This window comes from Polyangium fumosum (assembly GCF_005144585.1).
GTDB classification, from domain to species: Bacteria; Myxococcota_A; Polyangia; order Polyangiales; family Polyangiaceae; genus Polyangium; species Polyangium fumosum.
Map to the genome: position 1 here is coordinate 113,795 of NZ_SSMQ01000016.1, position 57,157 is coordinate 170,951.

At 69.1% G+C, this 57,157-nt stretch carries 50 protein-coding genes (2 of these 50 cut by a window edge); 24 read left to right on the forward strand and 26 right to left on the reverse strand.

Annotated features, from left to right (window positions below):
• The 4 genes in view from E8A74_RS17485 to E8A74_RS54815 are tightly spaced (at most 54 nt apart) and all read right to left on the reverse strand, a layout consistent with a single transcriptional unit that may run on beyond the window.
• A protein-coding gene (locus tag E8A74_RS17485; protein WP_232379612.1) for a hypothetical protein crosses the window boundary here: on the reverse strand, positions 1-457 show its 5' portion. It extends 290 nt beyond the left edge of the window; only the first 457 of its 747 coding nucleotides appear in the window; the start codon lies at positions 455-457; its stop codon lies off the left edge, out of view.
• A gap of 54 nt (positions 458-511) precedes the next feature.
• Positions 512-1,696 carry an iron-containing alcohol dehydrogenase gene (locus E8A74_RS17490; protein WP_136930153.1) on the reverse strand — a complete coding sequence of 395 codons (1,185 nt, stop codon included), beginning with the start codon at positions 1,694-1,696 and terminating at the stop codon, positions 512-514.
• Positions 1,697-1,714: 18 nt separating this feature from the next.
• Positions 1,715-2,017, reverse strand: coding sequence for an antibiotic biosynthesis monooxygenase (locus E8A74_RS54810; protein ID WP_232379613.1), 303 nt, complete (start codon positions 2,015-2,017; stop codon positions 1,715-1,717).
• A 13-nt stretch (positions 2,018-2,030) separates the two neighbouring features.
• Positions 2,031-2,537 carry a hypothetical protein gene (locus E8A74_RS54815; RefSeq protein WP_232379614.1) on the reverse strand — a complete coding sequence of 169 codons (507 nt, stop codon included), beginning with the start codon at positions 2,535-2,537 and terminating at the stop codon, positions 2,031-2,033.
• A 313-nt stretch (positions 2,538-2,850) separates the two neighbouring features.
• On the opposite strand from E8A74_RS54815, the gene E8A74_RS55525 reads away from it, so the two are divergent.
• The gene (locus tag E8A74_RS55525; RefSeq protein ID WP_269749876.1) at positions 2,851-4,263 is read left to right on the forward strand and encodes a serine/threonine-protein kinase; all 1,413 of its coding nucleotides are present in this window, start codon (positions 2,851-2,853) and stop codon (positions 4,261-4,263) included.
• Between the two features lie 318 nt (positions 4,264-4,581).
• On the opposite strand, the gene E8A74_RS17505 is transcribed toward E8A74_RS55525, so the two are convergent.
• The gene (locus tag E8A74_RS17505) at positions 4,582-5,271 is read right to left on the reverse strand and encodes a hypothetical protein (protein ID WP_136930155.1); all 690 of its coding nucleotides are present in this window, start codon (positions 5,269-5,271) and stop codon (positions 4,582-4,584) included.
• Between the two features lie 139 nt (positions 5,272-5,410).
• Between E8A74_RS17505 and E8A74_RS55530 the strand changes: the two genes are divergently transcribed.
• Complete coding sequence (locus tag E8A74_RS55530) at positions 5,411-6,421, forward strand: hypothetical protein (protein WP_136930156.1); 1,011 nt, start codon at positions 5,411-5,413, stop codon at positions 6,419-6,421.
• Positions 6,422-6,484: 63 nt separating this feature from the next.
• On the forward strand, positions 6,485-8,020 hold the full coding sequence (locus E8A74_RS52365; RefSeq protein WP_170229199.1) for a hypothetical protein: 1,536 nt from the start codon (positions 6,485-6,487) through the stop codon (positions 8,018-8,020).
• 42 nt (positions 8,021-8,062) lie between these two features.
• On the opposite strand, the gene E8A74_RS17520 is transcribed toward E8A74_RS52365, so the two are convergent.
• The 3 genes from E8A74_RS17520 to E8A74_RS17530 form a co-directional block, all read right to left on the reverse strand.
• A complete protein-coding gene (locus E8A74_RS17520) occupies positions 8,063-9,613 on the reverse strand; it encodes a hypothetical protein (RefSeq protein ID WP_136930157.1) in 1,551 nt (516 codons plus the stop codon).
• Between the two features lie 87 nt (positions 9,614-9,700).
• Positions 9,701-10,660, reverse strand: coding sequence for a PEGA domain-containing protein (locus tag E8A74_RS17525; protein ID WP_170229200.1), 960 nt, complete (start codon positions 10,658-10,660; stop codon positions 9,701-9,703).
• Between the two features lie 17 nt (positions 10,661-10,677).
• Positions 10,678-11,562, reverse strand: a complete 885-nt coding sequence (locus E8A74_RS17530; protein ID WP_136930159.1) for a hypothetical protein — start codon at positions 11,560-11,562, stop codon at positions 10,678-10,680.
• A 294-nt stretch (positions 11,563-11,856) separates the two neighbouring features.
• Between E8A74_RS17530 and E8A74_RS17535 the strand changes: the two genes are divergently transcribed.
• Positions 11,857-14,409 carry a DEAD/DEAH box helicase gene (locus E8A74_RS17535; RefSeq protein ID WP_136930160.1) on the forward strand — a complete coding sequence of 851 codons (2,553 nt, stop codon included), beginning with the start codon at positions 11,857-11,859 and terminating at the stop codon, positions 14,407-14,409.
• A gap of 1 nt (position 14,410) precedes the next feature.
• Positions 14,411-15,880 (forward strand): DUF6986 family protein, encoded by a 1,470-nt coding sequence (locus tag E8A74_RS17540; RefSeq protein ID WP_136930161.1) that lies wholly within the window; start codon positions 14,411-14,413, stop codon positions 15,878-15,880.
• Between the two features lie 55 nt (positions 15,881-15,935).
• Here the strand turns inward: E8A74_RS17540 and uraH are convergent, their stop codons facing one another.
• From uraH to E8A74_RS17575, 7 genes are read right to left on the reverse strand one after another with little or no spacing between them, the layout of a single operon-like run.
• Positions 15,936-16,286: a hydroxyisourate hydrolase gene (uraH, locus tag E8A74_RS17545; protein ID WP_136930162.1), complete on the reverse strand. Its 351-nt coding sequence runs from the start codon at positions 16,284-16,286 to the stop codon at positions 15,936-15,938.
• Positions 16,283-16,783, reverse strand: a complete 501-nt coding sequence (uraD, locus tag E8A74_RS17550) for a 2-oxo-4-hydroxy-4-carboxy-5-ureidoimidazoline decarboxylase (RefSeq protein WP_136930163.1) — start codon at positions 16,781-16,783, stop codon at positions 16,283-16,285. The genes uraH and uraD overlap by 4 nt, the downstream gene beginning before the upstream one ends.
• A gap of 10 nt (positions 16,784-16,793) precedes the next feature.
• Positions 16,794-17,789 (reverse strand): allantoicase, encoded by a 996-nt coding sequence (gene alc, locus E8A74_RS17555; RefSeq protein ID WP_136930164.1) that lies wholly within the window; start codon positions 17,787-17,789, stop codon positions 16,794-16,796.
• Between the two features lie 14 nt (positions 17,790-17,803).
• Entirely contained in the window at positions 17,804-19,168 is a 1,365-nt protein-coding gene (allB, locus tag E8A74_RS17560) for an allantoinase AllB (RefSeq protein ID WP_136930165.1), read from the reverse strand.
• Positions 19,168-19,716 carry a DUF1232 domain-containing protein gene (locus E8A74_RS17565; RefSeq protein ID WP_136930166.1) on the reverse strand — a complete coding sequence of 183 codons (549 nt, stop codon included), beginning with the start codon at positions 19,714-19,716 and terminating at the stop codon, positions 19,168-19,170. The genes allB and E8A74_RS17565 overlap by 1 nt, the downstream gene beginning before the upstream one ends.
• A gap of 23 nt (positions 19,717-19,739) precedes the next feature.
• Positions 19,740-20,822, reverse strand: coding sequence for a dipeptidase (locus E8A74_RS17570; RefSeq protein WP_232379615.1), 1,083 nt, complete (start codon positions 20,820-20,822; stop codon positions 19,740-19,742).
• Between the two features lies 1 nt (position 20,823).
• Entirely contained in the window at positions 20,824-22,131 is a 1,308-nt protein-coding gene (locus E8A74_RS17575; protein WP_136930167.1) for a serine/threonine-protein kinase, read from the reverse strand.
• A gap of 117 nt (positions 22,132-22,248) precedes the next feature.
• On the opposite strand from E8A74_RS17575, the gene E8A74_RS17580 reads away from it, so the two are divergent.
• A complete protein-coding gene (locus E8A74_RS17580) occupies positions 22,249-22,992 on the forward strand; it encodes a hypothetical protein (protein WP_136930168.1) in 744 nt (247 codons plus the stop codon).
• An 11-nt stretch (positions 22,993-23,003) separates the two neighbouring features.
• On the opposite strand, the gene E8A74_RS17585 is transcribed toward E8A74_RS17580, so the two are convergent.
• Positions 23,004-25,514 (reverse strand): transglycosylase SLT domain-containing protein, encoded by a 2,511-nt coding sequence (locus E8A74_RS17585; protein WP_232379616.1) that lies wholly within the window; start codon positions 25,512-25,514, stop codon positions 23,004-23,006.
• A gap of 117 nt (positions 25,515-25,631) precedes the next feature.
• On the opposite strand from E8A74_RS17585, the gene E8A74_RS17590 reads away from it, so the two are divergent.
• From E8A74_RS17590 to E8A74_RS17610, 5 genes are all read left to right on the forward strand, one after another.
• Positions 25,632-26,807 (forward strand): urate hydroxylase PuuD, encoded by a 1,176-nt coding sequence (locus tag E8A74_RS17590; protein ID WP_136930169.1) that lies wholly within the window; start codon positions 25,632-25,634, stop codon positions 26,805-26,807.
• 305 nt (positions 26,808-27,112) lie between these two features.
• A complete protein-coding gene (locus E8A74_RS17595) occupies positions 27,113-34,270 on the forward strand; it encodes an RHS repeat-associated core domain-containing protein (protein ID WP_170229201.1) in 7,158 nt (2,385 codons plus the stop codon).
• 777 nt (positions 34,271-35,047) lie between these two features.
• A complete protein-coding gene (locus E8A74_RS17600; RefSeq protein ID WP_136930171.1) occupies positions 35,048-36,217 on the forward strand; it encodes a radical SAM protein in 1,170 nt (389 codons plus the stop codon).
• Entirely contained in the window at positions 36,214-36,717 is a 504-nt protein-coding gene (locus E8A74_RS17605) for a hypothetical protein (protein ID WP_136930172.1), read from the forward strand. Before E8A74_RS17600 ends, E8A74_RS17605 begins: the two co-directional genes overlap by 4 nt.
• Positions 36,714-37,118, forward strand: coding sequence for a hypothetical protein (locus E8A74_RS17610; RefSeq protein WP_136930173.1), 405 nt, complete (start codon positions 36,714-36,716; stop codon positions 37,116-37,118). Before E8A74_RS17605 ends, E8A74_RS17610 begins: the two co-directional genes overlap by 4 nt.
• 6 nt (positions 37,119-37,124) lie before the next feature.
• Here the strand turns inward: E8A74_RS17610 and E8A74_RS17615 are convergent, their stop codons facing one another.
• Positions 37,125-37,556 carry a hypothetical protein gene (locus E8A74_RS17615; RefSeq protein ID WP_136930174.1) on the reverse strand — a complete coding sequence of 144 codons (432 nt, stop codon included), beginning with the start codon at positions 37,554-37,556 and terminating at the stop codon, positions 37,125-37,127.
• Positions 37,557-37,685: 129 nt separating this feature from the next.
• On the opposite strand from E8A74_RS17615, the gene E8A74_RS17620 reads away from it, so the two are divergent.
• Positions 37,686-38,036: a hypothetical protein gene (locus E8A74_RS17620; RefSeq protein WP_136930175.1), complete on the forward strand. Its 351-nt coding sequence runs from the start codon at positions 37,686-37,688 to the stop codon at positions 38,034-38,036.
• Position 38,037: 1 nt separating this feature from the next.
• On the opposite strand, the gene E8A74_RS17625 is transcribed toward E8A74_RS17620, so the two are convergent.
• Positions 38,038-39,351 (reverse strand): LysM peptidoglycan-binding domain-containing protein, encoded by a 1,314-nt coding sequence (locus tag E8A74_RS17625; protein ID WP_136930176.1) that lies wholly within the window; start codon positions 39,349-39,351, stop codon positions 38,038-38,040.
• Positions 39,348-39,827 (reverse strand): hypothetical protein, encoded by a 480-nt coding sequence (locus E8A74_RS17630; RefSeq protein ID WP_232379617.1) that lies wholly within the window; start codon positions 39,825-39,827, stop codon positions 39,348-39,350. The genes E8A74_RS17625 and E8A74_RS17630 overlap by 4 nt, the downstream gene beginning before the upstream one ends.
• Before the next feature lie 96 nt (positions 39,828-39,923).
• Here E8A74_RS17630 and E8A74_RS17635 point away from each other — a divergent pair, with 96 nt between their 5' ends.
• From E8A74_RS17635 to E8A74_RS17665, 7 genes are all read left to right on the forward strand, one after another.
• Positions 39,924-40,469: a hypothetical protein gene (locus E8A74_RS17635; protein WP_136930177.1), complete on the forward strand. Its 546-nt coding sequence runs from the start codon at positions 39,924-39,926 to the stop codon at positions 40,467-40,469.
• Positions 40,466-41,077 carry a Holliday junction branch migration protein RuvA gene (gene ruvA / locus E8A74_RS17640; protein ID WP_136930178.1) on the forward strand — a complete coding sequence of 204 codons (612 nt, stop codon included), beginning with the start codon at positions 40,466-40,468 and terminating at the stop codon, positions 41,075-41,077. Before E8A74_RS17635 ends, ruvA begins: the two co-directional genes overlap by 4 nt.
• Positions 41,078-41,221: 144 nt before the next feature.
• Positions 41,222-42,259 (forward strand): FHA domain-containing protein, encoded by a 1,038-nt coding sequence (locus E8A74_RS17645; RefSeq protein WP_136930179.1) that lies wholly within the window; start codon positions 41,222-41,224, stop codon positions 42,257-42,259.
• Between the two features lie 62 nt (positions 42,260-42,321).
• Positions 42,322-42,720, forward strand: coding sequence for a (deoxy)nucleoside triphosphate pyrophosphohydrolase (locus tag E8A74_RS17650; RefSeq protein WP_136930180.1), 399 nt, complete (start codon positions 42,322-42,324; stop codon positions 42,718-42,720).
• Positions 42,721-42,863: 143 nt separating this feature from the next.
• Positions 42,864-44,834, forward strand: a complete 1,971-nt coding sequence (locus E8A74_RS17655) for a cytochrome C peroxidase (protein ID WP_136930181.1) — start codon at positions 42,864-42,866, stop codon at positions 44,832-44,834.
• Entirely contained in the window at positions 44,834-45,733 is a 900-nt protein-coding gene (locus E8A74_RS17660) for a hypothetical protein (RefSeq protein WP_136930182.1), read from the forward strand. Before E8A74_RS17655 ends, E8A74_RS17660 begins: the two co-directional genes overlap by 1 nt.
• A gap of 66 nt (positions 45,734-45,799) precedes the next feature.
• The gene (locus E8A74_RS17665; RefSeq protein ID WP_136930183.1) at positions 45,800-46,477 is read left to right on the forward strand and encodes a glutathione S-transferase family protein; all 678 of its coding nucleotides are present in this window, start codon (positions 45,800-45,802) and stop codon (positions 46,475-46,477) included.
• Here E8A74_RS17665 and E8A74_RS17670 read toward each other — a convergent pair.
• From E8A74_RS17670 to E8A74_RS52370, 4 genes are read right to left on the reverse strand one after another with little or no spacing between them, the layout of a single operon-like run.
• Positions 46,474-47,457 carry a FecCD family ABC transporter permease gene (locus E8A74_RS17670; RefSeq protein ID WP_136930184.1) on the reverse strand — a complete coding sequence of 328 codons (984 nt, stop codon included), beginning with the start codon at positions 47,455-47,457 and terminating at the stop codon, positions 46,474-46,476. The genes E8A74_RS17665 and E8A74_RS17670 overlap by 4 nt on opposite strands.
• A complete protein-coding gene (locus E8A74_RS17675; protein ID WP_136930185.1) occupies positions 47,454-48,254 on the reverse strand; it encodes a type III pantothenate kinase in 801 nt (266 codons plus the stop codon). The genes E8A74_RS17670 and E8A74_RS17675 overlap by 4 nt, the downstream gene beginning before the upstream one ends.
• A 29-nt stretch (positions 48,255-48,283) precedes the next feature.
• The gene (locus tag E8A74_RS17680) at positions 48,284-48,925 is read right to left on the reverse strand and encodes an O-methyltransferase (RefSeq protein ID WP_136930186.1); all 642 of its coding nucleotides are present in this window, start codon (positions 48,923-48,925) and stop codon (positions 48,284-48,286) included.
• A gap of 46 nt (positions 48,926-48,971) precedes the next feature.
• Positions 48,972-49,433 (reverse strand): hypothetical protein, encoded by a 462-nt coding sequence (locus tag E8A74_RS52370; RefSeq protein WP_170229202.1) that lies wholly within the window; start codon positions 49,431-49,433, stop codon positions 48,972-48,974.
• A 19-nt stretch (positions 49,434-49,452) separates the two neighbouring features.
• Here E8A74_RS52370 and E8A74_RS52375 point away from each other — a divergent pair, with 19 nt between their 5' ends.
• Positions 49,453-49,677 carry a hypothetical protein gene (locus E8A74_RS52375; RefSeq protein ID WP_170229203.1) on the forward strand — a complete coding sequence of 75 codons (225 nt, stop codon included), beginning with the start codon at positions 49,453-49,455 and terminating at the stop codon, positions 49,675-49,677.
• Positions 49,678-49,696: 19 nt separating this feature from the next.
• Here the strand turns inward: E8A74_RS52375 and E8A74_RS17690 are convergent, their stop codons facing one another.
• The gene (locus E8A74_RS17690) at positions 49,697-50,344 is read right to left on the reverse strand and encodes a hypothetical protein (RefSeq protein WP_136930188.1); all 648 of its coding nucleotides are present in this window, start codon (positions 50,342-50,344) and stop codon (positions 49,697-49,699) included.
• Between the two features lie 257 nt (positions 50,345-50,601).
• Between E8A74_RS17690 and E8A74_RS17695 the strand changes: the two genes are divergently transcribed.
• Genes E8A74_RS17695 through E8A74_RS17710 form a run of 4 tightly spaced genes read left to right on the forward strand, consistent with a single transcriptional unit; the run spans position 50,602 to position 56,029 of the window.
• A complete protein-coding gene (locus E8A74_RS17695) occupies positions 50,602-51,264 on the forward strand; it encodes a hypothetical protein (RefSeq protein ID WP_136930189.1) in 663 nt (220 codons plus the stop codon).
• Between the two features lie 42 nt (positions 51,265-51,306).
• The gene (locus E8A74_RS17700) at positions 51,307-52,356 is read left to right on the forward strand and encodes an NAD-dependent epimerase/dehydratase family protein (RefSeq protein WP_136930190.1); all 1,050 of its coding nucleotides are present in this window, start codon (positions 51,307-51,309) and stop codon (positions 52,354-52,356) included.
• Positions 52,357-52,403: 47 nt separating this feature from the next.
• Positions 52,404-54,644, forward strand: coding sequence for a glycosyltransferase (locus E8A74_RS17705; RefSeq protein WP_136930191.1), 2,241 nt, complete (start codon positions 52,404-52,406; stop codon positions 54,642-54,644).
• On the forward strand, positions 54,641-56,029 hold the full coding sequence (locus E8A74_RS17710; RefSeq protein WP_136930192.1) for a DUF362 domain-containing protein: 1,389 nt from the start codon (positions 54,641-54,643) through the stop codon (positions 56,027-56,029). Before E8A74_RS17705 ends, E8A74_RS17710 begins: the two co-directional genes overlap by 4 nt.
• 1 nt (position 56,030) lies before the next feature.
• Here E8A74_RS17710 and E8A74_RS17715 read toward each other — a convergent pair whose 3' ends face one another.
• Positions 56,031-57,005, reverse strand: coding sequence for a lysylphosphatidylglycerol synthase domain-containing protein (locus tag E8A74_RS17715; protein ID WP_136930193.1), 975 nt, complete (start codon positions 57,003-57,005; stop codon positions 56,031-56,033).
• Between the two features lie 40 nt (positions 57,006-57,045).
• Positions 57,046-57,157, reverse strand: partial view of an ATP-binding protein gene (locus E8A74_RS17720; RefSeq protein WP_136930194.1) — the 3' portion only. It continues 1,862 nt past the right edge of the window; 112 of the gene's 1,974 nt are visible here — the last part of the coding sequence; the start codon falls outside the window, past its right edge — the gene reads right to left on this strand; the stop codon is at positions 57,046-57,048.

Sequence of the window (57,157 nt, forward strand, 5' to 3'; positions counted from 1 at the left end):
AGCGGAGCACGTCGACGCTGCCCGTCGCGCCGCTCACCTGCATGCCGCCCGTGTTCGCCTTCATCTGGCTGAGCACGAGCAGCTCCTCGTCGAGCGTGAGCTTCTCCTCGGCGCTCGGGCCGCCGAGCCCGTTGAACGGCGCGACCTCCTTCGCGGAGACATAGGCGCGGCGCCAGGGCGAGCCCTTCTGGAAGAGAAAGAGCGCGAGCTCCGGGTAGACGCCGTTGCAAAGGCGCTTGACGAAGCCCTTCGGCATGACACACGCGGCCTTGTCGTCGCCCACGCAGGCCTCGGGGATCCCCTTGGGCTCTTCCTCGGCCTTGGGCGCGTCGGCAGCTTCGGTCTTCGTGTCCGTGGCAGCTTCCGCCTGGGTCTCGGTCTTCGGCTCCTCGGCCGGAGGAGTGCTCGACCCACAACCGACGAGGACGAGCAGAATCAGGGCCATCGAATGTCGCATGGGCGAACCCTAGCAAAGACCCGGGGCCGCCGTGAAGCGGGATGAGCGAAGCGCTCAGGCCGCCGCCGGGCCGAGCGAGCGAGCGAGGATTTCTTCGAGCTCAGCGTCCGTGAGCTCGATCGGATTCGAACGCATGCTGCCCGCCCGCGAGCCCGCGAGGATGGAGGCGAGGTCGGCCTCGCCGACCCCATACGATCGGAGCGGCGGGACGCCGAGTTTGTCGCGTAAACCTTGAAACGCGTCGGCGGCGCGCTCGGGGCTGCGATCGGGCGCGTCCGGGGGCAAAAGGAGGTCGGCGACCTCGTGCGCGCGGGCGAGCGCCGGGTGCCCGGGCGCGCGGGCGCGCAAGGCCGCGACGTTCGTGGCGAAGGTGGCGGGCAAGAGGCAACCGCAGCCGGCGCCGTGCGGGACGCCGCAGAGGCCGCCGAGCGGCGCGACGAGGCCATGCACGGCGCCGAGGCCTGCATTGGCGAGCGCAATGCCGCCCCATAACGCTGCGAGCGCCATGGCCTCGTGCGACTCGTCCGTGGCGCGATCCTCGGCGAGCGCGACGAGCGCGCGGTAGGCGAGCGTGATGCCAGGGACGACGAGGACGTCGGTCATCGGCTGCGCGCCCCTCGAGAGATAGGCCTCGACGAGGTGCGTGAGCGCGTCGAGCCCGGAGGAGGCCGCGACGCTCTTCGGCGCGGTGGCGAGGAGGGAAGGGTCCACGAGGGCGACACGCGGGACCATGAGATCGCTGCGAATGCTGCGCTTGACGCGGAGGTCGGGGACGCGAAGGACGCTGTTTTTCGTGACCTCGGAGCCGCTGCCCGCCGTCGTGGGGACGGCGACGAGCGGCAATGGCGCCTTCTCGATCGTGCGGCCGGCGCCCACGGCCTCGACGTAATCGAGCGCCGAGCCCTCGTTCGTCGCGAGCGCCGCCGCCGCCTTCGCGGCGTCGATCACGCTTCCGCCGCCGATCGCGAGGACGACGTCGTGTCCCCCCTCGCGGGCGACGCGGGCGCCCTCGTCCGCGACCGCGAGGTCCGGCTCGCCGTCGACGCAAAACCGCGCCATCGCGACGCCCCGCGCGCGGAGCCCCTCCTCGATCGCCGCGAGCTTGCCGGAGCGTTCGAGCGAGTGTTTGCCGGAGACGAGGAGGCAACGCTTGCCGAGGCGGGCGACGGCCGCCGGCGCTTCGCCGAGGGTGCCCGCGCCGAAGTGGATTTCGGGCGCCGTGCGGAACGCGAACTTCACGGGATCACGCGGCGGGCGTCAGGCCCAGGGCTCGGGGAACAGGGACGCGTATTTCTCGCCGACGCGGGGGGCGGCCATCATCGGCGCGACGCGCTCTTTCCAGCGGAGGTAATGCGCCGTTTGCTGGTGCGCCTTGAAATCGGCCTCGGTCTGGTAGACCTCGTACAGGAAAAACCGCGTGGGATCGTCCGCGCCCCGGAGGACGTCGAAGCGGACGTTGCCAGGTTCGGCGCGCGTGCCACGGGCGTTGTCGAGCGTCGCCTCGGCGAAGGCGTCGACGTGATCGGCGAGCACGGAGACCTTGACGCAAACGACGTACACGGGCGTGCTCCCTTCAGCGTTGCGGCGCGACGAGCAGGGGCATGAGGCCGTCGAGCTCGGCGGGAGAGAGCAAGGGGCGGAGGGCCTTGATGAGCTTCTCGGCGACGACGGGCTCGTCCACGCTCGAAGAGTCGAAGCTGCGGAGGTTGACGCCGGTGACGAGGATGAGCCGCGAGATGAAGAACGAGCCGTGCTTCTGGTCGAGGAGCCGCACGGCCTGGTAGATGCCGCCCTTCGTGCGCCGGACGCCCGAGCTCGGTTGGCCCGACGCCGGGGTGCTCGAAGGCCCGCTGGTGGTGGGCATGGTGCCCGACGAAGGCGGGAGGCGGCTCGACGGGACGCTCGGCGGCGAGACCCTGTCCCCCCGCACCGAGATGGGCACCGCATCGAAGCCCCGCGCGATCACACCCGAGAACGACGTCGACGTAGGCGGCTGGCTGTCCGGGCCCGTGCGCGGATCATCGACGCCCGGATCGCTCCGGCGAGGGCCACGATCCGGGGGTCTTTGTGGATTGCTCACGGCTGCGATTTTCGGACAACACGGGAGCAAAGTCCATGAGGAAGCGAAGGGGCGTGTGTGTGAGGGGGGGCACGCAAGATGCATGGTGACGTCCAGGCCGCAGAGGGGAGGGTGGGGGGTCCGGGGACAAACCGGGCGGGACAAACAGTCTTTCGGGGCGGGTCCGGTCGGGCTGGAACGTCGCTCGGATGTCAACGGAAATGGCAATACGCGCGCGAACGAGCGTGGGGGAATCGAGCGTCGAAGGCGGAGCCTCGAATGGCGGCGCTGTCGTGTCTTGACTTGTCGCTCCGGTCGGTTGAGATGGCGCTCCATGAGCCAGATGCCCGTCAAGCCCGGCGATCTCCTGGCGCGGAAGTATCGCGTGGAGCGTGTGCTCGGCTCGGGCGCGATGGGCGTCGTCGTGGCCGCGCGGCACGTGGATCTCGGGCAGCTCGTCGCGGTGAAGTCGCTCCTCACGGGGCGCGTCGTGAGCCCGGAGCAACGCGAGCGCTTCCTCCGCGAGGCGCGCGCGGCCGTACTCCTGAAGAGCAACCACGTCGCGCGTGTGCTCGACGTCGGGGCCGACGACAACGACGCGCCGTACATCGTGATGGAGTACCTCGACGGGCAAGACCTCGCCGCGACGCTGAAGGCGCGCAGGCAACTGCCGTTCGAGGAGGCCGTCGAGTACGTCCTGCAAGCGTGCGAGGCCGTCGGCGAGGCGCACGCGGCGGGGATCGTGCACCGGGATCTCAAGCCGGCGAACCTGTTCCTGACGCAAGACGTGAGCGGCGCGCCGTGCGTGAAGGTGCTGGATTTCGGGATCTCGAAGCTCGCTTCGTCGGACGTGGCGCTGACGCACGAGTCGCAGATGCTCGGCTCGCCGCTCTACATGTCGCCGGAGCAGATGAACACGCCGAAGAGCGTGGACGCACGGAGCGACGTGTGGGCGCTCGGGATCATCCTGTACCAGCTCGTCTGCGGGAAGACGCCGTTCCATGCGGAGACGATCCAGGCCGTCTGCGGGCTCGTGCTGGCGGGGCAACCGACGCCGCTTGGGCAGTACAGGCCCGATGCGCCGCCGGGGTTCGAGGCGGTGATCCTGCGGTGTCTCGCGCGGAATCGGGAGGAGAGGTTTCGCGACGTGGCGGAGCTGGCAGCGGCGCTCGCGCCGTACGCGCCGGCGCATGCGCGGGTGTACGTGGAGCGGGTCGGGCGGGTGGTCGCTTCGCGGGGATCACGAGGGGGTTTGTCGGGGGAGATCCTGTTGCCCGCGGCGACGGCGGTGGCGGCTACGCCGCCACTGCCGAGGACGGCTGCGGCGGTGTCAGGGCCGGCGCCCGCGCGGCGCTCGGGGCCCGTGCCGGTTGTCGTGTTGATCGTGACGGGCGTGCTTGCCGCCGTGGTGGCGGGGCTGCTCATGGTCTTCGTGCTCATGAAGAGCTCCGCGAAACCGGAATCGGCGGCGGATGCGGGCGCGGAAGCGCGAGCGGCGACGGTCACGGAAGCGCGAGCGGCGACGGTCGCGGAAGCGCGAGCGGCGACGGTCGCGGAAGCGGTGGCCGTGGATGCGGGGGCGGATGCGGCAGCAGCCGCGGCAGCGGATGCGCCTCCTGTCGTGCCCACGGTGTTGCCCGTGGGGGGCGTGAGCCCGACGAAAGCCGTCCCGATCTCGAAGCCGCCCGCGCCGGCCAAGACGCCCCCGCGGCCCGCGAAGCGGAACGAGGATCTTTACGCCCCCTGAGCGCTCGTAGCGCCTTCTCCGCTGCCGCAATCGCTTGGAACGTCACCCGCGATGGCGCGGCGACGCCCGCAAGCGGCTTCTGCGCCCGGTGTGAGGGGTGCGGCAGCTTCGACGAGCGACGGGGACCTGTGTCGCGGCACCGCGGCGCGTGTCGCAAGCCGTTTGTGAGGCGTCCTGCGTTGGTGCGGAGACCGTCGCAAGCGCTCGCGACGCCTGCCGCGCCCTCGCGGAGACGTGGCTCAGCCGTTTGCGGACGCCTCCGCACCATCGCAGGTGCGTCTTCCGACGCTTGTGATGCCGCCTGCGCCGCCTCTGGGCTCAGGGCGTGGCTTCGGCCTCGGCCGGCTCCGTCGCGGCGCTCGTCTTGCGCGTCCTGCGCCAGGGCAGCGTGAAGAGGACCGTCTTTTCCTGGTCCTTGAGGAGGTTCTGGATCGCGCCGAGCTCGGCTTCGCGCGTCTCCGAGAGCTCGGACTTGTAGAGCGTCAGCGCCACCTTCCCGCTTTGGATCGCGAGGCGCGCCACGTCTTCCTTCTTGTCGGCGTCGTTGAACTCGGAGAGCTCCAGCTCGAGTTTCCCGAGGAACGCGAGGCGCAAGGGGTGCTCTTCGGGGAGCGCCTTCAGGTTCGAGAGGGCGGCGCCCGCCCGTTCGGCGAAGGTCGCGGCGGTGGCGCGGCGGAGGATGGAGGGCGCGTCGGGCAGGAGGGTGAGCACCTCCTTGGGATTCTTCACCGCCATGGTGCGTCGAAGTTCGGTATACACGTCGAGCACGTCGAGCTTCTCGGCGTCCTCGATGGCGCGCGCGCGAATCTGCTCGTCTTCGGTTTTTTGCAATTCGATTCGACGAGAATCGATCTGCGCGACGATGGCTTCTGCCTCCGCGCCAATGGCGGCGAGGCCCGGATACCGCTTGTCGAGCGCGCCGCAGATGGCGCCGCGGTGGATGAAGTCCGCGCGAAAGGCCTCGAGTTGCACCTCTTCGTTGTACGTCTGGTAGGTATGGTTCGCCATGATGGGGGGCGCCTTCGTTCGTGGGTGCGGTGAGCGGGGGCAGGGGAGGGTATTGCGGTGCGGGCTTGGCCGTCAAGCGGACGCGGCCGCGGAGGTGTTTGCTGACGAAGTGGGCGCGCCTTGGTAACGTGCGGCGGCGATGGGCTCGACGTTGCGATGGGTCGGGGTTGCGTTCGTTTCGGCGTTGTGCAGCGGGCGCGCGTACGCGGGGCCGGCGGCGGACCGGGCGGCGGCGGACGCGTTGTTCCAGGAGGCACGGGCGCTGGCGAAGGAGGGGCGGCTCGCGGAAGCGTGCCCGAAGTTCGCAGCGAGCCAGAAGCTGGATCCGCGGCCGGGGAGATTGCTGGCGCTGGGAGATTGTTACGAGAGGGCGGCGCAGACGGCGAGCGCATGGGCGACGTTCCGGGAGGCGGAGTCGGCGGCGCGGGTGGTGAACGACGAGGCGCGGAGGGAGGAAGCGTCCAGGCGGGCGGGGGAGCTTCAGCCGAGGTTGTCGAAGCTGGTGATTGAGGTGGAGGCGGGGGCGCGGGTGGCAGGGCTGGAGGTGCGGCGGAACGGGCAGGTGGTCGAGGAGGCCGTGTGGGGAGAGGCGGTGCCGGTGGATCCAGGGGAGCAGGTGATCGAGGCGGGCGCGCCGGGGAAGAAGGGGTGGGCGGGGAAGGTGGTGGCGGAAGGGGAGGGGGCGGTGGTGCGGGTGAAGGTGCCGGTGCTTCGGGAGGAGGGGAAGGAGGAGAAGGCGGGGGCGGCGAAGGAGGAGGGCGCGGGGAAGAACTGGGTGGCAGTCGGGGTGGGAGGGGGGCTTGCGGTGGTGGGGGTGGGGGTGGGGGTGGGGTTGTTCGTGGCGGCAAGTGGTGTGAAGTCGGATGTCCTCGCTGTGCGTGACGTCGTACCGGAGGCGGTCTGCAATCCTGTGCATCCGCAGCGCAACGACTATACGACCGAGTGTGCGCTCGTGATGGGCAAGCTTGAGCAAAGGGATACGTTCATGAACGTGGGGACGGGGTTGCTCGTCGCAGGCGGCGTGTTTGCTGTCGGTACGGTGGTGTACGCGCTTGTTCCGTCGAAGACGAAGCGCACCACGACGGGCTTCTCGGTGTTGCCGGCGGTGGCGCCCACGTTCGCGGGATTCGCGGCGACCGGTCAGTTCTGAGCGGGCGCTTCGGCGCATGTGCGGCGGACCGCCTGTCATGGCTTATCGGAACGGAGGAGACAGATGCGCACCATGCACAAATGGCTGGGGTCCCTTGGGTTTTGGACGATCTCGAGCTTGGGTCAGCTCGTGGGCTGCTCGGACAATGCCGCTGACTGCAAGCTCAACCTTACGTGCACTTCTGACGGCACGCCTTACCAAGGCGGTGGGCACACTCCGGAGGAGTGCAAGGCACCTCCAAGCAACGATTCGTCCGTCGTCAGTAATAAATGCGGAATCTTCGTGAGTTCGTCGGCCAGCGACGACGGCAACGGGAGCATGGCGAAGCCGTTCAAGAGCTTGCAAGCTGCTCTCGACAAGGCCAGGAGCACGATGCTCCGTGTCTACGCGTGTGCCGACGACGGCCTCTATGCAGAGCGCGTCGACGTGCCGGCCGGTGTGTCCGTGTTCGGGGGCTTTTCTTGCGCGAATGGCGAGTGGAAGTACGACGCGGCCAAGAAGGCGAGAATCAACCCGCCGGCGCCTGCGTCCCCGGATGAGGTGCAAGCATCGCTGAGGGTCGCCGGGAGCAAGGCCACCCAGCTCGAGGATCTTCGTATCGAGGCGGCGAATGCGACGTTGCCAGGGGGGTCGTCGATCGCCGTGATCGTCGACGGCGCGACCGTGAATTTCGTCCGGGCCGAGATCATCGCCGGGAACGGGGCAACGGGCGCGCAGGGGGCGACGCCGACGGACGATATCGGTCCCGCAGATTCCGATGATCCCGCTGTTCGTGGAAACGACGGGCAAATGGCTTGCATGGGTGGAGGCAACGGCAACCCGGGCGGAGTCGCCAAAGGGAACGAAGCGTGTGCTGCGTCCGTTGGGGGCGCTGGGGGGTTCGGGAAGGAGACGGGCGGGGACAACGGCGCCGAGGGGCTGCCCCAGGATCCATTCGGCAGTTTCGGCTTCGGAGGTGCTGGTGAGGGCGTGACATCCTGCAAATCGGGGCTCGACGGCGCGACGGGCGTGCCTGGGATGGCCAATATCGGCGCGCAAGACGACGGCATGCTGGACGCCATTCGAGGCCACGTGGGCGCCTCCGGGAAGAACGGCGGCAGAGGTACGGTCGGGCAGGGTGGAGGAGGGGGCGGCGGCGCGAAAGGCTCAGCGGTGTGCTGGGGCGCGAGCGGCGGCAGCGGTGGCGCCGGCGGCTGCGGTGGTTACGGAGGGCTCGGCGGCGCGTCTGGGGGTTCCAGCATCGGAATCGTGAGCATCGGCGCGACGATCGGGTTCGATGCGGTGACAATCACCAGCGGAAATGGTGGTACGGGTGGCGAAGGCGGTACCGGGCAGCTCGGCGCGGTTGGAGGGAATGGCGGGATAGGCGGTTTCGGCACAATGGCGATGCCATCCGCCTGTCATGGGGGGAATGGCGGGAAGGGGGGCGACGGGGGCAAAGGCGGCGGCGGCCGCGGTGGTCACTCGATCGGGATCGCGTACAGGGGCGGGAATGTCTCGGAGATGGGAGTCACGATTGCTCCTGGCATGCCTGGCGCGGGCGGCGCTGGAGGTGGGGCCATGGGTGGCGTCGGGGCCTCGACGTACGCGTTCCCCTGAATCAGGCCCGTAGGAGATGGGGGGACGATTCCGTTTGCCGGATCAGGGGAAGGCCTGCGTCATGGGGTTGAGGCCGGCCGCGGCGTTGCCGCCGCTGCCGCCCGCGCCGGGAGATCCGTTCATGATGGTGACGCCCATGTCCGAGACCATGCCGCCCTTGTGGGCGATGCCGATCGAGTGACCACCACGGCCGCCGCCGCCGCTCCCGCCATTCCCGCCATTGCCGCCCTTGCCGCCATTGCAGCCTGGGGGCGTCGGGGCGCCCGTCGGCGCGCCACCGCCGCCGTTGCCGCCGTTGCCGCCAACACCTCCGAGCTGGCCGAACCCGCCGTCCCCACCGCGGCCCCCGCTGCCCGTGGTGATATCGACGCTGTCGAAGGACAGTGTGGCTCCGATGCTCACGATGGCGATGCTCGAACCGCCCGCCATCCCTCCGAGCCCGCCATTTCCGCCGCAGCCACCAGCCCCACCGCCGCCGCCGCTCGCGCCAAAGCAGCCCGGTTTGCCCTTGGATCCGCCGCCTCCGCCGCCGCCCTGGCCGACCGTGCCCTTGTTGCCGGGTAGGCCACTCGCGCCGATGTATCCCTTGCTGGCATCGAGCGCTCCGTCCTCCATGGCTCCTGCGCCGTCGCTGCCGACCGTTCCATTGGCGCCGGGCTGACCGAGCTCGCAATCCCCCGCGCCGGTATCCCCGAGGCCGCCTGCGCCCTTGTTCGTTGGATTGGGGTTGGGAGCGGGAATGCCATCCCCTCCAGCATCCCCCACTGCCGTCCTCCCATTGCCTCCTTTGCCACCGCTGGATTCGCTACAGATGGAGTTGTCCTTGACGTCGCCCCCGGGATTTCCTTCGTCTCCGCCCATGCAAGCGACCTGCCCGTTGTTCCCGCGGATCAAATCGTTATCTGCATCGGCTGGGGTCGTGGGGCCAATGTGGACCGTCGGCGTCTCGCCCTGCGCGCCTGCGGCTCCGTTGCCCGCGATGAGGTCGGTCCGTATGAAGTCCACGGTCACCCCGTCCACGATCACGGCGATCGCCGAACCCCCTGGCAACGTCGCATTCGCCGCCTCGATACGAAGATCCTCGAGCTGGGTGGCTTTACTCCCGGCGACCCTCAGCGATGCTTGCACCTCCTCCGGGGTCGCAGGCGCTGGCGGGTTGATTCTCGCCTTCTTGCTCGCGTCGTATCTCCACTCGGCGTCCTGGCAATCGAACCCGCCGAAGATGGAGACGCCGGCCGGCACGTCGACGCGCTCGGCGTAATCACCGCACGCATAGACCCGAGCCTTGTTCTTCCTCGCCGCCTCGACCGCGACCGCGAGCGTCTTGAAAGGCGCAGCCTCCGTGCCAGCGCCCTTGTCGTCGCCCTTCGATCCACTCACGAAAAAGGCGCATTCGGTCTTGATGACATCCGGATTGCTGCTCGGCGAATCGGTGCACCCCGGAGGCGGCCCCACGACGAACGGGTTCCCCTCCTCCGAGCAGACGTTGATAACGCTACAGTCGTCTGCATCTGCCGAGCAACCCGCCATCTGCAAGAAGCCCGCTGCAATGACGATACCCAGGGAAGCGATGGTGGTGTGACGCGTGCGCATGGGCATGTCTCCCCTTTCCGTAAATATTGAAAGCAAGACGTAGAGGTAGAGGTGCGCGGCTGCTGATGAGCCATCCGCGAGCGTCGCTCAGAACTGGCCCGTCGCCGCGAAGCCCGCGAAGGTGGACGTCACCGAGGGCACCAGCGTAAAGCCCATCGTGGCTTGCTTCTTCGTGGGCAATAGCGCGTAGACCAGCGTGCCCACCGCGAGAACGCCTCCCGCAACGAGGGCGCCCGTGCCGACGTTCGTGAACGTGTCCTTGCGTTGCACGGTGCTGAGCAACGTCGCGCAGTTGGCCTTGTTCGCGGCGTGGTCCGGGTGCGCGGGGTCGCACGCCATGTCCGGCATCGCGTCGTCGAGCGCGTTTGCGTCGCTGTTCGCGCCACTCGCCGCCACCAAAAGCCCAATCCCGGCCCCAATCCCCACCAGCGCAAGCCCACCGCCCACACCAATCAGAACCTTGCTCTTCCCCCCCGGCGCCCCCCCAATCTTCGGCGCCAACACCAGGTTCACCTCCTGGCTCTGCGCCTTCTCCACATCGACCGTCCTCAGCACATCATCGTGCCCCGGCAACTTCGCCTCGATGACCCGCTTCCCCGGATCCACGAACACCGCCTTCGCCAGCGGCGCCTGCCCGACCAGCCGACCATCCACGAAAATCTTCGCACCGCCGATGTTCGTGCCGATCGTCACCGTGCCGACTTGCTTCTTCGCCTCGTCCAGTCGCTTCTGCAGCGCCGCGCGCACCTCGGGCTTCCCACCCGCCGGGAACTCCTCCAGCGCGTACGACAGATGCTCCGCCGCATCACGGAACTGGCCCAGCGTCATCTCCACGTCGCCCAGGTTTCCCGCGAGATCGAAGCTCTTTCGCAGATCCCACGCCGCCTGGTACGACGCCTCCGCCTCGGCCCACTTCTCCTCGTCGAAGAGCTTGTTGCCCGTCGCGAAGAGCTCCGCTGCCCGCGCCGCATCATCCGCGTACGCAGGCGCGGATCCCGCCAGCAGGAGCGCGAAGCTCACCGTCGAAAGCAGTGCCTTGGTTCGCATGCTCATCCCTCCCGAAGCTAGAAAAGTCGCCGCGGCGTCGTCGCCGTCGTGGTCGGTGCGGCCGTCGTCGTCGGCGCTGTCTTCGTCGTCGTCGTGGTCTTCCGGGGCACCGTCGTCACCGGCTTGACCCCGGTTGGCGCCGTCGTCGTGGGCGCCGCGTTCGGATCGATCGGATCGTCCGTGGGCGCAGGCTCCGCCGTCGCCGCGGGCTCGGCGGTTTCGGCGGGCGCCGTCTCGACAGGCGCCGCCGTCATCGGCGGCAGCGGGATCTGCGTCGTCGCCGGCACCGTCACCGCGATCGGCGCGCTCGACGAGACGCCCGCGCCGTTCCCCCCGTTCGTGACCCGCCCGCGCAGGAGATACGCCGCGCCGCCGCCGAGCAGCGCCGCGATGACCACCACGCCGATCCAGATCCCGATGCCGCGCCCGCCTTCTTCTTCGTCTTGCGAGGCCTGCGGGGCCGCGGAGCGTGAGCCCGGGGCGGGGATCGCCGGGCCGAGCGACGCGGAGGGCAACATCGAACGATCGATGCCGCCGCTCGTGGTCCACGGGCTCGACGATGACGTCGGGTCTGCGACCTCGGCTTGTGGGGGCGGCGGCGGCGGACGAAGGCCGCCGGGGGGCAGCTCCATCTTCGTCGTCGGCATGTGCCGCGCGTCCATGACCTCGACCTTCATGTCGGCCGAGATCCGCACCTTCGCCATGTCCATGGTCTTCAGGCGCTGGCGCCGCTTCGGCACCTCGATCGGCGCGACGTATGCGCGTGCTTCACGCTCGCCGTGCGTGGCGATCACGTTCTCGCCTTCGGCCGCCGGTGCTGCGGACGGCGCAGCGGGCGTACCCGTGTCTGCTGCCGGTGCTCCGCTCGACGGGCCAGCTCCCTCGCGATTGTCGGCGCTCACGCGCTCCCTCCCGGGCCTTTCACGATCCAAGTGCTCCGCTCGACCATGATGCCCCGGATCGCCGCGTCAGCGCCACCTTCCGATCGTTCGTTCACGTCGCTCGTCTGGCCCTCGCGCACCTTGACGGGGGTAGCGCAATCGACCCCCCCGCGCCAAGGGGGTTTGGGGGCAAAGCACGGCTTGCCCGTGCGGAGGCCCCAACGCCGAGAAGAGGTTTCGGGGTGAAGCACGGCTAGGCCCTCGCCGTTTCGTCGAGGCGATCTCGGACGCAAGCCCCCGGAGCCCTTTTATGGCATGACGCTCGCCGTGCCTACGCCCCTGGCAAGCCGCCTTCCCGCCCCGGACGACGCCGATCCTACGCTCGTCTTCGACAGGTTCCTCGAGTACGTCGCCGAGAAGGAGCTCGAACTCTACCCGGCCCAGGAAGAGGCCCTTCTCGAGATCGTCGGCGGCAAGAATGTGATCCTCAACACGCCGACGGGCTCGGGGAAATCGCTCGTGGCCACGGCGATGCACTTCCTTGCGATGTCGCAGGGCAAGCGCTCGTTCTACACATGCCCGATCAAGGCGCTCGTCAGCGAGAAGTTCTTCGCGCTCTGCCGGGATTTCGGTCCGGACAACGTCGGCATGATGACGGGGGATGCGTCCGTGAACCGCGACGCGCCGATCATCTGCTGCACGGCCGAGATCCTCTCGAACATCGCGCTGCGCGAGGGCGAGCGCGCGGATGTCGATTACGTGATCATGGACGAGTTCCATTACTACGCGGACCGCGAGCGCGGCGTCGCGTGGCAGGTCCCGCTCTTGACGCTGCCGCAGGCGACGTACCTGCTCATGTCCGCGACGCTCGGCGGCGCGGACGCGTTCGCGAAGATCCTGACGAACCTGAACGGCAAGGAGACCGCGCTCGTGCGCTCGCGCGTGCGGCCCGTCCCGCTCGACTTCGAGTACCGCGAGACGCCGCTGCACGAGACCGTGCACGACCTCGTCCAGAAGGGGCGGGCGCCGATCTACATCGTCAACTTCACGCAACGCGCGGCGGCCGAGGAGGCGCAGAACCTCATGAGCCTCGACTACGCGTCGAAGGACGACAAGCGCGCGATCGCGAAGGCGCTCGAAGGCGTGCGGCTCGACAGCCCTTACGGCAAGGAGTTCAGCCGCTTCGTGCGCCACGGGATCGGGCTGCACCACGCGGGGCTCTTGCCGAAGTACCGGCTGCTCGTGGAGAAGCTCGCGCAGAAGGGGCTGCTCAAGGTGATCTGCGGGACGGACACGCTCGGCGTCGGCGTGAACATCCCGATCCGCACGGTGCTGTTCACGAAGCTCTGCAAGTACGACGGCCAGAAGACGGCGATCCTCAGCGTGCGCGACTTCCAGCAGATCTCGGGCCGCGCCGGGCGCAAGGGCTTCGACGATCGAGGCACCGTCGTGGCGCAGGCGCCCGAGCACGCGATCGAGAACCTCCGGCTCGAAGCGAAGGCCGGCAACGATCCCGTGAAGAAGAAGCGTATCGTGCGCAAGAAGCCGCCCGAGAAGGGCTACGTGCACTGGGATCGCTCGACGTTCGACCGGCTCATCGCGGGGGATCCCGAGCCGCTCGTGTCGCGCTTCTCCGTCTCGCACGGCATGTTGCTCAATGTGCTCGGGCGCGAGGGCGACGGCTGCCGCGCGATGAAGACGCTCTTGAGCGACGTGCACGAGACCCCGGCGCAGCGCCGGATCCACAAGAAGACCGCGCTCTCGATGTTCCGCTCGCTCGTGCGCGGCGGCGTGATCGAGCTCGTGCCGCTCGCCGAGCGCGACGAGACGAACCGGCGGGTGCGGGTGAACATGGACCTGCAAGAGGACTTCACCATCAACCACGCGCTCGGGCTCTGGCTCGTGGAGACGGTGGAGCTGCTCGATCGCGACAGCGACACGTACGCGCTCGAGGTGCTCACGCTGGTCGAGAGCATCCTGGAGAACCCCGACCTCCTCCTGATGAAGCAGCTCGACAAGTTGAAGCGCGAGAAGATGTTGGAGCTCAAAGCGGCCGGGATGGAGTTCGAGGACCGGGTCGCGGAGCTCGACAAGATGGAGTACCCGAAGCCGAACGCGGACTTCATTTACGAGAGCTTCAACGAGTTCGCGAAGAAGCACCCCTGGGTCGGGCGCGAGAACATCCGGCCGAAGTCGATCGCGCGCGAGATGTTCGAGGGCCTCTGGTCCTTCTCGGACTACGTGAAGGAGTACGAGCTGCAGCGGAGCGAGGGCCTGCTCCTCCGGTACCTCTCGGACGTCTACAAGGCGCTCGTGCAGACGGTGCCCGATCGCGAGAAGACCGACGAGCTCGACGACGTGGAGATCTTCCTCGGCGCGATCGTGCGGCAGGTCGACAGCTCGCTCCTCGAAGAGTGGGAGCGGATGAAGAACCCCGACCGCGTGATGGCGGTCGTCGAGGGCAAACCCGAGCCGAAGGAAGAGCAGTTCGACATCACCACGGACACGCGCGCGTTCGTCGCGCTCATCCGGAACGAGCTCTTCTCGCTGGTGCGCGCGCTCGCGCGGAAGGACTACGTCGAGGCGACGGAGCTCGTGGAGGCCGGCGGCGAGGACTGGACGCCGCGGCGCTTCGACGAAACGCTCGCGCCGTTCTGGGAAGAGTTCGCGGAGATCCGCGTCGACCCGAAGGCGCGAAGCCCCGAGAACACGCAGATCCGCCAGTGGCCGTTCATCTGGGAGTTCTCGCAGGTCCTCATCGACGAGGAAGGCGAGAGCAGCGGCTGGGCGCTCGAAGGCGTGATCGATCTCGACAAGTCGCGCGACGCGAACAAGCCGGTGATCTCCCTGCGGCGGATCTCGTCGTAGGATGGGCGCCGTGAAGACGTCTCTGACCCCGGAAAACCTCCCCCACGCAACGCTCGCGCGGCTCGCCCAGGCGAACCGCGACTTCGGTACGGCCTTCCCCGGCGAGGCCTCGCGCAGGCAGCCGGTGCACACGGTCTACGGCGGGGCGCACCTCTTCAAGGCGCGCACGTGTCAGCGATCCGGCGAGGTCGCGCTCGACGTGATGCGCACGTACGCGCCCGATCCCGTGACGTTCGCCCGCGCGCTCGGCCTCTCGTTCGCGAGCGCGCTGCCCGACGATGCGGCCGCGATCAAGGACGCGCCCGTGGGCTCGCCGGGCTACCTCGCGCGCGTCGTGCACGAGCGCGTGCTCGAAAAGCTCGCGCGCGAGCCGGTGGAGGACTTCCGCATCGACTTCGAGGACGGCTACGGCAACCGCACGGACGCCGAGGAAGACGGGCACGCAGTCGCGGCAGCCGAGCAGGTCGCCGAGGCCGTGGCGAGCGGGACGGCGCCGCCCTTCGTCGGCATCCGCATCAAGCCGCTGAACGAGGAGCTTCGCGCGCGCAGCGTGCGCACGCTCGACCTGTTCGTGACGACGCTCGTGACCCGGATGGGCGGACGGCTGCCCGAGGGGTTCGGGGCGCAGGGCGCCGAAGGCGACCCGGAGTCCCGAGCGTCGACCAGGTTCGTCGTGACGCTCCCGAAGATCACGGTGCCCGAGCAGGTCGAGGCGCTCGTCGGGTTGCTCGAAGCGCTCGAAGCCGCGCTCGCACTCCCGCCGAAGTCGCTCCTGTTCGAGGTGATGGTGGAGACGACGCAGTCGATCTTCCTGCCGGACGGGCGCGTCGCGTTGCCGCACCTGATGGCGCTGGCGAAGGGGCGATGCACCGGCGCGCACTTCGGGACGTACGACTACACGGCCGGATGCAGCATCACGGCAGCGCACCAGTACATGGCGCATCCTGCGTGTGATTTCGCGAAACACGTGATGAAGGTCTCGCTCGCGGGCACGAGCGTGATGCTCTCCGATGGCGCGACGAACGTGATGCCGATCGGGCCGCATCGCGCCGCGGAGGGCGCCACGCTCGGGGCCGCTGAGCTCGCAGAGAACCGCGCGGTCGTGCATCGGGCCTGGCGGCTCGCGCACGATCACATCCGGCACTCGCTCGTGACAGGTTTTTACCAAGGCTGGGACCTGCACCCGGCGCAGCTCCCGGCGCGCTACGGCGCGGTCTACGCGTTTTTCCTGGAGGGGCTCGAAGCCGCAGGCGCGCGCTTGAAGGCGTTCCTCGACAAGGCCGCGCAGGCGACTTTGCTCGGCGACGTGTTCGACGACGCCGCGACAGGGCAGGGGCTCCTGAACTACTTCCTTCGCGCGATCGCCTGCGGCGCACTGACGGAAGCGGAAGCCGAGCAGATGACCGGCCTCGGCTCGGCCGACTTCGCGACGCGCTCGTTCGTGAAGATCCTCGCGGCGCGGAAGGGCTGAACGGGACGGTTCCCTCCCCCCCAACCCCTCTCCCTCGCGGGAGAGGGGTGCAGGGTCAGCTCCCGCGGTAGGTCGAGAAACCGTACGGGTTCAAAAGAAGCGGCACGTGGTGGTGCTCCTCCGGCGCGCGGAGGAGGAACGTGATCGACACGCTCGGGTAAAACCCCGTCGTGCCTTGCGCCGCGTAGTACACGCTCGTGTCGAAGGTGATGCGGTACGTGCCCGGCTTCGGGCGTGGCTCGGCCGGCAAGAGGTCGCGCAGGCGGCCGTCTGCGTCCGTCTTGCCGCGCCCGAGCTCGAGGAAGGCGCCGTTGTCTTCGAGACGCTCGAGCACGACGGGGACGCCCTCCGCGGGCCTGCCGCGGCTCGTGTCGAGGACATGTGTGGTGATGGGGCTCGTGCTCATGGCGAGAGGATCTTCTCCAGGCGCAGACGGGTGATCTTTTCTTGTTCGCCCACGGCGACGCGGAGCTCTTCGGCGGCGTCGTTGCCGAGCCGCGCGCGCAGGATCGCGAGCAGCTCCTCGCCCGTCTTGCCCGTGGCGCAGACGAGATAGATGCGGCCGAACTTCGCCTCGTAGGCGCGGTTGCCCTCGGCGATCGCGGCGCGTACTTCGTCGGCCGAGCGTGCGGCGCCGGCTTGTTCGTTCGCGGCCCACGTGGCCGTCGACTTCGAGGCCGCCGCGGGATCGCCGATGCGGGGATGGTGCGAGAACGCCTCGTCCCAGTCGGCGACGTCGAGCGCGTTCCAGTGTCGCGACGCCGCTTCGAAGAGCTCTGCGCGGCTCTGGAAAGGACGCGCGTGGAGCATGTGATCGACCCAGCGGGTGCTGCCGCAGCAGCGCGTGAGCGCGGCGCGCGCTTCGTCGTTGGAGAGGTCGTTCAGGGCGCGGCAGTCGTCCACAGCAGTCTCCTCACGCGGTGATCGGCGCGCCGTAGAGCCGCAGCCGCGCGACGCCGCCGTCGGGGAAGATGCGCAGCCGCACGTGGCTCACGGGCTCGCTCGCCTGGAGCGAGAAGACGTGGCGCGTGTGCGCTTCGAGCTTCGTGCGCGGCAAAAGCTCCTTCCACGCGGCGGCTTCGAGCGCCTCGGGCGTGTCCTCTCCGCGCAGGAAACATCCTTCGAGCGCGCAGCTCTCGGGGTAGTTGCCCTTGAAGTGCGTCGTGTCGATGTCCGTGCGCACGAGCGTGCCCGCGCGGCCGAGGCGGACGATCGCCCAGTCGTGGCCCGGGCCGCGGCGCCTGCGGCTCTCCCAGCCGTCGCCCATGTCGCGCGAGGGGCCGGGCAAGAGCAGGTTGCGCCGATCCGAGAAGAACTCGTCGCTCGCGCCGATGACCACGCCGCCGTGCTCGACGGCCGCGAGATCGAGGACGCGGTGCTCCGAGAGGAGCAGGGCCCAGTCGGGCTTCACCTCGCCGTAGACGCGCAGGCGCGCGACGCCGCCGTCGGGGTAGATGCGGAGTTTTACGTGCGAGAACGTGCCGCCGTCCGTGATGGCGAAGAGGTTCTGCGAGCCGGGTTTGACCGCGGAGGGCGGCAGGATCTCGGTCCACGCGACGTCCGCGCCGAGCAAGGCGTCGAGCGCCTTGTAGCCGGGCACGTAGGTCGCCTCGATGGACACCTTCGCCGGGGCGTTGCCGAGGAAGTGGCTCGTGTCGACGTCGAAGCCCGCGATCCGACCGGCGAGGCCGAGGCGCACGATGCACGCATCCTCGCTGCCGGAGCGCCTGCGGCGCGACTCCCAGCCGTCCATCCACTTGCCCTGCTCGGTGTACTTGCCCGGGATGAAGACGGCCTTGCCGGCCTTGAGCAGGTTCTCCTTCGGCGCGAAGAAATCGTCGGTCGCCCAGATCGCCGCGCCGCCGAGGCGCTCCGACGCGAGATCGACCTTCGTCTCGAAATCAGCCATCGTCTCTCTCTTCCTTACGCACCACGCCCCAGGAGCGGGACGCCGCGGGGCTCGTCACGCACGACGCCGCCCTCGTACACCGTTTGACCCCGAAGGATCGTCGTCTTCACCTCGCCGCGCAGCGTTCGCCCGAGGTAGGGCGTCACCGGGTGGCGATGCCGCAGGATCGAAGGCTCGACAACGAACGTGGCGTCGGGAGCCCAGACGACGAAATCCGCGTCGAGCCCGGGCGCGATGCGCCCCTTCTTGTGCGAGAGGCCCGCGAGCCGCGCAGGCGCCTCACACATCCACCGCGCGAGATCCGAGAGTGTCGCGCCGCGCCGGCTGGCCTCGGTCCAGATGAGCGACAACCCGAGCTGGAGCGAGGCGATCCCGCCCCAGGCGCGCAGGAAGTCGCCTTCCTGCGGCAGCTTGAGCCGCGGCGTGCACGGCGAGTGATCCGAGACGACGAGGTCGATCGCGCCGGAGACGAGCGCCTTCCACAGCCGCTCGCGGTTGTCGCGCTCGCGGATCGGCGGCGCGCACTTGTACTCGGTGTGGCCCTCGGGGACCTCCTCGGCGGCGAGCAGCAGGTAGTGCGGGCACGTCTCGATCGAGAACGGCAGGCCCTCGGCGCGCGCGCGGCTCACGTCGTCGAGCGCACCCGCGGCCGAGAGGTGCACGACGTGCACCGGGCCGCCGTACGTACGGCAAAGCTCGACCATCCGGTGCACGGCGGCCTCCTCCCACGCAGGCGGCCGCGAGGCGAGGTACGTCGCGTAGCTGCGCGGATCGCCCGCGGTCTCGGGCGCTTCACCTTCGAGCTCCGCGTGCACGAGCAAGGGCACGCCGAGGCGCGCGAGGATCGGCATCGCGCGGCGCAGGTCGCCCTCCTCGGCCATGGGGAAGTCGTCGATGCCCGAGTGCACGAGGAAGGCCTTGAAGCCGAGCGCGCCAGCCTCGACGAGGGGCTCGAGTTCGCGCTCGTTGCCGGGCACGACGCCGCCCCAGAAGCCGTGATCGACCCACGTTTGCCCCGCCGACGCGCGGCGCTTCTCCTCCAGCGCCGCGCGTGTCGTGGTCACGGGGATCGAGTTCAGCGGCATGTCGACGACCGTCGTGATGCCGCCCGCAGCGCACGCGCGCGTGGCCGTCGCGAAGCCCTCCCACTCGGTGCGCCCCGGCTCGTTGACGTGCGCGTGCGTGTCGACGAGGCCGGGCATGATCACACGGTCGCCTGCGTCGATCGTGCGCACACCTCGGGGCGCGGCCGAGGGATCGAGCACCGCGGCGATACGCCCACCGGCGATCGCGATCGCGGCTTCGCACATGCCGTCCGGCAGCACGACGCGGCGGCCCTTCAGCACGAGGTCGAACGGGGCGGGATCGTGGCTCGTCATCAGGCAGGGAGCTTGGCCGAGAGGAAGGACTGGAGCTTGACGATGTTCTTCTCGTCGCGGGAGAAGCTCGGCGCCTGGTAGCTCTGCGCCCAGCCCGCCACCTCGTTCAGGAAGGCCGTGCGCGTCCCGTCGTCCTCGACGATCTCGTCGACCGTGCGGCCACGCGCGGCGCCGCGGGTCAGGTCACGGACGTACCGTTCGAGGCGATTGTAGTCCTTGCCGAGCAGCTCCACGATGAGCGCCTTGTCGGCCGCGAGCCGCGTGAGCGCGGGGGCCTCGGCGCGCACGGCCGGGTTCTCGTCGAGCGCGAGCGCGGCCGCGATACGCAGGACGAACGCGTCGTCGAGGAAGCCGAGATCCTCGATGCCGTCGGGGATGAGATCGAGCGACTTGAACAGGTAGTTGAGCCCCGCCGCCACGTACCGCCGCGCCGAGAGGGGCGCCGTGGCCGAGGCGAGCAGCTTCGCGACGTCGTCCGCGTCGGCGGCGAGCGTGCGCAGCCACTCGGGGAAGGTGTTCAAGCAACGGGTGTCGAGCTCGGTGGTCATGAAAGGTCCTTTCTTACTCTCGGTCACAAGGCCTTCGGCTCGTCCTTCGACGCTTTCGGTTTCGAAGGACGCCAGCCGAGCACGCGCAGCGCGTTCAGCGAAAACAGCTTCAGGATCTCGTCGTCCTTGCGGCCCCGTTTGCCGAGCTCGCGGGCGAGCGCGGGCAGGTGCGACGCGTCGCCCATGCCCTCGGCCGGCTTGATGTCGCCGTCGAAGTCGCTGCCGATCGCGACGTGATCGATGCCGGCGACGGCGATCATGTGCTCGGCCTGCGCCACGACATCCGCGAGCGTGGCCGCGCCGTCGGCCTTCACGAAGGGCGAATGGAAGTTCAGCCCCGCGACGCCGCCCGTGCGGCCGATCGTGCGGAGCTGCTCGTCCGTGAGGTTGCGCGGGACGTCGCAGAGCGCGCGCGCGTTCGAGTGCGTCGCGACGATGGGCGCGCCGTGCGCCTCGGCGATCGGGACGAGATCGCGGAAGCCCGCGTCGGAGAGGTGCGAGACGTCGACGAGCGCGCCCTTGTCGTAGATGCGCGCGGCGAACGCCTTGCCGAGATCCGTCAGGCCAAACTTCGCGCCGCCGCCGGTCGCGGCCGAGGCGAGCTTGTTGTTCCGCGCGTGCGCGAGGCTCACGAGGCGGACGCCGCGATCGATGAAGCGATCGATCGCGGTGAGGTCCTCCGCGAACGCGCCCGCGCCTTCGATCGCGAGGAACGTGCTGATGCGATCGGGCTCGGCGGCGCGCGAGCCGAGGGGCAGGAAGATCGCGCTCGCTTCCACGATCGAGACAGCGGCGCGGTAGATCGCCTCGGCGTCGTCGATCTTCGGGCCGCCCTTGATCTTGTCGGAGATGTAGATCGGCAGGACGACGCCGCCGTAGCCGCCCTTTCGCAGCGCCTCGATACGCGCTTGCCCCTCGACGAGCTTGGGCGAGCGGCCCTTGCCGTGGACCTGCCAGGGAACGTCGGCGTGCAGGTCGACGACCATGAAACGCGGGGTTTCCTCGCCTGCGGCAGCGGCCCCGCGCGGGCTCGCGAGGCTCACGACCAGCGAGGCCGCGCTGACGAGGAGCGCGCCGAAGCGGGCCGTGAGCAGGAGCGGAGCCACGTCACGAGCCTCCGGCGAGGTAGCCGATCAGGATGCCGAGCAGCAACGTGCCGAGCGCGATCGCGGCGGCGATCGGCACGGGCACGACGCTCTTCTGCGGCGGCGGCAGAGGCGGCGCGGGCACGATGGCCACCTGCGGGGGCATGCGAGGGATGGGCGGGCCGTGCCGCTCCGCGCTCATCTGCGTGCCGCCCGCGGGGTGCGGCGGGTAGAGCACGGCGGCCGGCGCGGGCGCGCCGGGGCGCGGCGGCGAGGCCGCAGGATCGGTGTCGGCGACGGCGAACGAGCCCGACACGGGCGCCATGGGCGGCGGGGTCGAGCCCGTGGGGATCATCATCGCGCTGACGGCGGGCATGGCGGTCGTGGCGGCCGAAGCGAGCGTCGCGGCGCTCTCGTGTTGCGGGTTCCAGCCGCTGTTCACCACGACCTCGGGCGCCTCGACGCGCACGAGGGCGGCGAGGACCTGGGCCATCTCGTCCGCGCTCTGGAAGCGCTTGTTCGGGTCCTTTTCCAGGGCGCGATCGAAGAAGGACGTGAAGCGCTCGAGCTGCGGGGCGTAGGTCGTGATCGGGGTCGGGGGGCTGACGATGACGGCGGTCAGGCGCGTGAAGTCGTTGTCGGCCTCGAACGGGAGCTGGCCCGTGAGCATCTGGTAGAGGATCGTCGCGACGCCCCAGAGATCGCTGCGCGGGTCGACGTTCTTCGCGCTCCGGATCTGCTCGGGGCTCATGTACCCGGGCGTGCCGATGAGCGCGCCGGTGCGGGTCTTGTTGCCCATGCCGCCCGCGGCATCCATGACCTTCGCGATGCCGAAATCGAGGATCTTCACGACCTCGTTGCCGCCCGGATCCTTGGCGATGAAGACGTTGTCCGGCTTGAGATCGCGGTGGACGACGCGCTGCGCATGGGCGGCGGAGAGGGCGGCGAGGATCTGGCTCGTGATGCGGTAGGCCTCGGGCACGGGCACGATCACGCCGCCGTCGAGCTTGTCGCCGAGCGACTGGCCGCGCAGAAGCTCCATCACGAGGTAGGGCGAGCTGTCCTCGGCGACGGCCGACTCGAGGATCGGCACGACGTTCGGGTGCACGAGGTTCTTCGTGGCGGTGACCTCGGCGAGGAAGCGGTCGCGGACCTCGGGGATGCGGGTGAACTCCTCGTGGAGGAGCTTTACAGCGCGCTTGCCCTCGCCCTGCACGCTGTCGGCTTCGTAGACGGCGCCCATGCCGCCTTCGCCGAGCAGGCGCACGAGCCGAAAGCGCCGGTTGAGGGTCGCGCCGACGAGCTTCTCGGCCGGGCTCGGAGTGGTCATGCGGGGCGAACCTTACCAGAACTGTCCGCGGGGCACGCTCCCAGGACACACCCCCCGATCCTGCTCCCCCGCGCTCCGCGTATGCTCTCCGTTCCCCGACCCGAAAGGACGGACGCGGTGCCCAACGGACACATCCACTACGAAGCCTGTGATCAGCTCCACTGGACATTCACGGAGCAGGGATATCCGGAGTTTCGTATCGACCGGTATCACTACAGCCGCATCGTGCGGGTGATCCACCTGCGCGGCGTGCGCGGGTATGCGCCGGATCCTCTCTGGGAGACGTTCCAGCCGCCGGACTCCTGGCTCGGCAAGAAACCCGAGCGCGGGGCGGTCGAGGCCTTGGCGGTCAAGTACGCGGCGGCGCTCCAGGCGCTCCTGACGTCGAACCCAAAGGACATGCTCAGCCCGAGCGTGCGCAGCGCCTCCCTGGCGTGGTTCTCGTTCGAGGTGGGGTGGGCCGTCGTGATCGGCGACTACTTCCTGTACATGCGCGCCTCCGACGAACCCCTGCGCGAGATCGAGAAGCCCGTGCCCGGGCTCCCGCCTGGCATCGAGATGACCGACGAGATGCGCGCGCAGTGGAACCAGATGAAGATCATGTTCGCGACCGCCATCGGCGTCGACGGCCCGCAGAGCGGCATCAAGCCCGAGGACTGCGTCCACGACCTCCGGAACGTGACGGAGCTGCTCTGCTCGACCACGCCGCTGCACGAGTCACCGGGATGGCCTCGTATCGCCGCGTCGCCGGTCTTCAGCGCTGAGAGCGCAGGGTTCGTCGCGGAGGCCATGCGCGCGCGTGGCCTCGAACGCGAGAACGATCAGCTCACCCTGCGATGGAGACGTCCCGCAGGCGAGTGAGGCGTGTGCGACTACGGAGCCGTGGCCGCCATCTTCCCCCGCGCCGCCGGGCTCGCCCAGAGCGGCGCCGCGAGCGTCTCGCTGGACTTTCCCTTGCCGTAGAGGAAGTCGTACGCGCTCATGCTCGTCATCACGCGCTTCGTGTAGAGCCGCGTCTCCTCGTAGGGGATCTGCTCGACCCAGAGGTCAAAATCCTCGTTCGGGCGCTCGTCGACCCAGTCCTTCGGCTTCCCGCCGCCGGCGTTGTACCCGGGGATCGCGAGCAGCGGGTTGTCCTGGAACTTCGCGCGCAGGATCGAGAGGTAACGGCAGCCGAGCGCGATGTTGATCTCGGGCCGCTTCAAGGACTCCGCGTCGCCCTTCAGCTTGAGCGGCTTCGCCATGCGCTGCGCCGTGGGCACGATGAGCTGCATCAGGCCGACCGCGGCCGCGCTGGAGACGACGCGTGGATCAAAGGCGCTCTCCTCGCGCATGATCGCGTAGGCGAGCGATTCGGGGATGCCGCTGCGGGTCGCCTCGGCCGCGACGACGGGCGCGTACGGGCGCGGGAAGGCGATCTCCCACGCCGAGCGCCAGTTCCCCGCCGGGTAGTGGTCGGTCCAGTCCGTGAGCTCTGCGCGGCCCGCCGGGATCGTGTTCGTCGCGGTGCGGAGGATCTGGTGCGCCTCCTTCGGCGAGCCGGCGCGCGAGAACAGGAGCGCCGAGGCCCAGAGCACCTCGGGCGGCGCGGTGCGAGCGCCGACGCCGAGGCGATCGAGCTCGATGCGGGCGAGTCTCGACTCGCCTTGCCGCGCGAGCGCGAGGGCGCGCAGGAACTCGGTCTTGCCGAACGCCGCGCTCTTCGGCGGCGGCGAGGGGGCCGTCGCGCCTTCACGCGCGAGCGCCTCGTCGAGCGCGCGATCGGCCGCGGCGCGATCCTTGTCCGCGAGGCGCGCGTAGGCGAGTGACATGTAAAACGAGAGCGGGTAGTCGCGGATGACGGAGGCGAGCAGCTCCTTGCCTTGATCGAGCGCGCCCGTTTCGAGCCGCGCGCGGCCGAGGTAGTAGGGCAGGCGGCCGGCCGCGTAGTAGACACGTTCGCGCGGGGCGCGGCCGAGGGCGCGCTCGAGCGGGGCGACGGCGCCGGCCCAGTCGCGCTTCGTCATGCGGGCGAGGGCGAGCTCGAAGAGGCCGTCGGTCGTCATGTCGCCCTGCGGGTAGTCGTCGGGCATCTTCGTGAGCATCTGCGTGAAGCGCACCTCGTCACCGAGCTCGCGCGCGGCGAGGGCGCTCTTCAAGCGCGCGTCGTCGGCGAGCCTGTGCGTCGGGAACTCCTGTTCGAGCAGGCCGTAGCGCCGGATGGCCTCGCCGTGCTGGCCGTTGCGGGCCGAGGCCTTGCCGCCGTGCCAGAGGGCCTCGACGCGGCGGGGCGTGCCGGCGCAGCGCTCGATCGCGGTGCCGAAGCCGCCTTCGGCCTCGGGCTTTTTTTTCAGCCGCGCGAGGGCCTCGGCGCGGACCATCCAGGCGCCGCAGCCGAGGTCGCCGGGGGCCTGGGCGCGGGCGTCGGCGATGAGGCCGTCGGTCGTGCGCAGCGCCTCGCGGCTCTGGCCGGCGTCGAGCTGGCGCTTGGCCTGGGAGAGCAGGTCGTCCTGGCTCGGGGTCTCGAAGGCCTTGCGGCGCGGGAAGGGCAAGCTGCCGAGGGCGTCGGTCTCGATCGCCTTCGCCTCGCCGTTCCCCGCGCCCGAGGGCGCCTCGTAGAGGACCCGTCGCGCAAAGCCGATGGCCTCCTCGGCGTGCTCCTCGGAGGGTTTTTGCAAGAGGGCGCGGGCGACCTTGAGCGAGACCTCGACCCAGCGCGGCGGGTGCCCCGACTTGCCGAGGTAGGCGCGGTAATGCGGCAGCGCCGCGTCGAGGTCGCCCTTGCCGAGCAGCGCGTCGGCGCGGAGGAGGCCGACCTCGGAGGCGACGGGCAGATCGGCGGGGACCTTGTCGAGGTGGCGGAGGGCCTCGGCGTGCTCGCCCGCGCGCTGGGCGTGGTCCGCGGCCTGGTAACGGGCGTACCCTTCGAGGGGCCCTCCGATCGCGGCAGACTCCCCGTAGGCGCGCGCGGCGCCGAGCGGATCACCCGCGAGGGCGCGGAGCCGGCCGAGCTGGTAGCGGAAGGCGTGCTCGTCGTCCTTCGACGGGCGTGGCTCGGCGGCGAGGACGGCGTCGAGCTCCTTCACGGCCTCGACGTAGGCCTCGCGGGTGACGGCGGCCTTGACGGCGGCGAGGCGCGCGTCGTCGAGGAGGGGGACGGCGGCATCCGGGTCGAAGGCGACGCTCTCCTCGGGCGTGGACGCGGCGGCGGCGGCGGACGTGGCGACCGCGGGGACGGCGGCGGCCGCGGAGGTGGGCGCGACCGCGGCGGAAGCGGGCGCGGGGGTGGGGCCGGCGCCGAGGCGCGGGGCGGTGGTGACGGCAGCGCAGCCGAGGGCGACCAGGGCGGTGAGGCCGAGCCCCCAGGCCGCGCCTCGCCGGGACAGGAACGAGCGGAGAGCCACGGCGGGAGTTTAGCCCGAAAAGCACGGATCGGCCGGAGAAAGCTGTTCGACCGAGCGCACGCGTCGACGCCCGCGTGTCGGCAGGGTATAGGGGGACCCGATGCGCGGAGCGGGACGATGATGGCGGTATTCCAGGACTGGATCGCGATTCTGCTTCGCTGGCTCCACCTGATGGCGGGCATCGCGTGGGTGGGCACGTCGTTTTATTTCAATTGGTTCGACCTGTCCGTACGGCCGCCGAAGGGCAAGGTGCTGAAGGAGAACATCCGGGGCACGCTCGACGAGATCCACGGCGGCAGCTTCTACTATCACGAGCAATACTGGCCGAACGCCCACCCCGAGCGCCTGCTCGTGCACGCCTGGCCTGCGAAGACGACGCTCGTCACGGGGGCGCTCTTGCTCGCGGGGATCTACTGGTATGGCGCGCGGACGTACCTCATCGACCCGAGCGTGGCCGACATCGGCCCGACGGCGGCCATTGGCATCAGCATCGCGTCGATCCTCGCGTGCTGGTTTTTCTACAACGAGCTTTGTTTCTTCATTGAAAACAATCGCGTGGTGATGGCCGTGATGGCCGTGTTCGTCGCGGTGGCGGCGTACGGGTATCAACACGTCTTCAGCGGGCGCGCCGCGTACATCCACGTGGGCGCGATGCTCGGGACGTGCATGGGGCTCAACGTGTGGACGTCGATCGTGCCCCACCACATCGCCATGCGAAAACAGCTCAATGCCGGCGAGAAGCTCGACTTGCGGCATGGCGAGGAAGCGAAGCGGCGGTCGCAGCACAACAATTATTTCACGTTGCCGGTCACGTTCGCGATGATCAGCAACCATTTCGCGCTGGCGTACAACCACCACCGCGCCTGGCTGATCCTGTGGCTGCTCATGGCGGGCGGCGTGTCGATCCGCCATTACCTGAACATCAGCTTCAAGTACGATCGAAAAGAGAGGTCGCTGCTCGTGGCCGTGGCGGCGGTCTTCGGGGGTGCGATGGGGCTGAGCTTCCTGCGCCCCGCGCCGCCGGTGGTGGTGGGCCCGGTGGATACGGCGACGGCGATGGCGATCGTGCAAAAGCGCTGCGTGCCGTGTCATTCGCAAAAGCCGACGCACCCGACGTTCGTCGCGCCGCCGTCCGGGTTCATGCTGGACACGCCGGAGCAGGTGCTCGCGAAGGCGGAGAAGGTGGTGCAGCGGACGAGCGTGACCCGGGATATGCCGCTCGGGAACGTGACGGCGATGACGGATGAGGAGAGGGCGCAGCTCAAGGTGTGGATCGAGGGACAGGGGAAGTAGGGGCGGGGGCGTCGCGCGGAGAGGTGGGGGCGCCGGTTTCGGGAGGAGCGAGGGAATCGCTCGTCCCGTAACCCGCGGGGCTCTCGTATCCCTCCTGGCTGTCACGTGAGCGCAACGGCGGGCGGAGCGCGGCTGTTACGGGGCCGTGTCAGTGTCACGCGCCTATGACACCGACCGTCGTCCGAGCCTCTTGAACGGGCGTCTCCGCGCGCGCGTCCTGTGGCCCGAAGCTTGCCCTTGGGCGGGCCGACGTGGGTATCGCCCGCGCGCTCGAAGAAACAGGGTGCTTCATGATGATACGCAGGATGCTTGCATCATTGCTGGTCCTGGCATTGCCCTATGGGTCGGCCCTCGCCAGCCCCGAGGGCCAGCTCAGCGACACGGCGCCGGCCGGAAATACGGGAGGCGCGCTTGCCGTGACCTCGACCGGCGCGGCGGTCACCTCCATCCCCATCCAGGTTCCACCCGGCGTCGGCGGTCTCGTGCCTTCGCTGAGCGTCAATTACAACAGCAGCAGCGGCAGCGGAGACGTGGGCGTGGGCTTCTCGCTGGCCGCGACCTCGGCCATCAAGCGTTGTGGCCACACGCTCAGCGAGGACTTCGACGTCTATCCCATCACGTACCGCGACGACGCGACAGGCGATCCCATCTACGCGGCGGACTGGCTCTGCATCGACGGCATGCGCCTCGTCGGACTGGAAAACGGCCTGAAGATCGGCCGTGTTTACCGCCTCTTTCAGGACGACCACCGCCGCGTCGTCGCGGTGACCTCGCCGGACGGGCTGCCCGGCTTCGAGGTGCAGTTGCCCGACGGCTCGAAGCAATTCTACGGCACCGATGATCAGAGCCGCGTCTACAAGTTCGAGGTGGACGTCGCCGGGGGTGTCGTGAAGCGGCCCTACGCGTGGAAGTTGACCCGGGTAGAGGACGCACACGGCAATGTGATGACGTACCACTACACGTACCAAGACAATTTCAACGACGCGCTGGGCACCGCCTCGCGGCTCGAGCATCGGCTGGCGCAGATCCGCTACGCGAATGATACGCGCCGGGTCGAGTTCCAGTACGACCGTCTGGCGCGCGACGAGATGATGGACGGTTTCTTCAGCAGCACGCGATATCGGCAGCCTCGCCGGCTGACGGGTATCCTGACGTTCGCCCCGTCGGCCATCGCCGCCGAGGGCGAGCGTATGGTGCGGCAGTATAAATTTCAGTACACGAACCTCGCCTCCACGACGAAGAAGTTCTTGCTGGAGAGCGTGAAGGAGTGCGTGTACGAGAATGACGGGGAGGTCTGCAAGCCCGAGACGAGCTTCACGTGGCAGAGCGGCGCCATCAATGGCGAGATCGCCCTGGAGGACGCGCAGGGGGACTTCGCCTTCGACAGCAATCTCTTCCCCGTGTATGGAGTCCCCGAGACAGACCATGCTGCGGTGTTTCAGATGACGCAGCTCGATGGCAATCATGATGGCACGACCGACCTGCTCGTCGCTCCCGCAGGGGATGGAAGCAATCAGCCCCAGACATGGAGCTTCTGGGCCGTCCGCCCGACCCCGCAGGAGTCGCAGATCATCGACACGAACATCCTCGTGCGCACGCCGCGGCCCATTCCCCAGAGTCCGGTCGAGATCTGCGACATCGACAACCAGTGCCGCGATTACCTGCTCCCCGGAGACGCGATCGGGATCTCGAACATCGACTACAACGGCGATGCTCGCACCGACGTGATGGGCGTCGAAGGCTACACCTCGACGCATCCAATGTTTCGGGGCTTCGGCGACGGCCTGCAGATCCTGGTGCAGGAGTCCACCTGTGACGACACCATTCACGACAACGACACCGAAATCTTCGCGGAGGTCCGGGAGACAGGGTTGATATCCCCCTCGCCGACCAAGGTTCCGCCCGTCGGAAACCGGATCTTGCTGGCGGTGCCCGGAGACTTCAACGGCGACGGGCTGACGGACTTGATGGCCTGCATCGAGAACGAGAACCTGGACGCGTACTTCGGCCCCGAGGCGTACAAGCCGTTGCCTGGGGTCCTGGAAGGCTCGACCCTGTATCGCGGCTTCTGGCACTATTTCGAAAACGAGACCAACGGCGTCTCGAACCGCATTTACCACGACATCGACGGCGTGCTGGAAAACTACCCCTGCTCGGTCCTGGACAAGGTCCACGTCATGGACTTCGACGGGGATGGCTCGGACAACCTGATGTACATCTATGGGTACAGCAATGATACCCAGGTCGAGAACGATCCGGACGGCCAGTGGCCGCCCGTGATCTCCGGGGGCCACTGGCTCAGCCCCGTGGAGCTACAGGACGAGACCTACCGAGCGATCCTGTATCGCAAGAACCCGGGCAACAATGGCAATAATTTCCACGACGTCGACACGGATCTGCCGTTCGATTTTTACCAGCGGCTTCACGCTGCCGAGGGCGCGAACTGGGCCTGCCTGCAGCAGTACGGCGCTCTGTGCCGCGGCAACGGCCTCGGCGCGGACAAGGTGGGTGACGTCAATGGCGACGGGCTCCCGGACGTGGTGCGCTTCGAATCCAACGCCACGCTCGAGGAAAATCACTTCAGCCCCTTCGTGAACCAGCAAGACGGCGAGATGCTCGACGACTGGGGCGCGCAGTGGGAGGGCCGCATCGAGGTGTGGCTCAACATCGGCGGTCACTTCGTCCGGAGCCACGACTGGGACCACACGTACGGCGCCACGTCCTTTCACGCGCAGTTCCTGAACGCGCACCTCGTCGATTGGGACCGTGACGGGCGCTCCGAGCTGCTGATGCGCAACGACGCCCCCCAGGACCTGGACGCGCGCCCCTTGGTGTTCGAGTATCCGCTGAACGCGTCCGCCTCCCTGCAGTGGACCGAGACGACCTTGCCGGCCCTGCCGTGGAAGCTCGACGAGCGGATGCTCTCGCTCGGCGACTACAACGCCGACGGTTTGCTGGACGTGATGGCTCGCACCACGAATCCGGACGGCGATAACGACCCGCACAACGACCCGTGGCTGCTCGACTTCCACATCCGGCAGGGCAACGTGCCCGACCTCCTGTATCGCGTCGCGAACGGCCACGGGGCGGCATGGTCCGTGCAGTACAAGCCCATGACCGACGTGAGCGTCTATCGCGAGTCCGAATGCTCGTGGCAGTGGCATTCTTACACGAACGACACGGATTCACGGCCCTTCGACGCACGGCCGCTGGTGTCGAGCCTGTTCAGCCCCCTGGGAATCGCGCCGACCGTCGGGTCGCAGCGCACCAACTACTTCTACGAGGACGCGCAGCGCTACCGCGCGGGCAACCAGTTCCTCGGCTTCACGCGCCGGATGCTGAGCGACGCCGGAGCGACCGGGCCGGATGCCCCAGCGCAGGACTATGCCAGCGTGCGCTCGGAGCTGTACCGGCATTACCCGGAGCAACCCAACAACTTCGCCAGTGGTTCCGTCATCATTCCGAACGCGGGAAAGCTCACCGCGGCGGTCACGATGATCCGGAACACCGATCCGGATCATCCGGAGGGAGCTCGGGCCGTTCTGGAAAACTACGCATACGATACCCTGCTGGGAGGTGACTTCCAGGGTGATCCGGACTGGCAAGGCCCTCTCCCGGAGACGTACTACCTCCAGCCCGTGAAGATGAACTCGCGCGTGCGCACGTTCGATGACGTCGAGGCCTGGTGGGACTGCTGCTCGTCGCAGCCGTGGTACACCCTGACGCCGGAGGCCGTGGAGAACATGGTGGGGCTGGGCGACATGGTCCCGCTGACCGACCAATGGCAAGGCATTGGCTCGACGACGTATGATGTCGATTTCCCGGATTCCTGCATGAGCACCATGGACATGTGGGCGACGGGCGCGCTCGATGCGCAGGGCTTTCCGACGCAGTCCTGCAGCGAGGACCTGATCTCCGGCGCGCGCTACGAGACCGAACTGGAGTACGAGCACCGGCTCACGAGCTGGCAACTCGGGCTGCTCCGCAAGCGCGAGGTGACGCACAAGCTCGTGCCCGCGGATCCCCAGCCGAAGACCCGCACGGTCGCGATGACGTACAACACGTTCGGCGATACCGATCTGGTCACGGTGGAGCCGGATCTCCCGGAGCATCGCTCCTTCACGGCGTACGGCTACGACAGCTACGGCAACGTGAACTCGGTTCACGTCTGGGACGCGGAAGGCAATGATCGGACGACCGTCCTCGCATATGGCGCGAATGGCGTCTTCCCGATCACGCGCACGAACGCGCTGGGTCACATCTCCTCGATGACCTGGGAGCCGGGCCTCGGGACGCGCCTCTCCTCGACCGATCCGAGCGGCGTGAAGACGATTCAAAACTACGACCGATTCGGCCGCCCGACCTTCGCGCAGGTCTGGGCCCAGAACACGCCGATGAGCCCCGGCACGACGATCACCTACGAGCCCCTGGCCTTCCTGCCTCCGCGCATGATCGTGGACACGCCCGGACACGGCCACTCGAAGACGACCTTCGACGAGCTCGGCCGCCCCGCGCAGACCGTGTCCAAGGGCTTCAAGGACGAATACGAGGTATTCCGCTATGCCCAATACGATCACCGGGGACGCCTGATGAGGACGTCGGTGCCGGTCAAGACGGGCCAGCCGGTGGTGTGGACGAGGATGTACTACGACGTGCAGGGCCGCTTGATCGAGCGCATCGACCCGAGCGGCATCGACGGGCTCACCTCGACGCGCTGGATCTATGACGGCCTCAAGACGACGCAGATCGATCCGGACGAGAACCAGACCTGGATCCTGACGGACACGCGAGGCAACCTCGTGCGCTCGGCGGATGGCCACAAGGCCGAGGACGCGAACGTTCCCGGCAGCTACACCGAGATGTGCTACGCGTATGGCCATTTCGAGGGCCTGAACCAGGTCGCCCCGTGCCAGCCGACCGCGCTGCGCTCGCCGGTGCTCATGGGGCTCGACCTTTACAACCAGCGTCTGACCCTGACCGACGCGCAAACCGGCCTGCAGACGTTCGACTTCGATCCGTTGGGTCAGATGAGGCGCTCGCTCAATGCCGAGGGCGAGGAGCTCCTTTATCACTACGACGCGCTGGGCCGGCTCGACGAGATCCTGGACTCGGAAGGCGGGACCACCCTCTGGAGTTATGACGTGACGCGGCCCGGAGCGCTGCACGAGTCGGTCTCGCGCGACGGGAATTCCAGGCTCTACCTGTACGACGCCTTCGGCAGACTGAACACGACGGAGTGGACCATCAACGGCGACTCGTTCACCGTCGAAATGGACTACGACTCGTTCGGACGACCCCTCAACGTGCGTTATCCGGACCCCTTTGCCGGCACGTCGTTCGCGGTCCAGCGGACCTACGATGCCTACGGGCACCTGCTGGAGGTCACCGGCAACGAAGGGACCACGTTCTGGGAGCAGCTCGCGGCGGATCCTTTCGGCGGAACACACGAGGAGCGGCTCGGCAACGGCACCCTGACGACGCGTCAATTCGATGCTTCGACCGGCAGGCTCGAGACGATTCGCTCGGTGGTCGAGCAGCAAAATACGTCCGTCACGGTGCAAGATCTCGAGGTGCAATGGACGAAGGGCATGGATCTGCACAAGCGCATCGACCACGTGCGCGCGCAGAGCGAGACGTTCAGCTACGATCCGAAGCATCAGCTCCTCGGCGCGTTGGCTGAGAAGGGCGCGGACACCAGGACCGAGAGTTATTCGTACGACCCGTTCGGCAATCTGCAGGATCGCACGGGGGTCGGCACGTACACCTACCAGAACGAGAGGCTCGCGAGCGCCGGTGACGAGGAGTTCTGGTACAACCAGAATGGCGCGGTGATCGCCCGCTCGGTGAACGGCGTGAACACCGCGCTGACCTGGGATCCGTTCGGCCGTGTGAAGTCGATCATGAGCCTGCCGGACTACGAGCTGGAGCTCGATTATGATGCCGACGGCAATCGGGTGCGGCGCTTCGACGACCAGAGCCAGACGGAGACGGTGCTGGTCGGCGAGCTCTACCGGCGCGAGCGCAAGCTCAACGAGCCGTTCGCGATGGCCAAGCATACCTACGTGGTGAAGGTAGGAGGCCGCACGGTGGCCGAGTTGACGCGGCTCTACGGCACGAATGGCAACGTGACGCAGGCCGATGTCCACTACGTGCTGGCCGATGCGCTGGGATCGACCGACCTGGTCATGGCTGCCAATGGGAACGTCGTGGAGGAGCGCAGCTACAGCCCCTGGGGCGAGGCGCGTGATCCGGACGATTGGACGGATGCGACGTTGTTCAGCACCGACTCGCTGGTGAAGCCCGGCTTCACCGGTCACGAGGGTCGGCTCGACGGAGGCTTCACGTTCATGCGCGGGCGGATGTATGCACCTTCGGTGGGACGCTTCATCAGCCCGGATCCGATTGTGCAGGCGCCGTTCACGTTGGTGTCGCTGAACCGGTACGCGTACGTGTGGAACAATCCGCTGTCGGCCACGGATCCCTCCGGCTTCAAGAAGTGCTTCGTGAACGTGAATTGTCAGTTCGACGACGAACACGTCGATGGTGTGCTCCCCGGGCCGTCGGGTGACACGCCGTCGGGTGGTGATAGCCCCAGCGACCCCGGAAACCCTGCGAATGGCGGCTCGGGTCCCGGCTCGGGCGGCGGCGGCGGCGGCGGAAACCCGAGCAACTCGCCCAGGAATCAGTTCTGGGGCGATGGCGAGAACTGGGGCTCGCAATCCCAGGCCGATCCGACGCCCGTGTCCTCGGCAGAAGCAGCCGAGACGGCTCGGCAGCAGGCCCGAGAGGCAGAGCGTGCAGCGTTGGCGGAGTGGCAGAAGGCGGTGGACGCGGGTTACGCACAGGAAAAGGAAGCCTGGGAAGCCCGGCGGCGCGAGGAGCAGGAGGCGCGTCTGAGGATGCCACGACCTCTCCCCATGCAAGATACAGTTTCCACGATCAGCGACACGCTTACGGTCACAGGGCTCTTACCGCTACTGAACAAGGCTGCGCCCTTCCTCAACGGCCCCCTTTCAGCCATTGGCGGAGGTGCAACAATAGCGGGGGGGTTCGTCTCGTTTACGGCTGAGGTCGTCAACGACAACAGTTCACCCGGTTCGAAGCTTGGTGCAGGCCTTTCGGTATTAGGAGGCATCGGCCAAGCGATCTCATGGTTTACTCCGGCATCCGCGGTGGGGAAGCTATCCAGTGCGGCCGGTCCGTATCTGGGTGTTGCAGGAGCTATGGTCACGTTCCTCGTGAAGATGGATCAATGGGAGAAGGAAGCAGAGGCGGACCTGCCGGCAAGAATGGCCGCGAAACGAGCGATGCGCCTACAGGGGGAAGCCAATCGCCGTAACTTCACGCAGACATACCCGATCGTCGTCACGCCTCCGCCCGTGCAGTATTATGAGTTGGTCCCGAGCATGCCCCAGGACCAGTGGCAAGGCATGACCCCGTTCGAGAGCCAGTTCGGGCCGTGACTTCGCGTCATCGTTGACGAACGAGAACCGCGCAGGCGGGGAGGCCTTTTCCCCGCCTGTGCCGGTTCGACGTTTGGTCCCGCTCCCGTTGCCGTACCCCCTCCCTCCGCGCGTGTTCCCGTGCGACCAGGCAAGGCTGGTTGTGCCTCCTCCACCGCGCGGACGTCCAGTCCACAGGGAACCAGGACAGCAGGCGTTCGACGTGGTGCCGTCGGCTCCGAGGGACGGTGTCGAGTCTCCGGAGACACGAGGTCGCTGGAATTCGACGCGGGCTCGTCCTTTTCGAGGGACGGTGCCGCGTCTCCGGAGATACGAGGTCGCTGGATTCCGACGCGCGGCCGTGGGTCCGAGGGACGGTGTCGTGCCTCCGGAGGTACGAGGCCGAGGGATCGGGAGACGGTGTCGAGTCTCCGGAGACACGAGGCCGAGGGATCGGGAGACGACGTCGAGCCTCGGAGACACGAGGTCGTAGGGGTCCGAGGTAGGGCCGTTGGTCCCGAGAGTCGGCGTCGAGCCTCGGGAGACACGAGGTCGATGGATTTCGACGTGGGGTCGTGCCTTCAGGGGACGAAGCCGAAGCGCGTGGAGGTGGGCTCGTCGGTCGGGGGGGACGAGGTCGCGGCGTGGAGGCGCGAGGTCGTGAGGGTCAGCGGTCGGGGCAGAGGGCGAAGAGATGGTCGAAGAAGCGGGCGGCCCAGGGGGAGGTGGCGTTCCACGGCCCGCGCCCGCTCGCCCCCGTGACGCCCGCGCCCGCCCGCACTAGAACGCCCCCTTCGTATGCCTCTTGTCAACGCTCGGGGGCTCCGCTCGGACGAGCCGAGCTGCGCCCCCGAACCCCCCTGGTCCCGCCCCGAGCCCTTCGGCGCGTGGGTTCGTCTCGATGATCGAACCCTCCTCGCCGTCGATCACGCGCTCGCCAAGCGGCTCGGGGTTCCCTCGGGGCAACCCATCGACCCCTCCGCGCCGCCACGCCCGCTCGAAGTCCATCTCGCGGTGAACGCGCGTTGCCACGCGCCGTGCGCGGACTGCTACCTCGACGCACGTCCCGATGGCGCGGAGCCTTCCACCGAGGACCTTCGCGCGAGGCTCGTCGCCGTGCGCGAGCGTGGCGCTTCGACCGTCGCTTTTGGCGGCGGCGAGCCGCTGCTTCGTGACGACCTCGGCGAGCTCGCGGCCTTCGCGCGTTCGCTCGGGCTCGTGCCCGTGATGACGACGAGCGGGTTCGGGTTGCGGGAGGAGCGCGCGGAGGAGCTCTGTGCGTTCGCGCAGATCAACGTGAGCCACGACGGCGTGGGCGGCGCGTATGCGTCCGTCCGCGGGTTCGACGGCGCGCGTATCGCGGAGCGTGCGATCGAGATCCTCGCGCGCCAAAAAATCCCCGTCGGCGTGAACGTCGTGCTCACGCGACGATCGTTCGAGCAGCTCGAAGCCACGGCCGAGCGTGTCGCCGATCTCGGCGCCGGGGAGCTTCAGCTCTTGCGCTACAAGCCGCAGGGGCGCGCCGCGGGGATCGGCTACTTCGAGGCGCGGCTCTCCACCACGCAGCGCGAGGCGCTCTGGCCCGCGATCACGGCGATCGTGCACCGGCGGCGTCTCTCGGTCCGGATCGATTGTGCGCTCGTGCCGCTCCTGTCGGAGGCGCTCGCGGCCGAGCCTCGTGCCGCCGAGATGCTCGCTTCCCTCGGCGTCTTTGGGTGCGAGGCGGGCAGGCACCTCGGCGGGATCGACGTCGCGGGGCGTGACGCGCCGTGCAGCTTCTCGCCTTCGTCGCACGAGGAGATCGAGCGCTTCCGCGCGTACCACGCGAATCCGCCGGAGCCCTGCGCCTCCTGCACGTTGTTCTCCGTCTGTCGCGGCGGCTGCCAGGTCGTCTCGCGACACGCGACGAACGACTTCCGCCCCGACCCCGAGTGCCCCCGCGTGCGACGAACCGAAGCTTCGCCATGATCGACCCTTGCGCGCCGCCCGAGGCCGAAGCCGTGTTGCTCTACGGCGCGCGGCGCTTGCTCATGGTCCTGCATGCCGCCGGCAGCATCGTCCTCGTCGGCGCCTCGACCCACCATGCGCTCACGATGCGCCACTACCTGCGCGATCGATTCATCCGCGTCTCGACCGAGAAGACCTGGGCGAAGGTCGTCGCCGTCGCGTACGTCTTCACCTTCGCCGTGGGCGCGATGCTCTACCCGACGTATCGCTACCACGTGCGGGGCATCTACCTCGATCGGTACGCGCCGCTCTATTCCGGGCTGTTCGATGTCAAAGAGGTGTACGCGTCGCTCACGCTCGTCGTCGCGCTCGGGCTCGGCGCGCTCGCGTTCACGTTGCGGCCCTCGGAGGAGCGCTGGCTCGTGCGTATCTACGCGGTGATGAGCTTTCTCGTGTGTGGCGTGGTGTGGCTGAACGTGACGCTCGGCATCCTCGTCACGTCGGTGCGGGGGCTCGGATGAGCGAGACGAAACCACCTTCGCCCTCGGCGCGGCTCTTCCTCGCGTTCCTCGCGGCGCGGCTCGCGTACGGGCTCGCGTTCCTCGTGAGCGCGGCGCGCAAGTCGCCAGTGCCCTGGTACCTGCCGCTCGAACGAAGGTTCGTCTTCGCGTCGCGGCCCGCAGGGCTCGGGATGGACTGGTACGGGCGAACGGCGCTCGGGCTCGTGTTCGCGATCGTCGCAGGCGTGCTCGTGTATGGGATCGCCGCGCGGGCGCGCTTTCTGTCGCGGCCGAGCGCGGTGATGGCGGTGGCGCGCGCGGGGGGGCTCGTGCTCCTCGTGGACTTCGTCTACTTCGGCTGGGCGCTCATGACGCAGACGCCGAACCCGTGGCCGCTGCCGTCGTGGTACTGCCCGCGGTGAAGCGGATCAGGGCTCCTCGGCGGAGGCCTGCTGCTGCATCTTGCGCTCTTCGAGCTTGACGTCGAACTTGCACGGCTGCTTCAGGTACACGCGGTGCGTGAGCTGGTTCGAGAGCACGCACGTGGGCACGACGCCGTCCGCCGGATTGCCGGAAGGCGACGCGAGCATGATCCGACCGCCCGGCATGAGCGTGGTCGAGAAGTGCGCCGTGCCGTTCGGGACCGTGCTGCACTTCTCGACGAGCTTCTGAATCGCCGCGTGTGCAGCCTTCGCGTTCATCGTCTTCGAATCGGGACACGTCTCGACCACGACGGTCGCGTCGACGACGCCGATGTCGGGGCCTTGCGGCTCCGGAGGCGGTGAGCCGCCGCAGCCGAGCGGCAGAATCGCGTAGACAGCAACGAGGGCGATACCGACCGGAAGAGCCGCACGCTTCATGGTTTCTCTGTTTACCACGACGGCCGTACGGTTGGTTCGTGGTATGGCGGAATCTTCCGCGCGGAAGCGATGCACCCTCTCGCCTGGCTCCTCAGCGTCCTCTGGCTGTTCGCTACGGTTGTCGTCGCCGTGGTCCGAGGCCTCCGCGGCGCACGCGAGGGCCGCGCGCACCTCGCGGCGCAGCGCATCAAAAGCCCGACGATTTACCTTTTTTCGGCGTATCTGCTCGTCGCCGCGCTCGTCACGCCGAAGTCCCCGGGCGAGAGCACGTCGCCGCTGCTCTGGCTCGCGCTCGCGATTCCCCTCGCCAATGGATTGGCGGCCGTGAGCTCCGTTGGACAAACGCAGCCGAAGGGCCTGACGCGGGCAGGCCTCGCGCTCCTCCACGGCGGCGCTGTGCTCGCGGCCGCCGCGTGCATCCTCGCTTTCGTCTCGCCGCGGTTCGTCCCCGTGTGGCTGGGAGGACCGGGCGCGCCTTGAGCTAGTACCCCTTGCGCGCCGACACGAACGCGCCGCGCTCGATCTCGTGGGATGACGCCGTCACGAGCGCCGTCGCCGTGTGCTCACGGACCTTGATCACGCGCAGCTCCGCGTACGTCTCGTCCGGGAAGAGGCTCTCGTCGCCGGGCGGCGCGAAGTTCTCGGTCTGCGCGGCGCGATCGTCCTCGATCACCGGGCGCACGGTGGCGAATTTGCCCGCGCCGCGCAGCGTGTGGCGCCAGCGATCGCCGCGTCGGAGCGCGAAGAAGCGCATGCCTTGCTTGACGCCCTCCTTCTCGCCCTTGTCGAGGAAGACCACCTGGTTCTGCCCGTAAAACGCGTGCGGGTAGAGCGCCGCCACGATCCTCGCCTCGATGTCTTCGGCGCTCGCCACGGGCGGGACGACGACAAAACTTCGGTCGACGGGGCCGATCTTCGCGCCTCGCTCCACCGTGTCGAGCGACTCGACGATGCGGCCGCGGATCATGCGCGTCTGCGTGTTGATCCGGTCGACGCGCAGCGAGCCGCGGATCGAGACGAGCTGGCCTTTCTGCGCGGCGTCGCCGGCCGTCACGAGCGGGCGGAAGATCGTGAGGAGCTGGCCGACGGCGACCTCGTGGTCGTCGTCGAGCTTGACGTACACGTCGTCGCCCGCGCTGAGCAGCATCTTGTCCGCGGGGCTCCCGTTGATCTCGCCCCACACGTCGTCCTTCTTGTCGTCGAGCCAGCCCGTGTCGCGCAGGAAGATCGTCTGCGGCGCGACCTTGCGCGTGCCGGAGAGGAGGCGGCGCATGCCGGGCAGGTCGCGGTCGCCCACGTCGCGCAGGCGCACCTGATCGCCGGGATAGATCCAGTGCGGGTTCTGGATCTGCGGGTTCTGCGCCCAGAGGCGCGGCCAGCCGTAGGGGTTTTTGTAGTAGCGGGTCGAGATGTCCCAGAGCGTGTCGCCCGTGCGCACGCTGTGGATCTCCGGCACGTGTTGCCCTTCGAGCACGAAGCCGCCGTTCGACGTGCCCCGCACGGTCTCGCTCGCCGCCGGATCGGGGAGGAGATCAAAGCCGTCGGCCGCGCGCGAGGTGTCGAGCGTGGAGCGCGAGCTCGAAGGCAGATGCGCGTCGGGGTTGTAGCCCGGCTGCGGATACCCCGGCATGACGACCTGCGTCTGCGTCTGCGTCGCCGGCGCTTGCACGATCGTGACCTGCGCGCCGCTCCCTGGCGCGGGGGCGGCTTCGGAGTCCTGCGCGTCCGCGTGGCCCGTGGCCGCGAGGGAGAGGAGGACGATGGCGGGGGCGGCGAGGGCGCGTGTGTCCTTCATGGTGCCGTTCTCGGGGTGCTCGGGAGGGGGCGCTTGGCCTTCGCGAGGCTCGCAGGCGCAGGTGCCGCAGGTTGGGTGATCACCTCGCCCCGGGCCGTGGAGCGGAGGACCGGGCGGGGCGTGTCGTCGGGCTCGTGCACGCCGCCCGGGTCGTCATCGGTTGGTGGTCCAGCGATCGGCGCGAGCGACGCCGCTGTCCCGCCTTCCCCGGTCGGCGCGAGGTGCACGACGTCGAGCGAGGGGCGATCGTCCTCGGCGCTCTTCGGTGCGCTCGCCGCCGCCGGCGGCGGACGCGCGGCGAGCTTCGCATTCGTCAGCTCGAGCGTCTCAACGCGGGCCGCGAGGATGTTGTTGTCTGCACGGACGCGGCCCACCTCCTGGCGCAGCGCCTCGATCTCCTTGCGGAGGGCGTCTTGCCCGCCGCCGGCGCAGCCGGATGCAAGGAGAACGAAGGCGAGGGCGCAGAGGGACCGCATGCCGCCCCGATGGTAGTGCCCGAGGTAGGCGTGGGCCAAGCGAGCTGCGGCCTATCCCCTGCTGTCACGGCCCGGAATTCTGGTAGGGTCGGGGCCATGTCGAAGCGCTCGAACAAATTCATATCCTTGACGATGGTGGGTCTTGCTTCCCTCGCTGCGCTCGCGTTTGGCGTGGCGGGTTGTTCCGACGAGGGGACCAATGGGGACGACTCTTGTTACGACTACGGGTCGTTCGACAAGACGGCCCCCGCGGTCGCGTTTACCAAGGACGTGCTCCCGATCTTCCGCAACTCCTGCGGCATCGGCGGCGCGGCCTGCCACGGCGCCGTCTCCGGTCAGCCCGGCCAGCCCTACCTCGGCCCTGCGAACGGCCCGACGGATCCGACCCCGGCGGAGATCGACGCGATCTTCGCGCAGAATGTCGGCGTCGCCGCCACGAAGGCGACGGGGATGAAGATCGTCGAGGCGAACAGCCCCGAGACGAGCTTCCTCATGCACAAGATGGATGGGACGCTCACGTGCGCCGCCGTCGTCTGCGACGCGGCGTGCGGCGGCACGATGCCGCTCACGGGCGACCTGCTCCCGCAGGCGTCGCGCGACACGGTTCGTCGCTGGATCGCGCAGGGAGCGAAGAAGGATTGATCGGCAGGCTGACGGGCCGCATCGTCGAGGACTCGGCCGAGGGCGTCGTGGTCATCGACGTCGGGGGGGTCGGCTACGAGGTCACGGTGCCGCTCGGCGCGCTCGGTCGTGCGTCGCGGGAAGGTGACGACGTGGTCACCCTCTACGTGCACACGCACGTCCGGGAAGACACGTTCGCGCTCTACGGCTTTCCGACGCGGGACGACCGCGCGGCGTTCCGCTCGCTGATCGGCGTGTCCAGCATCGGGCCAAAGATCGCGATGTCGATCCTCGGCGCGTTGCCGGCGGGCGAGCTCGCGGCGGCCATCACGCGTGGCGAGGCGTCGCGGCTCGTGGCCGTGCCCGGGGTCGGCAAGAAGACCGCGGAGCGGCTCATTCTAGAGCTCAAGGGCAAGCTCGCGGCGGCGCCCGTCGTCGCGAAGGGCGCCGAAGCGCCGAGGCCCGCGGCGCCCGAGGGCAAAGCGGAGATCTTGCAAGGCGCGCTCACGCGGATGGGCTTCCGGCCCGCCGAGGCCGAGCGTGCGGTCACAGCGCTCGGAGCGCGCGTGCAGACCGAGCCGCTCGGGGATCTCGTGCGCGAGGCGCTCGCGCTCCTCTCCTCCAAGTAAGTCGTTCTCCAGGACGAACGTGGTCGGCGCGGCGCGCGCGCGGCGCCTCGGGCGTGGCGTCAGAAGCCTCGACAAAAAAAATCGGCCCGAATATGCTCCGCGCGGACCGGGTGGGCTGGTGTCGGCAGTCCCCGAGGAGGCGGCGTGATTACCTGTCCCAAGTGCAACAAGGAGAACCAGGACCACTACAAGTTCTGCCTCGGCTGCGGCTCCGAGCTGCCGAGGGATGCGTCTCCGAAGAAGTTTGCGTCGGGCGGCACGCCGCCGCAGGGCATCCCCGCCGTTCGGCCGGGCGCCGTGACCGACGACATGGGGGCGAAGGGCGCCGTGGCGCAATTCCCGCCCGTGGCGCCCGCGGCCGTGCATCCGCCGATCGCAGCGCAGGCCGGGCCGTCCACGGCGCCGGTGGTGTGCAAGGACTGCGGGCACACGAATGCGCAGGCGAACCGGTTCTGCGCGTCGTGCGGCGCGAAGCTGCCGAAGCCCGGCAGCGTGCCGGCGATGGCCTCGCCCGCGGCGCCGCCCGTGGCCTCGACGCCGAGCGCGATGACGGTCGTCTTGACGGCGCTCCGCGCGGACGGCTCGGAGGCGGGCTCGTACACGCTCCCGTCGGCGACGTTCACGATCGGCCGTGATGTCGGGGCGATCTTCGCGGGCGACAACTACCTCTCGCCGCGGCATGCGACGTTCACGTCGAAGAACGGCAAGCTCAGCGTGCGCGACGAGAGCTCGCTGAACGGCGTCTACCGCAAGCTGTACCGCGACGAGCCGATCGCCGTGGTGATCGGCGACATCTTCCGCATCGGCCAGGAGATCGTCCGCTTCGAGGCGCTCTCGGCGATGCCGGCGACGGCGGACGGCGTCGAGCGGCTCGGCAGCCCGTCGAAGGGCTACGTGGGTCGCATCGCGCTGATCATCGGGCGGGACGCGACGGGCAACTCGTTCCCGATCCCGGAGACGGGCCTGCACCTCGGCCGCGAGCGCGGGGACGTGCTTTTCCCCGAGGACGGTTACGTCTCGGGGCTGCACTGCCGCATCAGCTACGAGCGTGGCCAGCTCTTCGTCACGGATCTCGGCAGCTCGAACGGCACGTTCAACCGGATCTCGTCGGAGGTGGACCTCGTCGACGGGGACGTCCTGCTGATGGGCCAGCAGCTCTTCCGGATCAACATTCAGACCTGAGACGGGCTTCCGGGCGAGCGGCTTCTGGCGCCGCGCGTCCCGGCGGGGGAGAATGGTCGGCCATGGAACCGCCGCGCACGATCCGCGTCGTTGCTGCCGTCATCGAGTCCGAGGGGCGATACCTCATCACGCAGCGCCGTCCGACGGCCCTGCTCCCTCTCTTATGGGAATTCCCAGGGGGGCGCGTGGAGGACGCGGAGACGGACGCGACGGCGCTCAAGCGTGAGGTCTTCCATCGGCTCGGGGTCGAGGTCGAGCCGGGGCAGCTCATCTCGTTCGTGAGCCACCCGTACGAGCGGTATGTGGTGGACCTCTACCTCTACGAGTGTCGGATCACCTCGGGGGAGCCCGCGCCGCTCGCGGTGAACGCGTTCAAGTGGGTGACGAGCGCGGAGTTCGATCAGCACCCGTTCACGCCTGCCGACGAAGCGAGCATGAACAAGCTGCTCGGCATGGGCTGAGCGCAGCTTTTTTTCGCGACGCGTAAAACAAAAGACCGGGCCGCTCGTCCATAGATCCCTCCGCGGGCGTCGGAATCCGGCTGGGACTACGAACGTTTTCCGCGGGGGCGTGGGGCGGAGCCCCACTCGTAGAGGAAGGCGCCATGCGAAAGAGCGTTGCGGTCATCGGTCTGGTTGCTGCGGCGACGGCGGGTCTCGCGGCGGGGTGTGGGAGCACGGGGCGAGGCGGCGCCGAGGCAAAGGCGCCAAACGTCGGCGAACGGAGCTGCGGGCGCGTGCACCCAGGCGTGGGCGCGAAGCCGCTCGCCGGCGCGCGGCAGGGCGGCGTGGTCGCGCTGGCGAAGGCCGGGGGAAAGACGATCGCGTACGTCGCAGACGAGGACGACGGAACGATCCACACGGTCGACGTCGCGACGGGGAACGAGCTCGGGACGACGCAACTCGGGGGGACGCCGTCGCAGCTCGTCGTGGCCGCGGATGGCCGCGTCGTGGTGGCGCTGCGGGACAAGGCGGCGATCGAGGTGCTCGAGCCGGAGGCGGATCCGGCGCAGCCGCTCGCGTCGCGGTGCACGGTGCCCACGCCGGTCGAGCCGGTCGCGCTCGCAACGACGCCCGACGATGGGACGTTGCTCGTGACGAGCGGCTGGGGCGCGGCGCTCACGGCGTACGACGTGGCGAGCATGGGACGAACGTACGAGGTGCCGCTGCCGCGCGAGCCTCGCTCGCTCGTGGTTTCGGACGACGGGAAAAAGGCGTTCGTCGCGCACGTCGTGGGCTCGCGGATGAGCGTGGTCGATCTCGCGGCGAAGCGGGTGCGGCCGGTGGACGTGGGCGGGATCGAGGAGGGCGGGTTCCGGCGCCCGAGGATCGGCCTCTTCGGCGGCGGCGAGGAGATCGAGCGGCGCGCGTGCCAGGGGTTCGCGCTCGCGAAGTCGACCGATCTCTCGGGTCGAATCTTCGCGCCGCAGGTGCTCGTGGATCCGGGGCGCGCCGAGGAGCGCTCGGAGGGGTACGGCAGCGGCGGCATGAACCCGCCGGAGGTCGCGGCGGTCGCGGTCGTCGACGAGGACACCGAGCAGCCGATCGGCGAGTCGGTGAGCGTGAAGCCGGACGTGCGGCAGATGGTGGGCGTGGCGCGGCCGCGTGCTGCGTGCTTGCTGCCGCGGGCCGCGGCGATGGATCCGGGGTCGCGCTCGCTCTTCGTCTCGTGCCTCGGCATCGACACGGTCATCGAGTACGACGCGGCGGCGGCCGATCCGCAGCATGCCGAGCGGCGTCGCTTCACGGTCGCCGCGGGGCCGACGGGGCTCGCGGTGGATCCGGAGGGCCGGCGGCTCGTCGTGTGGTCGCAGTTCGATCGCACGCTCCAGATCGCGCCGCTCGGCGCGAAGGACGTCGCCGCGGTGGACGCGCCCGCGATCGTGCGCGTAGGGCTCTCGCGCAAGGCGCAGACGGCGGCGACGGCGGATCTCGAGCTCGGCCGGAAGCTCTTTCACGCGAGTGGTGACACGCGCATCTCGAGCGACGGTCGCGCCTGCGCGAGCTGCCATCCCGATGGGCGCGACGACGCGCTCACGTGGGCGACGCCGGAAGGGCCGCGGCAGACGCCGATGCTCGCAGGGAGGCTCGCGAAGACGGCGCCGTACGGGTGGACGGGCCGCGGCGACAGCGTCGAGGCGCACCTCTCGGAGACGTTTGGTCGGCTCGGCGGCGCGGGGCTCGCGCGGCGCGAGATCGACGCGCTCATCGCGTTCGCCACGGCGCTCCGGCCGCCGCAGGCCGAGATGCGTGACGGCACGAACGACGTGCTCGTGCAGCGCGGCAAGGCGATCTTCCACTCGACGCAGGCGGGCTGCGGGACGTGCCACCACGAGGAAGGCGCGTGGACCGATCACACGGCGCACGACGTTTCGAGCCGCGCCGACGCCGACGTCGCGGCCACGTTCGACACGCCCTCGCTGCGGTTCGTCGGCGGCACGGCGCCGTACTTCCATGACGGCCGTTACGCGACCTTGCGGTCGCTGCTGGTCGATTCCGACGGCAAGATGGGCCACACGAAGCACCTCGCGAAGGAAGACCTCGACGCGCTCGAGGCCTACATGAGGAGCTTGTGATGAGCCGCATCGGAAAGAGCGCGTGGATGGCGCTCGCGGCCGCGTCGCTCGCGGTCGTGGTGGGCGCGCCGGTCCACGCGGCGGGTACGCCGAGCTTCTCGTCGGTGCCCGAGGCGCGCGTGCCGGAGATGCTGCATCCGAAGGACGCGCCGGATACGATCCCCGCGGGCGAGCGTGTCGAGGGCGTGCGCGTCGACGGGACCATGTTCAAGGGGGCGCCGACGTTCACGGCCGTGCAGGCCGACGGAGGTCGTTGCGTGTCGGTGGGCGCGATCCCGCCGGGCGTGCCGCCTTCGGGCTCCGCGGCGACGAGCATCCGCGTGGGCGGCGTGCTCCCGCTGCGCGTCGAGCGTCTCGTCGAGCGCAAGCCGGGCGAGGCGGAGCTCGAGATCGTGGACGCGTGGTTCGACGGGCGAACGTCGAGCGTGCGGCAAGCGACGTCGACACGCGTGCCGCTCACCGTGCTCGCGAAGGGGCCCGCGTCCTACGTGGTGTACGGGTTTCGCAAGGGCGACGAGCTCCAGGTCGTGATCCCGTCGCAGGACCGGATCGGGTACGTGGATCCGCGCGGCCAGATCGGGTTCACGCAGTGCGGGCACCTCCGCATCGGGCTCGACACGACCGCGAAGAACGGCGCGATGCTCATGGCTGCGGGGCGCATCCAGACGAAGCGCGCGCAAAGGCCTGCGCCGTCGTTCCATCCGCAGTCCCAGGCGGTTCCGGCCGACACGACGATGCGCGCGCTCCAGGTGACCGTGAGCACGAGCCGCACGAAGCGCGAGCGCGAGCCGCTCCTCAGCGCGTCCGTGGGCTGGGCCGAGGACGACGAGGGCGTCACGGCGGGCTTCCGCAACGACTTCGTGGACGCGCCCAACGTCGAGCCTATCGAGTCGGAGTAACCACGCGGGCGACCTTCGCCCCACGCGGGCGTCCTCGGTCGTCTCGATCCCTTGCCACGCGCGGCCGTGTCGGACACGCTCGGCCGCGGCGGCGCCACGCGCGCCCAGGGAGGAAGGTCGATCGCGATGGATCTCAAGTTTTATTACGCGCCCATGACGAGCGCGTCGCGGGTGCACTGGGCGCTCGAGGAGCTCGGCGTTCCGTACGAGAAGGTCAAGCTCGACCTCGCGGCCGGTGAACAGAGGAAGCCCGAGTACCTCGCGCTCAACCCGAACGGCAAGGTGCCGCTCCTCATCGCCGAGGGCCGGCCGATCTTCGAAGGGCTCGCGATCCTGCTGTACCTCGGCGAGCGCTTCGGCACGGAGAAGGGACTCTTCCCGGCGTCGAACCTCGATCGCGCCGATGCCTTCAAGTGGATGGCGTGGGGCGCGGTGACGTTCGGCGAGGCGCTGCAGCGGTTTCTCCGCAACACGTTGGATCGTTTCCCTGAGGAGGAGCGGAGCCCGAAGTCCGCCGAGGTCGCGAAGAAGGATCTCGCCGCGCACCTCGCGATCTTGAACGAGGCGCTCGAAGGCAAGGAGTACCTCGTGGGCAAGACGTTCTCGTTCGTCGACATCTCCATCGCGCCGGCGATTCCCTTCCTGGGGCGCTTCGGCATCGACGTGAGCCCGTTCCCGAACGTGAACGCGTGGGTCGCGCGGTGTCTCGCGCGGCCCGCGTTCGCGCGCGTGATGCAGGGTTAACCGCCCGAGCGACGCAGGAGCACGAGGAAGGCCGGGCCGCCGATCAGCGCCGTCACGGCGCCGACCGGCGGCTCGGTGCCGAGCGAGCGGAACGCGAGGCGCGCGACGAGGTCGCAGCCGACGAGCATCGTCGCGCCCGCGAGGAGCGAGACGGGCAGCACGCGGCGCTGATCGGGCCCGATGAGCCGGCGGACGGCGTGCGGGACGACGAGCCCGACGAAGCCGATGAGGCCCGTCAAGCTGACGATCGCGCCGACGACACACGAGGAGGCGAGGAAGGTGCGTCGTTCGAGGGCGCGGACGTCGACGCCGAGCGTGCCGGCCGTCTCGTCGCCGAGCACGAGGACGTTGAGGCGGCCCGCGTCGAAGAGGAGCACCGCGCATCCGACGCCCACGTACACGAAGGCCGCGAGCAGCGACGAGGCGTGCGGCAGGTCGACGAAGCCGACGAGCCAGCGCAGGAGCTGCTGCGCGCGGGAGGGCGGGACGAGGGCCTTCAGGAACGTGATGAGCGCGGCGGCCATGGAGTTGACCATCACGCCGGCGAGAAGGATCGCCGTGCCCGAGGCGCCGCCGCGCATGCCGCGCGCGACGCCATAGACGAGCGACGTGGCGAGGAGGCCGCCGAGGAGCGACGCGGCCGGGATCAGCGCGGCGCCGAGGAGCGTGGTCGCGCCGAGGCCGAGCGCGATGGCGGTCGTCGCGCCGAGCGCAGCGCCGCCCGAGACGCCGAGCACGTACGGCTCGGCGAGGGGGTTGCGGAGGAGCGCCTGGAACGCGGCGCCGACGACGCCGAGCCCCGCGCCGGCCATGGCGGCGAGCGCGACGCGCGGCAGGCGTACGTCGAGCAGGATCGTGCGCGCGAGGCCGGGCTCGTGGAAGGCGTTCGAGAGGGAGATCGGTTCGGTGCCGAAGGCGAGCGCGAGGGCGGTGACGAGGACGAGGAGCGCGGCGGCGAGCAGGATCGGGCGTCGGATCAAGCGCCTTCGGTCCTCGCGGACGCGCGCGGCTCCTGCGCGTTGCGCTCGTAGAGCAGGCGCAGGCCCGTGAGCGTGAGGTCGTCGTCGACCTCCTCGATGGACTCGGTGAGCGGCGCGATGAGCCGCGCGAGGCCACCCGTGGCGACGATGCGGCAGGTGTAGCCGAGCTCAGCGACGAGGCGTTTGCAGAGGCCGTCCACGAGGCCCGCGTAGCCGTACACGATGCCGGACTGCATGCTGTGCACCGGGTTTCGCCCGACGACCTTGGGCGGCAAGGTGATCTCCACGCGGGAGAGGCGCGCGGCGCGGGAGAAGAGCGCCTCGGCGCTGATGTGCACGCCGGGCGTGATCACGCCGCCGAGGTACTCGCCCTTGGGCGTGACGCAGTCGAAGGTCGTGGCCGTGCCGAAGTCGACGACGATGACGGGGCCCTTCGCCCACTCGTAGGCGGCGACCGCGTTGACGATGCGATCGGCGCCGACCTCGCGCGGGTTCTCGTAGAGGATCGCCATGCCCGTCTTGATGCCCGGACCGACGACGAGCGGCTCGCGGCGGAAGGCGCGGCGCACGAGCTCGACCATGGTGTCGGTCAGGGTCGGGACGACGCTCGCGATGATGGCGTGATCGATGAGGTCGGGATCGACGCCGCGAAGCGCGAGCATCTGCCGGACGAGAACCGCGAACTCGTCTGCCGTGCGGCTGCGCGCGCTCTCGGAGCGTACGTGGTGGAGGAGCTTCGTCCCCTCGAACACACCAAACGAGATGTTCGTGTTGCCCACGTCGACGACGAGCAGCATGGGAGAACCTTTATCACTTCCCGGGCGGGTCAGAGTTTTCGCGCGAGCATCATGCCGTCGCGGATCGAGAGCAGGACGTTCTCGACGCGCGGATCGGCGTTGACCACGTCGTTGAAGCGGCAGATGCCGTGGTCGGAGGGGTCCTTCGGCGCGAGGACGTGGCCGCTCCAGAGCGTGTTGTCTCCGACGAGGAGACCTCCCGTGCGGAGGAGCGGAAGGACGGCCTCGTAGTAATCGACGTAGCGCTCCTTGTCGGCGTCGAGGAAGACGAGGTCGAAGGGCGGTCCCGCCGGCAGGGCGCGCAGGGTCTCGAGGGCGTCGCCGAGCAGGATGCGGATCTTCTTTCCGTGCGGGCTGCGATCGAAGAACGAGCGGGCGATACGCGTCGCGTCGGGGTCGCGGTCGAGCGTGAGCAGCTCGCCGTCCTCGGGCAACGCCTCGGCCATGCAGAGCGCCGAGAAGCCGGTGAACGTGCCGATTTCGAGCACACGACGCGCCGCGACGAGCGCGCAGAGCGTCTTCAGGAACGTGCCTTCGACGCGGCCCACCTGCATTTGCGGCGACGTCGTCGAGGCGTACGTGACCTCGCGAAGCTCATCGAAGAGCGCCGGACGAGGGCGCGTATGGGCTTCGATGTAATCGTTCAGCTCGGGCGAAATGATGGGCGTCATGGGTTCCTCCACGGCTGCCCGCGCCTCGGTTGCGCGGGGAGTTCGTCTACCACGACGTCGTGGTCGGTGAAGCTTCCACTTGCGGGAAAAACGGGTGAACATCGCGAACGAAACGGAGGTACGTCGTGAGCACGAAGCGGCTTGGCTTGGTGATGATGGCGCTCGGCTTCGGTGCGTGGCTCGGCGGCGGTTGTGCGACCGCGACCAGGCCAGGGGTGGGCGGAGGCGGCGAAGGCGGCGAAGGAGGTGAAGGCAGCTCGGGCGGCCTGGGCGGTGCGGGCGGCGCATCGAGCAGCAGCAGCGCATCGAGCAGCAGCGCGTCGAGCAGCAGCAGCGCGTCGAGCAGCAGCTCGTCGAGCAGCAGCACGAGCTCGGGCGGGCAGATGTGCGGGCCGATGGAGCACGCCTGCGCCGGGGTTTGCGCGGGCAACACAGCCGCGACGGGGTGCTTCACGTCGACCACGTGCACGCCGTGCCCCACGGCGCAGAACGGCGTCGCGACTTGCAACGCGACGGGTCTCTGCGACGTGAGCTGCAACTCGGGGTACGTGAAGAATGGCTCCACGTGCGTCTGCCAGTCGCAGTGTTGCTCGAACGCGGATTGCGCGGCCGGTCAGACCTGCATGGGCGGCACGTGCTCGGGCGGCAGCACGGGCGACGGCGGCGTCGCGTGCAACCCCTTCGCGTGCGTCTTCGATTGCGCGTTCCAGAACCTCGAGTGCGTCGATCCCTTCACGTGCCAGTGCGGATGAGCGAGGGGCGCGGGCGGTTCTAGAAAGAAAAACCCGCGCCGCTCGTCACGCTCCGCTCGCCGAGCGGGACGATCTCCGCGAACACGTCGAGGCCGATCGGGAGCGAGGCCACGAGGCCGAGGCCGAGCTGGAACTTGTACCGATCGGTCCCCTGCCGATCCACGCCGTCGACCTGCCAGAAGATCGGGCCGCCGAACACGCGCGCGAGGGCGTACGGGCTGAGCACGTCGTAGAACGTCTTGCCGGCAACCGCGCTGAGGCGGAGGTCGCCGGCGTAATACGGGACCACGGGCGCGTCGGGGCGCGCCTCGCGTGTCTGCGCGCCCGCGACGGCGAGCGAGGCGCCGAGGATCAGGAAGGGAAAGCGATCACGGCCGTCGAGCAGGCGATAGGACGTGGCGACGGAGGCGGACCAGCCGGGGCCGAAGTCGTAGCGCCGCGCGCCCTCGCGCAGGCTGCCCCAGAGAATGCCGCCCGCGCCGAGCTGGAGCGTCCACGCGGAGCCGAGCCTGCGTTCGAACGTGGCGACGGCCGCGCGCCGATCGATGGCGACGTCGTACTTGCCCGCGAAGACGAGGTTCGTCCAAGCGTAACCGACCGTCGCGCCGACGCGGTAGAGCCGCGGGCGAGGCTTCACCACGGGCGCGCCCGGCTTGCTGGGGGGCAAGGGCGCGTCGAGATCGTCGCTGCAAGAGGGAATGCCCGTCGGACCGACGGCCGGCGCGACGCCTCAGGCCCGCGCGTCGCGCGTGGCGACGAGGAGCGAGGCCAGGGTCGCGGCGCCGACGAGGGCCCCGCCGAGCACGTTCTTGATGGATCGCATGGGTCCTCGGGGAGGGCAGAGAAGTGCCATTTTCGCGCGGCCGACCCTAGCACGGAAGGAATCCTCGCCGCCCGAAAACAGGCGGTTTATGCTGGGGGGCGATGATCGAGCTCGAGACGCCGTATCACGTGGTGGAAACGGATGGCTCGGGGCACATCCTCATCATGCGCAGGACGCCGCGCGATTATCCAGACACATGGATGATGGAGCAGGATCTCGAGGCCGTGATCGCCACGCTCGACGAGATTGGGCGTGATCGGAAGAAGCTGCTCGTGGATCTCCGCGAGGGGCCGCGGCGCAACGATCCGCAGTTCGAGGATACGATGCGGCGCTTCCGACCCCGGCTCTTTCGAGGGTTTCGTGGCGCGGCGATCATCGTGAAGACCGCAGTGGGGGCGCTGCAGGTCAAGCGCCACCTGCGCGAGGACGGCGCGGGCGCCGAGGTGTTTCACGACGAAGCCGAGGCGCTCGAGTACCTGCGCGGCCAGAGCGTGCGCGGCGAAGCGCCGCCCGTGAGCCTCGCGCCGCGAAGGCCCCAGGCGCTCGAATCACACCGGAGTGATCGCATCTCGTCGTTGCCTACGGGCTCGCTGCTCCGGCCTTCGCAGGAGCCTCCGCGCCGTCCCTCGGAGGTCGGTGAGCCTCCGCGCCGGCCCTCGGAGGTCGGTGATCCGCCGCGCCGTCCCTCCGAAGTGGGCGAGGCCCCGCGCACGGATCGGCCGTCGAGCGCGCCCGCTCCGGCGACACGTCCGTCGCGGCACTAGCCGCGCTGGAACGCCGGGGATCTGCGTGCCACCCTCGGCGCCATGAAGATCGCGGCGACGGGGATCACGAGCGGCGTGGGCCGGAGGCTCTGCGAGATCGCGCGGGAAGCCGGCCACGAGGTGGCAGGCATCGCGCGGGATCCCGAGCGGCTCGACGCGCGCGCGTTGTCGCGGATCGGCGTGCGTGTCGTGGGCGGAGACGTCGCGGATCGGCGCGCGCTCGCGGACGTGCTCCGCGGCGCGGACGTGGTCGTGCACGCGGCGGCCATGGTCGGCGAGGCCACGGACGCGGCTGAGATGGAGCGCGTGAACGTGGGCGGGACACGCGCCGTGATCGAGGCCGCGGCGGAGGCGCACGTGCCGCATGTCGTGCATGTGTCGTCGGTCGCGGTGTACGGGCGGCCCGATCGCGGGCACGTGACCGAGGCGTGGCCGACGCGCACGAGCGGTTTGCCCTACGAGGACACGAAGACACACGCCGAGCGGCTCGCGCACGAGCGAGGGCGCGCGCTCGGGCGCTCGGTGATCGCGGTGCGTCCGCCCGTGATCTACGGGCCCTACGATCGGAACTTCCTGCCTCGCGCGATCACGACGTTGCGAAAGCGGATGATGCTGCTCGTCGACGGCGGGCGCGCGCCGCTGAACGTCGTGTGGGTGGATCATGTGGTCGACGTGGTGCTGCGCGCGGCCGAGCGGCGGGATCTCGGGGGCGAGGCGTTCAACGTGATGGACGAGGTCGACGCGCGGCCGCCGAGCGTGCGTGAGGTGTTCGAGACGATCGCGCGCGCGACCGAGCTGCCTCTGCCGCGGCTCTCGCTCCCGTATCCGGCGGCGATGGGGGCGGCGAAGGCGCTCGCGGCGGCCTGCTCGCTTTCAGGGCGGAAGGAGACGCCGCCGCTCACGCCCTTCGTGGTGAAGCTCCTCTCGCGCGACGTCGTGTACGACGCGTCGAAGGCGGTGCGGGAGCTCGGGTGGACGCCGCGTTTGCGCGCGCTCGAAGGGATCTCGCGGTTCGCCGCAGAGATCGCGGGCAAGGCGCCCGCGTATGCGGGAGGCCCCCGCGTGGCTTCCCCGGGCAGCGCCGTCGAGTAGACTGCGCGGCGCGTTTCGCGTTCCGAACGCCGAGGATCCGCTCTCCGATGACCGAACAAGCGCTCTCCGCTCCCGAATCGACGATCGAGCTCAGCGTGATCGTCCCTTGCCTCAACGAGGAGCTCAACCTGCGCGAGCTCGCGGCGCGCGTGTTGCGTGTCTTCGAGGTCGGCGGGCTCGTCGGGGAGCTCGTCCTCGTCGACGACGGCTCGAAGGACGGCACGGCGGGCGTGATCCGCGAGCTTTCGGCCGCGTCCGCGGGGCGGATCGTGGGCTGCTTTCATCCGGAGAACCGGGGCATCGCGGCGGCGTGGCGGACGGGCGTGGGCGCCTCGCGGGGCAAGCTCGTCGCGACGATCGACGCGGACTTGCAGTACCAGCCGGAGGATCTCTTGCGGCTCCGGCGCGCGCTCTACGATCACAGCGTCGACGTGGTGCAGGGCTTCCGCAGCGCGGTCGGGCGGCGCAAGGACCAGCGATACCACCTGAGCCGCGGGCTCAATCACCTCTTGAACGGCGTGTTCGGGATGGACCTCTCGGACAACAAGAGCGGGTTCGTCATGTGCGCCCGCGAGGTGATGCTCGACCTGCTCACGTACCGCGGCACGTATTTCTATTGGCAATCGTTCATCATGGTCGCCGCGCACGCGAAGGGGTATTCGTACAAGGAGATCGAGACGATCTTCGAGCAGCGGCGGCAGGGGACGAGCTTCCTCGAAAAGACGGCCGTGCGCGCGAGCGTGCTCTCGTTCGTCGATATCGGGAAGGCGGCGTGGGAGTACCGCGTGAGCCGCCCGCCGCCGGACATCGCGCACCAGTTCTTGCGGCGGCATCCGGTGGCGGATCGGACGCCGCCGCGGACGCCCGTGCAGGAGATGCGCTGGCGGGCGTACCTCGCGGCATTCGACCGCACGCACTGGATGATCACGCGGGACGTCGAGCATGCCTACGAGACGCTCTGCAAGACGCAATGGCTCGGGATCGCGGAGACGCGCGAGCTCCAGGACGAGAAGCTCCGCCGCCTCGTCCGACACGCCTACCGCAACGTGCCGTATTACCGCGCCCGCATGCAGGAGCGCGGGCTTCGGCCCGAGGACGTGCGGGGGCAGGCGGATTTGCACAAATTGCCGCTCCTCACGAAGGCCGACATTCGCAAGCACCTCTACTTCGACATCATGTCGGAGAACCACGACAAGTCGCAGGTCCAGCGGATCGCGACGAGCGGATCGACCGGCGAGCCGTTCATCTGTTACGCCGACCGCGTGCAGCTCGAATTGCGCTGGGCGGCGACGCTAAGGGCCCAGGAGTGGACGGGGTATCGATTCGGCGATCCTTGCGTGCGGCTCTGGCACCAGACGATCGGCATGTCGAAGAGCCAGATCCGGAAGGAGCGCGCGGACGCGATTCTGTCGAAGCGGACGTTCGTGCCGGTCTTCGAGATGAGCGAGAAGAACCTGGCCGCGATGGTCCGCACGATCGCGGAGGCGGAGCCCGTCCTGCTCGACGGATATGCCGAGGCGCTCGATTTCCTGGCGCGGTATCTCCAGGCGCACGGCAACCTCTCGGTGCGGCCGCGGGCCGTGATGTCGAGCGCGCAGACGCTCCCCCTGCCGAGCCGGCGCGTGATCGAGCAGGCGTTCGGGTGCGCGGTGTTCGACAAATACGGCAGCCGCGAGTTCTCGGGCATCGCCTACGAATGCGAGGCGCATGCGGGGCACCACGTGGTCGCCGAGGGATACATCGTCGAGATCCTGAAGGGCGGCGAGCCCGCGAAGCCCGGGGAGATCGGCGAGGTCGTCATTACCGATCTCACGAACATGTGCATGCCGTTCATCCGGTATCGCATCGGGGACCTCGCGGAAGCCATGGATCCGCTCGCGCCTTGCACGTGCGGCCGGGGCGCGCCGCGGATCGGGGCGATCGAGGGGCGCGTGCAATCGATCATCCAGGGCACAGACGGTAGATTCGTACCGGGGACGTTCTTCGCGCATTACCTGAAGGAATACGATCACGCGATCAAGCAGTTCCAGGTGGTGCAGGAGGCGCTTGGGGCGATCACGTTCCGGGTCGTGAAGGGCGGGCGTTTCTCGGACGACGTGCTCGACGAGGTGCTCACGAAGTTCCGCGAGGTGCTCGGCGAGGATCTGCGGATCACGGTCGATTTCGTGGACGAGGTGGCGATGGTGCGCACGGGCAAGCGCGTCGCGGCCGTGTCGAAGCTCGGGATCGATTTCCAGGGGAGCTCCGCCTCGGTGCGGCCGAGCGTGGGCCGCGGGGATCGCGCATGACGCAGGGGTCCTCGGTCGCGATCGTCTCCCGCCCGGGGACGACGTACGCCGCGGGCGGCGTGCCGCCCTTTGATCCGCCGAACCCGGTGTACGCCATGGTGGAGGCGCTCTTCCGGGAGCTCGGGCTCGACGCAGCGCGGGCCGGGACGCCGGAATGGAACCCGCTCGGCGATTTGATCCGGCCGGGCGATCGGGTGATCGTCAAGCCCAACCTCGTCTCGTCGAAGAACCTGCACGAGAAGATCACGGGAGAAAAGTTATGGGCTTCGAGCACGCATGGCGCGCTCTTGCGGCCCATCCTCGATTATGCGCTCCGGGCCGCGGGGCCGCGGGGCAACGTGCGGGTCGTGGATTCGCCCGTGGAGGGCTGCGAGATCGAGAAGGTCGCGGGGCCGCTCGGGATCTTCGCGGTGATCGATCACCTGCGCCGGGGCGGCGCGGACGTCGATTTCGTGGACCTGCGTTATTTCCGGGTGGCGCCGTACTTCGCGCTCGACGACGTGCGGCGCGGGGGACTTTCGTACAACCTCGGCCTGCTCGTCCGCACGAGGCTCCCGGGGGATCCGCGCGGGTATCGGGTGGTGGATCTCGGCGATCGGAGCGCGTTCGCGCTTCGCTCTGCGCCGCCGGGCGAGCGGCTCCGCTTCCACCGCAGCCATTACGAGACGCCGGTCCCGCACCACACGGGCGGGAGACACGAATACAGCCTGCCGCGCACGGTGCTCGACGCGGACGTGGTGCTCAACCTGCCGAAGATGAAGACGCACAAAAAGACCGGCGTCACGCTGGCCTTGAAGAGCGTCATCGGATTCACGAACGAAAAATACTGGCTCCCGCATTTCACGGCCGGGGACCCGTCCGTCGGAGGCGACGAGTTCGATCGTCCGCGGAGCTTGGCGGAGCGGATCGAGGACAAATTCTCGCGGTTTCCGCTGCCCGGTGACCATTCGCTGGTCGCGCGCCTCGCCCGGGTCGGGGCGCCGTCGAAGGTGATCGATGGGAGCTGGGAGGGCAACGATACGCTCTGGCGGACCATCCTGGACCTGAACCGGATCCTCTTTTTCGTCGATCGCGACGGCATTTTGCGGGACCAGCCCGTGCGGCGGTACCTCGCGCTCGTGGACGGCATCGTGGCGGGCGAGGGCGAAGGGCCGCTCGGGGCGACGCCGGTCTTCGCGGGGACGCTCGTGGGCGGGTTCGATCCGGGGATCGTGGACGCGACGGCCGCGGAGGAAATGGGATTCGATCCGGCGCGGATCTCGATGATCCGGGAGGCGGTGGGGATGGTGTCGCGGGCCGATCTGGCCGGCAGGATCGTCCGGCGCGACGGGCCGCGATTCGAACGGAAATTCCGGGCGCCGCGGAGCTGGCCGAGCCTCGGGTAATTCAGCGCTCGGTCTCGACGACCGCCGGTGCGCCGGGGGGATTCGGCGACGCGGGCATCGGCGTCTGGAAGCGGAAGAGCACGAGCGCGAAGACGATTTCGACGAGCGTGATGGCCACGCCCCACGCGGTGGTCGACGCCGCGATGGCCGCGAGGCGCTCGCCCTGCGTCGGAAACGCCGCGAAGGGTTCGAGCAACGTGGCGGCGAGGACGTCCCGCGTCCCAAACCCCTGCGGCGTGAGGGGCAAGGTGACGGCGACCATCAGAATGGGAAGGAAGGCAAACGCGCTCGCCGGGGGGATCTTCACGCCAAAAAACCAGAAGGGAATCCACGTGCCGAGGAAAAGCACGACGAGGTGCGGCAGGCGCGCGAGGAGGGCCCACAGGTGCCCACGCACGCCCGCCTCGAAGAGCGGCGCGAGGAGGCGAAGGGAGGCGAGCCTCGCCGGGCGAATCGCGAGGAGGGCGAGGTAAAGAAGGCCCGCGCCGAGGGGGAGGGCGAGCCAAACGAGAGGCTTGTCCCCGAGCAGAATGGCGATACACGCGAGGCCCAGGATCGAGCCCATCCAGGACGCATAGACGAGCAGCGTGGCGCCGGCGACGCGCGCGAGGGGGACGCCGTGGATCCGGGAGAGGGCGACGGTGATGAACGCCTGGCCGACGTGGTGGTTCAGGAGGGAGGGCAGGTACGAGGCGCCGCGGAGGATGAAAAAATCACGAAATCGAATGGGCGCGACGGATCTGCGATAGACGAGCACGGTCGCCAGGCTGTCGGCGGCGCACAACGAGACCACGAAGACCGTGGCGAACGCGAGGAACGAAGGCGCCGAGACACGCGCGAGGTGCTGCTGGAACGCCCGGAGATCGAGGCGGGCGAGGACGAACACGACGAGGGCGATCGAGACGACGAACGGCAGGACCGCGCGCACGAGGGATCGCGGGGGCTCGCCTTCGGGGCGGGGAGGCGCTTCGGCCATCGGCGCGAACGTACCAGATCCCGGCCGAGGCGAAGGTCGATCAGCCGGCGCGTCGCAGGGACGCGGGCGCGGCGTGGCGAGCGGCCGTGCCGCGGCTGTCGGAGGGGAGCGGCAGCTCGACGGTGAACGTCGCGCCGTGCCCCGGGCCCGCG

What these genes read in the sequence shown, in the direction of transcription:
- E8A74_RS55525 (WP_269749876.1), top strand. Translation starts at nt 2,851, where the DNA reads ATGAGCCAGATGCCCGTCAAGCCCGGCGATCTCCTGGCGCGGAAGTAT.
- E8A74_RS17505 (WP_136930155.1), bottom strand. Translation starts at nt 5,271, where the DNA reads ATGGCGAACCATACCTACCAGACGTACAACGAAGAGGTGCAACTCGAG.
- E8A74_RS55530 (WP_136930156.1), top strand. Translation starts at nt 5,411, where the DNA reads ATGGGCTCGACGTTGCGATGGGTCGGGGTTGCGTTCGTTTCGGCGTTG.
- E8A74_RS52365 (WP_170229199.1), top strand. Translation starts at nt 6,485, where the DNA reads ATGCGCACCATGCACAAATGGCTGGGGTCCCTTGGGTTTTGGACGATC.
- E8A74_RS17520 (WP_136930157.1), bottom strand. Translation starts at nt 9,613, where the DNA reads ATGCGCACGCGTCACACCACCATCGCTTCCCTGGGTATCGTCATTGCA.
- E8A74_RS17525 (WP_170229200.1), bottom strand. Translation starts at nt 10,660, where the DNA reads ATGCGAACCAAGGCACTGCTTTCGACGGTGAGCTTCGCGCTCCTGCTG.
- E8A74_RS17535 (WP_136930160.1), top strand. Translation starts at nt 11,857, where the DNA reads ATGACGCTCGCCGTGCCTACGCCCCTGGCAAGCCGCCTTCCCGCCCCG.
- E8A74_RS17540 (WP_136930161.1), top strand. Translation starts at nt 14,411, where the DNA reads ATGGGCGCCGTGAAGACGTCTCTGACCCCGGAAAACCTCCCCCACGCA.
- uraH (WP_136930162.1), bottom strand. Translation starts at nt 16,286, where the DNA reads ATGAGCACGAGCCCCATCACCACACATGTCCTCGACACGAGCCGCGGC.
- alc (WP_136930164.1), bottom strand. Translation starts at nt 17,789, where the DNA reads ATGGCTGATTTCGAGACGAAGGTCGATCTCGCGTCGGAGCGCCTCGGC.
- allB (WP_136930165.1), bottom strand. Translation starts at nt 19,168, where the DNA reads ATGACGAGCCACGATCCCGCCCCGTTCGACCTCGTGCTGAAGGGCCGC.
- E8A74_RS17565 (WP_136930166.1), bottom strand. Translation starts at nt 19,716, where the DNA reads ATGACCACCGAGCTCGACACCCGTTGCTTGAACACCTTCCCCGAGTGG.
- E8A74_RS17575 (WP_136930167.1), bottom strand. Translation starts at nt 22,131, where the DNA reads ATGACCACTCCGAGCCCGGCCGAGAAGCTCGTCGGCGCGACCCTCAAC.
- E8A74_RS17590 (WP_136930169.1), top strand. Translation starts at nt 25,632, where the DNA reads ATGATGGCGGTATTCCAGGACTGGATCGCGATTCTGCTTCGCTGGCTC.
- E8A74_RS17595 (WP_170229201.1), top strand. Translation starts at nt 27,113, where the DNA reads ATGCTTGCATCATTGCTGGTCCTGGCATTGCCCTATGGGTCGGCCCTC.
- E8A74_RS17600 (WP_136930171.1), top strand. Translation starts at nt 35,048, where the DNA reads ATGCCTCTTGTCAACGCTCGGGGGCTCCGCTCGGACGAGCCGAGCTGC.
- E8A74_RS17605 (WP_136930172.1), top strand. Translation starts at nt 36,214, where the DNA reads ATGATCGACCCTTGCGCGCCGCCCGAGGCCGAAGCCGTGTTGCTCTAC.
- E8A74_RS17610 (WP_136930173.1), top strand. Translation starts at nt 36,714, where the DNA reads ATGAGCGAGACGAAACCACCTTCGCCCTCGGCGCGGCTCTTCCTCGCG.
- E8A74_RS17615 (WP_136930174.1), bottom strand. Translation starts at nt 37,556, where the DNA reads ATGAAGCGTGCGGCTCTTCCGGTCGGTATCGCCCTCGTTGCTGTCTAC.
- E8A74_RS17625 (WP_136930176.1), bottom strand. Translation starts at nt 39,351, where the DNA reads ATGAAGGACACACGCGCCCTCGCCGCCCCCGCCATCGTCCTCCTCTCC.
- E8A74_RS17630 (WP_232379617.1), bottom strand. Translation starts at nt 39,827, where the DNA reads ATGCGGTCCCTCTGCGCCCTCGCCTTCGTTCTCCTTGCATCCGGCTGC.
- E8A74_RS17635 (WP_136930177.1), top strand. Translation starts at nt 39,924, where the DNA reads ATGTCGAAGCGCTCGAACAAATTCATATCCTTGACGATGGTGGGTCTT.
- E8A74_RS17650 (WP_136930180.1), top strand. Translation starts at nt 42,322, where the DNA reads ATGGAACCGCCGCGCACGATCCGCGTCGTTGCTGCCGTCATCGAGTCC.
- E8A74_RS17655 (WP_136930181.1), top strand. Translation starts at nt 42,864, where the DNA reads ATGCGAAAGAGCGTTGCGGTCATCGGTCTGGTTGCTGCGGCGACGGCG.
- E8A74_RS17660 (WP_136930182.1), top strand. Translation starts at nt 44,834, where the DNA reads ATGAGCCGCATCGGAAAGAGCGCGTGGATGGCGCTCGCGGCCGCGTCG.
- E8A74_RS17675 (WP_136930185.1), bottom strand. Translation starts at nt 48,254, where the DNA reads ATGCTGCTCGTCGTCGACGTGGGCAACACGAACATCTCGTTTGGTGTG.
- E8A74_RS17680 (WP_136930186.1), bottom strand. Translation starts at nt 48,925, where the DNA reads ATGACGCCCATCATTTCGCCCGAGCTGAACGATTACATCGAAGCCCAT.
- E8A74_RS17695 (WP_136930189.1), top strand. Translation starts at nt 50,602, where the DNA reads ATGATCGAGCTCGAGACGCCGTATCACGTGGTGGAAACGGATGGCTCG.
- E8A74_RS17700 (WP_136930190.1), top strand. Translation starts at nt 51,307, where the DNA reads ATGAAGATCGCGGCGACGGGGATCACGAGCGGCGTGGGCCGGAGGCTC.
- E8A74_RS17705 (WP_136930191.1), top strand. Translation starts at nt 52,404, where the DNA reads ATGACCGAACAAGCGCTCTCCGCTCCCGAATCGACGATCGAGCTCAGC.
- E8A74_RS17710 (WP_136930192.1), top strand. Translation starts at nt 54,641, where the DNA reads ATGACGCAGGGGTCCTCGGTCGCGATCGTCTCCCGCCCGGGGACGACG.
- E8A74_RS17715 (WP_136930193.1), bottom strand. Translation starts at nt 57,005, where the DNA reads ATGGCCGAAGCGCCTCCCCGCCCCGAAGGCGAGCCCCCGCGATCCCTC.